The 57,671-nt window shown below is 55.9% G+C and carries 41 protein-coding genes and 1 tRNA gene (1 of these 42 running past the window's edge); 16 read left to right on the top strand and 26 right to left on the bottom strand.

Annotated elements, in window-relative coordinates; all coding sequences use genetic code 11:
* Positions 1-1,985, bottom strand: partial view of a glycosyl hydrolase family 28-related protein gene (locus tag AABZ39_11505; protein MEK6795398.1) — the 5' portion only. Its footprint begins 256 nt before the window's first position; only the first 1,985 of its 2,241 coding nucleotides appear in the window; its start codon is at positions 1,983-1,985; the stop codon falls past the left edge of the window.
* Between the two features lie 172 nt (positions 1,986-2,157).
* Here AABZ39_11505 and AABZ39_11500 point away from each other — a divergent pair, with 172 nt between their 5' ends.
* The 6 genes from AABZ39_11500 to AABZ39_11475 all read left to right on the top strand — a co-directional run bounded on the left by AABZ39_11500 (position 2,158) and on the right by AABZ39_11475 (position 12,900).
* The gene (locus AABZ39_11500) at positions 2,158-4,044 is read left to right on the top strand and encodes a hypothetical protein (protein ID MEK6795397.1); all 1,887 of its coding nucleotides are present in this window, start codon (positions 2,158-2,160) and stop codon (positions 4,042-4,044) included.
* A gap of 192 nt (positions 4,045-4,236) precedes the next feature.
* Complete coding sequence (locus AABZ39_11495) at positions 4,237-5,379, top strand: mandelate racemase/muconate lactonizing enzyme family protein (GenBank protein ID MEK6795396.1); 1,143 nt, start codon at positions 4,237-4,239, stop codon at positions 5,377-5,379.
* Entirely contained in the window at positions 5,376-8,501 is a 3,126-nt protein-coding gene (locus tag AABZ39_11490) for a glycoside hydrolase domain-containing protein (protein ID MEK6795395.1), read from the top strand. Before AABZ39_11495 ends, AABZ39_11490 begins: the two co-directional genes overlap by 4 nt.
* Positions 8,502-8,565: 64 nt before the next feature.
* A complete protein-coding gene (locus tag AABZ39_11485) occupies positions 8,566-10,584 on the top strand; it encodes a beta-L-arabinofuranosidase domain-containing protein (protein ID MEK6795394.1) in 2,019 nt (672 codons plus the stop codon).
* Positions 10,585-10,740: 156 nt separating this feature from the next.
* The gene (locus AABZ39_11480; protein MEK6795393.1) at positions 10,741-12,159 is read left to right on the top strand and encodes an aldehyde dehydrogenase family protein; all 1,419 of its coding nucleotides are present in this window, start codon (positions 10,741-10,743) and stop codon (positions 12,157-12,159) included.
* Positions 12,160-12,162: 3 nt separating this feature from the next.
* A complete protein-coding gene (locus tag AABZ39_11475) occupies positions 12,163-12,900 on the top strand; it encodes an IclR family transcriptional regulator (protein ID MEK6795392.1) in 738 nt (245 codons plus the stop codon).
* On the opposite strand, the gene AABZ39_11470 is transcribed toward AABZ39_11475, so the two are convergent.
* The 5 genes from AABZ39_11470 to AABZ39_11450 all read right to left on the bottom strand — a co-directional run bounded on the left by AABZ39_11470 (position 12,893) and on the right by AABZ39_11450 (position 21,523).
* Complete coding sequence (locus AABZ39_11470; GenBank protein ID MEK6795391.1) at positions 12,893-14,062, bottom strand: class I SAM-dependent rRNA methyltransferase; 1,170 nt, start codon at positions 14,060-14,062, stop codon at positions 12,893-12,895. The two genes, AABZ39_11475 and AABZ39_11470, sit on opposite strands and share 8 nt — an antisense overlap.
* A 55-nt stretch (positions 14,063-14,117) precedes the next feature.
* Positions 14,118-15,050 carry a S1/P1 nuclease gene (locus tag AABZ39_11465; GenBank protein ID MEK6795390.1) on the bottom strand — a complete coding sequence of 311 codons (933 nt, stop codon included), beginning with the start codon at positions 15,048-15,050 and terminating at the stop codon, positions 14,118-14,120.
* A gap of 66 nt (positions 15,051-15,116) precedes the next feature.
* A complete protein-coding gene (locus tag AABZ39_11460; protein ID MEK6795389.1) occupies positions 15,117-18,116 on the bottom strand; it encodes a DUF4838 domain-containing protein in 3,000 nt (999 codons plus the stop codon).
* A gap of 96 nt (positions 18,117-18,212) precedes the next feature.
* On the bottom strand, positions 18,213-19,487 hold the full coding sequence (locus tag AABZ39_11455) for a helix-turn-helix domain-containing protein (GenBank protein ID MEK6795388.1): 1,275 nt from the start codon (positions 19,485-19,487) through the stop codon (positions 18,213-18,215).
* A complete protein-coding gene (locus AABZ39_11450) occupies positions 19,484-21,523 on the bottom strand; it encodes a right-handed parallel beta-helix repeat-containing protein (GenBank protein MEK6795387.1) in 2,040 nt (679 codons plus the stop codon). The genes AABZ39_11455 and AABZ39_11450 overlap by 4 nt, the downstream gene beginning before the upstream one ends.
* 235 nt (positions 21,524-21,758) lie before the next feature.
* Between AABZ39_11450 and AABZ39_11445 the strand changes: the two genes are divergently transcribed.
* Genes AABZ39_11445 through AABZ39_11430 form a run of 4 tightly spaced genes read left to right on the top strand, consistent with a single transcriptional unit; the run spans position 21,759 to position 25,847 of the window.
* Positions 21,759-22,268: a TIGR03546 family protein gene (locus AABZ39_11445; GenBank protein ID MEK6795386.1), complete on the top strand. Its 510-nt coding sequence runs from the start codon at positions 21,759-21,761 to the stop codon at positions 22,266-22,268.
* Positions 22,265-22,792 carry a hypothetical protein gene (locus tag AABZ39_11440; GenBank protein MEK6795385.1) on the top strand — a complete coding sequence of 176 codons (528 nt, stop codon included), beginning with the start codon at positions 22,265-22,267 and terminating at the stop codon, positions 22,790-22,792. Before AABZ39_11445 ends, AABZ39_11440 begins: the two co-directional genes overlap by 4 nt.
* Positions 22,793-22,816: 24 nt before the next feature.
* The gene (locus tag AABZ39_11435; protein ID MEK6795384.1) at positions 22,817-24,181 is read left to right on the top strand and encodes a hypothetical protein; all 1,365 of its coding nucleotides are present in this window, start codon (positions 22,817-22,819) and stop codon (positions 24,179-24,181) included.
* A 25-nt stretch (positions 24,182-24,206) separates the two neighbouring features.
* Positions 24,207-25,847 carry an HD domain-containing phosphohydrolase gene (locus tag AABZ39_11430; GenBank protein MEK6795383.1) on the top strand — a complete coding sequence of 547 codons (1,641 nt, stop codon included), beginning with the start codon at positions 24,207-24,209 and terminating at the stop codon, positions 25,845-25,847.
* Between the two features lie 20 nt (positions 25,848-25,867).
* On the opposite strand, the gene AABZ39_11425 is transcribed toward AABZ39_11430, so the two are convergent.
* The 6 genes from AABZ39_11425 to AABZ39_11400 all read right to left on the bottom strand — a co-directional run bounded on the left by AABZ39_11425 (position 25,868) and on the right by AABZ39_11400 (position 34,775).
* Positions 25,868-26,914, bottom strand: a complete 1,047-nt coding sequence (locus AABZ39_11425; GenBank protein ID MEK6795382.1) for a zinc-binding alcohol dehydrogenase — start codon at positions 26,912-26,914, stop codon at positions 25,868-25,870.
* A gap of 185 nt (positions 26,915-27,099) precedes the next feature.
* Positions 27,100-27,945, bottom strand: a complete 846-nt coding sequence (locus AABZ39_11420) for a sugar phosphate isomerase/epimerase family protein (GenBank protein MEK6795381.1) — start codon at positions 27,943-27,945, stop codon at positions 27,100-27,102.
* A 2-nt stretch (positions 27,946-27,947) separates the two neighbouring features.
* On the bottom strand, positions 27,948-30,962 hold the full coding sequence (locus AABZ39_11415; protein MEK6795380.1) for a DUF4838 domain-containing protein: 3,015 nt from the start codon (positions 30,960-30,962) through the stop codon (positions 27,948-27,950).
* Positions 30,959-32,053: a GntR family transcriptional regulator gene (locus AABZ39_11410; GenBank protein MEK6795379.1), complete on the bottom strand. Its 1,095-nt coding sequence runs from the start codon at positions 32,051-32,053 to the stop codon at positions 30,959-30,961. The genes AABZ39_11415 and AABZ39_11410 overlap by 4 nt, the downstream gene beginning before the upstream one ends.
* A gap of 133 nt (positions 32,054-32,186) precedes the next feature.
* Positions 32,187-33,899, bottom strand: a complete 1,713-nt coding sequence (locus tag AABZ39_11405; GenBank protein MEK6795378.1) for a hypothetical protein — start codon at positions 33,897-33,899, stop codon at positions 32,187-32,189.
* A gap of 102 nt (positions 33,900-34,001) precedes the next feature.
* A complete protein-coding gene (locus AABZ39_11400) occupies positions 34,002-34,775 on the bottom strand; it encodes an IclR family transcriptional regulator (GenBank protein MEK6795377.1) in 774 nt (257 codons plus the stop codon).
* Positions 34,776-35,019: 244 nt separating this feature from the next.
* On the opposite strand from AABZ39_11400, the gene AABZ39_11395 reads away from it, so the two are divergent.
* Entirely contained in the window at positions 35,020-38,649 is a 3,630-nt protein-coding gene (locus AABZ39_11395; protein MEK6795376.1) for a hypothetical protein, read from the top strand.
* On the opposite strand, the gene AABZ39_11390 is transcribed toward AABZ39_11395, so the two are convergent.
* Both AABZ39_11390 and AABZ39_11385 read right to left on the bottom strand, forming a co-directional pair.
* Positions 38,646-39,689 (bottom strand): LacI family DNA-binding transcriptional regulator, encoded by a 1,044-nt coding sequence (locus tag AABZ39_11390; GenBank protein MEK6795375.1) that lies wholly within the window; start codon positions 39,687-39,689, stop codon positions 38,646-38,648. The two genes, AABZ39_11395 and AABZ39_11390, sit on opposite strands and share 4 nt — an antisense overlap.
* Positions 39,690-39,736: 47 nt before the next feature.
* The gene (locus AABZ39_11385) at positions 39,737-40,588 is read right to left on the bottom strand and encodes an AraC family transcriptional regulator (protein ID MEK6795374.1); all 852 of its coding nucleotides are present in this window, start codon (positions 40,586-40,588) and stop codon (positions 39,737-39,739) included.
* 70 nt (positions 40,589-40,658) lie between these two features.
* Here AABZ39_11385 and AABZ39_11380 point away from each other — a divergent pair, with 70 nt between their 5' ends.
* A complete protein-coding gene (locus AABZ39_11380; GenBank protein ID MEK6795373.1) occupies positions 40,659-41,789 on the top strand; it encodes a Gfo/Idh/MocA family oxidoreductase in 1,131 nt (376 codons plus the stop codon).
* A 20-nt stretch (positions 41,790-41,809) separates the two neighbouring features.
* Here the strand turns inward: AABZ39_11380 and AABZ39_11375 are convergent, their stop codons facing one another.
* The 5 genes from AABZ39_11375 to AABZ39_11355 form a co-directional block, all read right to left on the bottom strand.
* A complete protein-coding gene (locus AABZ39_11375) occupies positions 41,810-43,666 on the bottom strand; it encodes an N-6 DNA methylase (protein MEK6795372.1) in 1,857 nt (618 codons plus the stop codon).
* On the bottom strand, positions 43,666-44,232 hold the full coding sequence (pth, locus tag AABZ39_11370; GenBank protein MEK6795371.1) for an aminoacyl-tRNA hydrolase: 567 nt from the start codon (positions 44,230-44,232) through the stop codon (positions 43,666-43,668). Before pth ends, AABZ39_11375 begins: the two co-directional genes overlap by 1 nt.
* Before the next feature lie 54 nt (positions 44,233-44,286).
* The gene (locus tag AABZ39_11365) at positions 44,287-45,060 is read right to left on the bottom strand and encodes a 50S ribosomal protein L25 (protein ID MEK6795370.1); all 774 of its coding nucleotides are present in this window, start codon (positions 45,058-45,060) and stop codon (positions 44,287-44,289) included.
* A 17-nt stretch (positions 45,061-45,077) separates the two neighbouring features.
* Positions 45,078-46,022, bottom strand: a complete 945-nt coding sequence (locus AABZ39_11360) for a ribose-phosphate pyrophosphokinase (GenBank protein MEK6795369.1) — start codon at positions 46,020-46,022, stop codon at positions 45,078-45,080.
* A 61-nt stretch (positions 46,023-46,083) separates the two neighbouring features.
* A tRNA-Gln gene (locus AABZ39_11355) sits at positions 46,084-46,155 on the bottom strand.
* Positions 46,156-46,300: 145 nt separating this feature from the next.
* On the opposite strand from AABZ39_11355, the gene AABZ39_11350 reads away from it, so the two are divergent.
* On the top strand, positions 46,301-47,167 hold the full coding sequence (locus AABZ39_11350) for an AraC family transcriptional regulator (GenBank protein ID MEK6795368.1): 867 nt from the start codon (positions 46,301-46,303) through the stop codon (positions 47,165-47,167).
* Here the strand turns inward: AABZ39_11350 and AABZ39_11345 are convergent.
* The 6 genes from AABZ39_11345 to leuB all read right to left on the bottom strand — a co-directional run bounded on the left by AABZ39_11345 (position 47,148) and on the right by leuB (position 52,327).
* A complete protein-coding gene (locus AABZ39_11345) occupies positions 47,148-47,768 on the bottom strand; it encodes a phosphatase PAP2 family protein (protein MEK6795367.1) in 621 nt (206 codons plus the stop codon). The genes AABZ39_11350 and AABZ39_11345 overlap by 20 nt on opposite strands.
* Positions 47,769-47,776: 8 nt before the next feature.
* Positions 47,777-48,172 carry a PilZ domain-containing protein gene (locus AABZ39_11340; protein ID MEK6795366.1) on the bottom strand — a complete coding sequence of 132 codons (396 nt, stop codon included), beginning with the start codon at positions 48,170-48,172 and terminating at the stop codon, positions 47,777-47,779.
* Between the two features lie 100 nt (positions 48,173-48,272).
* Positions 48,273-49,085 (bottom strand): M55 family metallopeptidase, encoded by an 813-nt coding sequence (locus AABZ39_11335; GenBank protein ID MEK6795365.1) that lies wholly within the window; start codon positions 49,083-49,085, stop codon positions 48,273-48,275.
* Positions 49,082-49,957, bottom strand: coding sequence for a prolipoprotein diacylglyceryl transferase (gene lgt / locus AABZ39_11330; protein MEK6795364.1), 876 nt, complete (start codon positions 49,955-49,957; stop codon positions 49,082-49,084). Before lgt ends, AABZ39_11335 begins: the two co-directional genes overlap by 4 nt.
* 21 nt (positions 49,958-49,978) lie before the next feature.
* The gene (locus AABZ39_11325; GenBank protein ID MEK6795363.1) at positions 49,979-51,211 is read right to left on the bottom strand and encodes a PQQ-binding-like beta-propeller repeat protein; all 1,233 of its coding nucleotides are present in this window, start codon (positions 51,209-51,211) and stop codon (positions 49,979-49,981) included.
* Between the two features lie 18 nt (positions 51,212-51,229).
* On the bottom strand, positions 51,230-52,327 hold the full coding sequence (leuB, locus tag AABZ39_11320) for a 3-isopropylmalate dehydrogenase (protein MEK6795362.1): 1,098 nt from the start codon (positions 52,325-52,327) through the stop codon (positions 51,230-51,232).
* Positions 52,328-52,466: 139 nt separating this feature from the next.
* On the opposite strand from leuB, the gene AABZ39_11315 reads away from it, so the two are divergent.
* Entirely contained in the window at positions 52,467-53,132 is a 666-nt protein-coding gene (locus tag AABZ39_11315; GenBank protein ID MEK6795361.1) for a hypothetical protein, read from the top strand.
* Here AABZ39_11315 and AABZ39_11310 read toward each other — a convergent pair.
* On the bottom strand, positions 53,120-54,691 hold the full coding sequence (locus AABZ39_11310) for a hypothetical protein (GenBank protein ID MEK6795360.1): 1,572 nt from the start codon (positions 54,689-54,691) through the stop codon (positions 53,120-53,122). The two genes, AABZ39_11315 and AABZ39_11310, sit on opposite strands and share 13 nt — an antisense overlap.
* A 535-nt stretch (positions 54,692-55,226) precedes the next feature.
* Between AABZ39_11310 and AABZ39_11305 the strand changes: the two genes are divergently transcribed.
* Together AABZ39_11305 and AABZ39_11300 are read left to right on the top strand one after the other, a co-directional pair.
* Positions 55,227-57,152: a lamin tail domain-containing protein gene (locus AABZ39_11305; protein ID MEK6795359.1), complete on the top strand. Its 1,926-nt coding sequence runs from the start codon at positions 55,227-55,229 to the stop codon at positions 57,150-57,152.
* A gap of 17 nt (positions 57,153-57,169) precedes the next feature.
* A partial coding sequence (locus tag AABZ39_11300; protein MEK6795358.1) for a hypothetical protein occupies positions 57,170-57,671 on the top strand: 502 nt, incomplete at its 3' end.

Here is a 57,671-nt window from a genome sequence, read left to right as displayed (position 1 = left end):
CCCGTATCATGCGCCCAGAGCACGGAATGATTGCCTTCGCTTTTCAGGCCGTAAATGTTCACTGCTTTCGAACCGACTATTTCAACACGTGCGGCGCTTTCCGAGCCCTCCGGATTGAATTGATAGAACGAGGGCGATGCGGCATTCGAGATGAGCACCTGACGGAAACGCTGGTCCTGTTCTTCCCTGCCCCAGACCATGCCATGACCTTCCGCATACCAATTGAACCACTTGCCCCCGCCATGACCGGTAATGACAAGGTATGCGCCGATGTACTCATCGCCTGCTATCGGTTTTCCGCTGTAGCCGTATCCGTTCCATGGCCGGTGATGGCCGTGATAGGAGCGCACCACTGATGTGCCCCCTGAACGCCAGAGCAGGTCGAACGCGCCGGTAAGTTCCTCCGGGGAATATGTCCCGATGAAGGCGATGTGCGTATCCGCGTCGGAAGTGTCCGCTGTCGCAATGAGCGGTTTCGTGTTGTGCGTATCGCTGAAGTACGGCGAGTCCATGGTCGCCGCGATGATGGAGTGCTGCTCGGAAACACCGATGAGCTTTGTCCGCGGTCTGAGGGTTATCGTGCGTGTGATGCGGTATACGCCGCGCGGGAAGAAGAGTATCTCATGGCCTTCGACCGCTTTTTGAATGACGGCCGTATCGTCGGTCTTGCCGTCGCCGACAGCGCCGAGCTTTTTCATGTTCACGGCATCCGGATGTTCCCACGTGGGCGAATCCTTCCAATAATGGCGGGAGACGATGTCGTCCGGCGGTGTGCCGTCCGCAGTATCGACGATCCTTTCCTGCGTTGTTCCGTCGATGACAGGTGCGGTCACATATTTTTTTCCATGTGCTTCGGTATCAACGGCGAGAGCGAGCTCCTTTACATGCATCCATCCGCTTTTCCCCGGTATCGATGATGCCTGCGATACGGCGATGCGCGCGGCGTTCTTCACGTAAACGTTCTTCAGATAGATGCTTCGTTCGGTATCCACTGCCGTGGTGTTGTCGGCGCTGTCGAACGATAGAACACAGTCGACCGCAGTGATGAGCCCTTCCGCAGCCGACTTGTTCAGCGCCTTGCCGACGATGAGCGGGCCGTGGCCGCTGCTCTGCATCGAACATCCGACGAGGCAAAGTGTTTCCATGCCGCTGTATACTATCGCATGCTTGCGCTGGCCGATGAATCTGAATCCGCTTACCGTCGGTGCCGGCTGCGCCTCGGTGTAATCGGCGCCAATGTCTCCGCCGATGACGGTGATGCGGTGGTGACTGCCGCCGCTGCCCGCACCGGCTTCAAGGCCTTTGAGGCCATGCGTCGCATCGACGGTGATGTCCTGAATGCTCGAGCCCTGCGCCGCACGGTGACGGATCCCGACCGCACCCGGATTGTTCTCACCGATGACGATATCGATGCCGACAAAAATCTGGGACATTGATATATTCCCGGATGGCTTGTATTCCCTGTCGAGCCCTTCCAGGGAACGTGTCCAGAAATACACGACGTATGCCGGCTTTTCCGGGTCGCCGAAACGAGGGGATGACGCTGCGAGTTTTATCACCGCACGACCTTTTCCTGCTCTGGAACCGAGGAGAATATTCGGGGCATTGCGCGCGCTGCCGGTGGTCTTGCCGTTCTGCCGGCGATACATGGGGGCTGTGCAGGTGAGTGTGTCGGATACGAGATACGTCCCGGAGGGGAAGAAACATGCCATATGGTTCGTACAGGCATATTCGATGGCATATTGGAGGGCTTTCGTTGCATCGGTCTTTCCGCTCGGATCGGCATCGAACGGGGCGGCTGTTACGTCCACATATCCCATCTCAGCAAGCGTACGGTTCCCCATATGCTCGGTCGGCAGATCGAGACGCATGCCGTCGGCAAGCGGTGTGCGTACCGTGTCGATGACGTAGTCGGAGGGAATTGTCTGGGCGGAAGCGCACGCTGCGATAAGGGCTGCGATAATTCCGTTGAGCCGAATTCTCATGTGCGTCTCCTCGCCGTTCGATAGTTCAGTATATGCCAAGGTGCTCGCCTGAGTCAATGTATTGTTTGACAGAAAAGATGGACGGCGTGGCACGTTATTGTCGTGCGCTTGTTGCGCTTCCCATGCTTTTCGAGTATACTGAATTCGTCACGAAAACGGGGGAGGACTCGCCGTGTCGAACGTCGATAAGACGCGAAGCAATATAAAGCTCGGAGAACTTGACGATAAAGAGCGCAAGGAGCTCTTCGGTAAATTCGTCGAGCACGGCGGCAAGGTGATAACCGAGAAGGACGAACGAGCCGCTAAACAAAAAGCGGCCGAGAAGCTTTCCCCCCTGCGCCGGCGTCTTGAAGAGCGCATCATGCAGAAACGTGATGAGAAGGATGCGCGTGCAGAAAGCGCGGTTCCGCATGTCCAGCCGTCATCGGGCGGCGGTATTGGGAAATTGTTCCTGAAGGTGTCCCTCTATTTCGAAGGCGTTATCAACGGGGTTACCGATCTTTCGGGCAGGCTCATCAGCAGCGGCTTCCTGCGTTTCATCGATTCCGGGCTCCTGACCGGGCTCCTCGAGGCGGAAGCGCTCCTCACCTCCACGCTTTTTCCCATCGACGCGACAGAGGAAACGACGCTGGAAAAGCAGCACCGCATGCGGGCGATATTCGAGAACACGTTCAAGCTCGAGATACTCGAACGTTTCCGCGAGATCTACGATGAGGAGATCTATGCGAGCATACTCACCGAGTACAAGCTCCTGAAGGGGAATACCGCGGTGACCATAGCCCGGAAACGGGACGCGGTCATCCTGCTCTTTAAGCGCATCTACCTCCTTCGTAATTATATGAGCAGCCTCCGCGAGGCCATCATGCAGGCGCTTGCCGCGTACGGCCAGATGGAATCGATGGACCGGCTTGTGGTGAATCAGCGGCATACCGTCATAAAAAAGGCCGTCGATCTCGTTTTCTATAAACTGTTCCCGAAGCTGTTGGTGCTTGTGAAGATCCTCGCGGAACGGAATTTCGACATCGCCGATAAAGAGCTCGGCGAGTACATCGGCATGGGCGCTGAGGATGTCATCGGTTTCCGTACCGCGCAGCAGAAACGCGAAGCGGAGGAAGCAAAGCGGCAGGCGGTAGAGAAGAAAGAGAAAGGGCCCGAGCAGAAGCCGGATGTCGATCAGTATTCGCAGGTTGGGCTGTCCCTTATCGCGTCGCTCATCAACTTTGACAAGGACCGCAACAGCATCCATGACGATACGCATTCGCTATTTTTTCTCGACAGCCGCGATAAGATATATCGGGCGAAGCTGATACTCGATTATTTTGACAGGGAATATTCCCTGACACTGACGACGAACAAGATAAAATTCAATGTGCTCCTGTCCACGGCGACAAAGACGGATTTCGGCAATCTGTTCAGCAATTCACTCTCGACGATAAACGACGTCGGCCGGCGCATCGATGATTATGTGAAGATGGTCCGCGAAATATCGCTGCTCGACGCTGACCGCGACATGCATTTCACGCAGAAGGCGCTCCTTATGCAGACAAAGGAGGCGACGCGCTCGAAATTCGCGAAGATCGCCCGTACGAGCATCATGACGTTCATTCGCGAGATCAAGGACAATCTCGGGCATTTGCTCCTCGATAAGCCTTTGCGCGAGGCGGTCATCGCTAATCCTGCGGAGAAGCTCATGTTCGACCCGCTCATTCACGGGGATAAGCGCATCAACGGCTATACGGCGCTCGAGGCGCTCACTGAGACATATTATTTCATCTGCGGGTTCCATCATCTTCTCACCATGGGGGAACTTTCGGGTCTGGGGCTGCTCGTTGAAGAATCGGCACCGGTGGTACAAGCCGATGAGTCTTCCGCAGAGGCGAAAGCCGAAGTCGCAGCGGCGCCGAAGACCGGGTCCCATATCGTCGAGGCGCTTGAAAAAGCGAAACGTGAAAAAGCGGAGAAGGCCGCGGCGGGGATAGAGGAATCTACCGGCGTAGATCTCAATATCGAAATAGAGAAGGACGATGGGCCCGGCAGTACCGGCGGTGCAGAAGGCTAGCGCGTCCCGTCCGGACAAGAATGAAAAAATAGAACGATCTGTTCAGCACAGAGCCCGCTGTCGGATGAGCCACGACACGAAGCTTGACCGTGGCCTGTTTAAGTATTATATTATATATTATATGAGTTATATAATATATAATAAACGTTTATCAGCTCCATTGCTATTCGAAGTGCCTTGGCGCAGGCTCGCATGAAGATTTCCGCTGTTGATACATTTGTTCTCGGGGCTGACCTGGCGTCGCCGTTCGGCTTTTCCCAGTGGTATTATCAGCGGCGAATGAATGTGATCGTTAAAATATCTACCGATGAGGGTATTGCCGGCTGGGGAGAATGTTATGGCCCCGCATCACTTGCTGCAGAAGCAGTGAACGGATTTTACCGTGAACTCCTTATCGGGCTCGATCCGCGGCAGCATGAACAGGTATGGGCTCATCTCTGGCAGCGATCGCTCGATTATGCACGCAAAGGGCCCATGATGGCGGCGCTGTCGGGTATCGATATAGCGCTCTGGGATATCAAAGCGAAGAGTGCGAACATGCCGTTATGGATGCTCCTTGGAGGGAAGGGCGGCGCGATACCGTGCTATGCCACCGGCATGTACTTCAAGCCCGCTATGGGCGAAAGCGAGATGATGACAGCACTTCTCAAGGAAGCTGACGGCTATATACGAGAAGGATTTCGTATGATAAAAATAAAGATCGGAAAGAACATCGCGTTCGATAAAAAGCTTATTATCGAATTTCGAAAGAAATTCCCCGATCTTTGTATTGCGGCTGACGCAAATCATGCGTATAACTTTAAAGAAGCCGTCGATATAGGCCGCTGTCTCTCTGACAATGGGTACGCATGGTTCGAGGAGCCGCTTTCACCGGAGAACATTGCCGATCATGCGCGATTGCGGGAGTGTGTGACGGTACCCATCGCCGGCGGTGAATGCGAGCAGACGCGATACGGCTTCGCCGCCCTTGCGAATGTTCATGCACTTGATATCATGCAGCCGGACATCGCCTATTGCGGAGGGATAACGGAGTATCAGAAGATAGCCGCCATCGCATCGGCGGCGCATATCGATATGATGCCGCATTGCTGGGGGCTTCGCATAAATCAGGCGGTGGCGGCAAGCGCAATAACCGCATTGCCTGCGAACCCAGGGCGATACGAAAAACGCGAGGTGTCCCTTGAGATGGACAGGACGGAGCATCCGGTGCGAGACGGCATTTTCTCGCGATGGCATGAAGTGAAGAACGGATCGCTGATCCTGAACGATGCGCCGGGTATCGGCGTCGATATCGATGAAGCGCGGATAAAACGATTTGTTCCGGAGGCGCCATGAGCAAAGGCATGACGAATTCGACGGTGCGCACAGCAGTCAAGGGCAGTATATTGTATGCAGCGTGCATGCTCCTGTGCACAGCACTGTCTGCTGCCGAGGCGAAATGTCTGGACCGTGATCTGACATTCTGCGTGACGTTCGACAAGATGTCGACGGCGGCCGATGCCGCTTGCGGAGAATCGGCATCGACGACGTTCAAGGATAATCTCGAATTCCGATCGGTAGTCGGCCGTGACGGGAAGAACGCGTTCAATAGAAAAACACCGTCCGAGCTGCTGCGCTATGATGCGGTAAAGAACATCCATTGGAAACAAGGCACGGTATCGTTCTGGATAATGGCGAAGAATTACAGCCCCGGCGGTGTGAAAAGTTCCGATACCGAGAAATGCCATAAGCCATACCTGAACATCTATCTGAGCGACGGTGAACGGTGGACACAACTGTTCCTGTATCAGTATCACAGCACGCCAACCGCCATCTTCTACTGGCAGAACTCCGGCTGCGGGCAGAAAACATACAAACTGGCGGGCGCACCGCTCAATGTCATCGATAGGGGCATGTGGTTCCACATAGCTGCGACATGGGACGATGAACAGATCAGGATATATCTCAACGGTGAAATGCAAAAGTCGACGCCCTTGCCGCAGGAGGCGAAGCTTCCCGACAATTTCACGCCGGTTGGTTCGAAGTCATATATAGCAGTGAGGGAAATGCTGTGGAAAGGGAACAATCCCGATTTTGACGATACCGGCAGGGATACCGTGATCGACGATATAAAGATCTATTCCCGCGCGCTCACGGAATCCGAGGTGCGAAGCAGCTATGACGATGCTGCGGGCGGCGGCGAAGCCGGTGTTAAGGCGGAGCGCTCTCGCTTTGATATACAGCTGAGCGGCGTCGATGACGGTGCAGGCGATCTCGACCGGCTGGAAGCGGTCATCGATCTCAGACCGCTCTCGGATGAGTGGCAGGGGCGGATACACAAAGGGGGCGTGCGTGCGGAGTATTCGCTCCTTGCCCCATCGGGTAAGATCGCGAAAGGAGTATGGAGCGCAGTCCCCGTAAGGGATATGCGGATAATTTCGAATGTGAGCGAGGCGGGGGAATATGCGCTTACCGTGAAAGTGATATCGGCAGAGGGTTCGTCTGAGGAGGCAGTAAAGAAGGTGGTCCGCCCGGATACGAGCTGGTTCGGCAATACGCTCGGTTGCGATGATGTCGTTCCCTCTCCGTGGACATCTATGAGCATTGATGACAAGAATGTGGTGCGGGTATGGGAACGCGACTATCACTTTGGGTATTCGCCGCTGCCGGAAAAGATCGTCCATTCGGGTGCCTCGCTGCTGACGAAAGCCCCGGAGATCGTGATCATGACGCCAGAGGGGAAAGCGGATATCACCTATACGGTCACGCAGCGAGTGATAAAGAACTCCTTCATCGGGCTTAAGGGTACAGGAAAATCGAAGAATTTCACGATCACGTGGAGGACCAAGGTCGAATTCGACGGATTCATCCGGCTCGATTACACCGTCGAGGGAAGTCCCGTTATCGATTCGATGAAGATCGTCTGGACGGTTGACCGGCGCTATGCGCGCTACCTGATGACGCCGCTCCTGCAGATAGCCGGTACCGGTGTGTATGAAACCGCATTTCCCTCAAGCGATAGAACGACGATACAGTTTGGCGACAAAAGAACATGTCTATGGTTCACCTCAGACCGGAAAGGCTTTTCCTGGTCGCCGGAACATGATGCGAACTGGGTCTATGATCCATTGGTCGACAAGTCCATTAAGGCGTCCATCGATGATACGGGCGGTCACGCCGAAGTAACGATGATACACCGACGTACCACTATCCCTGCCGGCGCCTACTATCACGCTATGTTCATTGCTACCCCGTCGCGTCCGCTCCCTGAGCGCTCGCGCACGTATCGTTTCGGCGGCTACGGGCAGTATTCGAACTGTGATATCGCATTCGTGCATCATGCCGGTGAAGGCACTGAATCGATATTCACGCTCAAGCCCAATGCGTTCTTCGGCGACTATGTTGATCACTGGAAGGATCAGATCAAATTCCAGAAGAACGCAAAAACGAACCTTGCCATCTTCGGCGCATCGACCGCGCTCAACAACTACAGCCCCGAGGGGAGATACTTCGGCGCATACTGGGATATAACAGGAAATGACAATTCATTCGCCTTTCCCGTGCGCCCCTCGTATACACGCGGATCGAACGAACAGCAGTGCATGACCATCAATGCCGATCCGAAGACCGCGTACAGCGATTTCATTCTCGCAAACATCAAACAGCTTTTCGATCATCCAAAGCAGGCGCACGCCGCCGTGTACTACGACCTGTGCGTCAATTATCTGAGCGCGAACGAAAGGAACGGGATGCGTTTTCAGGATGCGTTCGGCCGGTGGATAAACACCTATATCATCGTCGGCCTTCGCGATCACTTGAAGCGCACGACAAGCTATTGCCACAGCCGCGGACGGAACACGATCTATCACGCGCACAGCTACTTCAATCCCATGATCCATGCATTTGCTGACTATTGGTACCCCGGGGAACAATACTGCTCGATGATGCAGGAGAAGAATACCCCGTATTACTACTCTGACTTCATCAGCGATGACGTATATCGCTCCGAGCTGAATATGCACACGAAGGGATCGGCGATCCTTTTCCTCGGCAATCTTAAGCGGGCGAATAAGGCGTACGGGACGGAGGAAGAGACGCGCGCCATGTGCACGAAGCTTCTCCTGAACGATGTCCCGCTCACCATAGCGTTCGAGGACGGGAATGTCATCAACACGCTGTGGGGCGTGTGGATGAAATACCGAATGGACAGCGCGAAGGTGCGATACTATTATTCACAGAAGGAGATAACATCATCGAACCCGAAAGTCGCCGTAACATACTATATGTGTTCCGGCGGACGCACGCTTGCCGTTATCGGGAATAGCAGCGCAGAGGAACAGCGGGCGGCGATAGATATTCGCGGTGTAACGACTGCATCCGCCGCGACCGACGAATATGCAGGAAGACCGGTCGCGGTAAAGGACGGCATTCTATCAGTATCGATACCGCCGAGACATTTCACGATCATCGGATTCTAACGCCCGGCACGCATGAGGGCATAAAGGACGGGGACGTATGCAAAAGAACGAACAGAAAAAAAACATGAGTGGTCGAACAGTGGCGGAGCAAAAAAGCCCGCATGCCGTGTGCGGAAGCGTACCGCTTTCGCAGGTGCGGTGGACCGGCGGTTTTTGGGGACAGCGTTTCGACCAATGCGCGCACAGAACGCTCCCGCTCCTCTATGATCTCGGGGCCGACCCGGCGCGGGGGCATCTTATCGAGAATTTCCGTATCGCGGCAGGGCTTTCGCAGGGTGAGCGCAACGGCAGCGACTGGAAAGACGAATGGATGTATAAGTGGATAGAAGCGGGGGTCTCTATCCATGATGTTACAAGGGACGAAACGCTCGCAGCACATATCGACGAATGCATTGCGCTCGTCGAAAAAACACAGGCGCGCGACGGATATGTCACCACGCATATAACCAAACCCGAAGAACGATACACGAGCCCGTATCGGCATGAACTCTATGTGATGGGGCATCTTATCACCGCAGCCTGTCTTGATCATCGCCTGCGGGGTACAACTCGCTTCCTTTCGATCGCGACAAAGGCTGCCGATCACATCCATGCAGTATTCATTCCCCGATCGCCCAAGCATGCACATTTCTGCATAAATCCGTCCATCATCATGGCGTGCGTCGATCTCTATCGCGAAACGAAGGCAAAGAAATATCTTGATCTTGCGAACTGCTTCATCGATATGCGCGGCTCGGCGCCGAAGGGCGAGGCGCAGCAGCAGCTGCCACCTGAAGAACGGACCATACCGCCGCATCCGAGCATCGGCGGGCCGGGAGGAAGCGACCTCAATCAGACACGCATACCCCTTCGCGATGAGACTGTCGTCGTGGGGCACTCGGTGTTCTGGTCATATCTCTATGCCGGTGCGGCGGACGCATATCTTGAATCCGGCGACGAAAGTCTGCGTACCGCGCTTGAGCGTCTGTGGGGCGACCTCGTACGTTCAAAGATGTATGTAACCGGCGGCGTGGGGGCGCTTCATCACGGATTTACCGTGCGTAAAACCGCTGAGGGAAAATATACGAGCTGCGACGATGTGCATGAGGCGGTCGGCCATTCCTATGAACTGACGAATGCGACGACACAGACCTACAATGAGACCTGTTCGCAGATCGGCGTATTCCTGTGGGCATACCGAATGCTCTGTATGAGCGGTGAGGCGCGCTATGCCGAGATCATGGAGCGTGAGATGTACAACGGTTTCCTTTCGAGTCTTTCCGCGGACGGGGAGAGCTGGTTCTATATAAATCCCCTCGCCTCGCACGGCAAAGAGCAGGATGTGCTTGCGCATAACGGCACGCTCGTGAGGAATCAGCCTGCGGCAACACACACCTGCTGCCCGACGAATATGACGAGGGTGATCGCCGCGATGCACGGGTATTTCTATGGCGTATCGGATAACGGATTATGGATACATCATTACGGCAGCAGCACTTATGCAGGGAGCGGCATCGAGATCGATCAGAGAACGGATTATCCGTGGGACGGCAGGGTACGCATCACAGTACGCCGTGCGCCGTCCGCAAAGATGCGTATCTCGCTTCGTATCCCCGAATGGGCGGCAAAGGCGATGATAAAGCTTAACGGGGTGATACAAAAAGGAACACTGACACCAGGCACGTACTGCTCCATCACACGAACTTGGAAAGCCGGCGACAGCATCGAACTGGTAATGCCAATGGGTGTCCGGCTCATCGCTGCACACCCGAAGGTTGAAAGCGCATCGAATCACGCTGCCGTTGCGCGCGGACCGATCATCTACTGTCTTGAATCCCCCGATCTGCCGAAGAAGATCGATCTCTTCCGTGTACATATTTCGCGTAATGCGAAATTCGAAACGCACGTTGAGCCGAAATGTCTTGGGGGAATAGTGACCGTATCGACGATCGCCACGGCGGGGCCTTCAAAGGATTGGGATGGAGCATTATATCAGGAGATGCCGCGGGGGATGATGAAGAAAATAAAGGTGCGGCTTATCCCGTACTACGCATGGGCGAACCGTGGTATATCGAAGATGTCGATATGGCTGCCGCTGGCATAAGGCAATGCCGAATGACAGATATCAGAAAATTATGGCAATTACGAAAGCCATCGCGGCGCGCTGACGGCAAGGACATGGTGTCTGTTTTATGCGTTCCCAAAATAAAGTCAAGACTTTCTTATGATTATGCCAAAATAAGCCAATAGGAGAATATCAATGTTCCATGCAAAGAACCTGATACATGGCACGCTTATCGAGAGCGGAAATCCCGCGCCGGTGATCAATCCTGCGACCGAAGCGCCATGCGGCACGCAGGAAAAAGCATCGATCGCGCTTGCAGACGAAGCGCTCCTCGCGGCGAAGAACGCATTCCCTGTGTACTCGCACCTGTCCATCAATGAACGTGCATCGCTGATAATGACGCTCAGGGAGAAGATCATCTCACGAAAGGAAGGGATCATCGATCTTCTCGTTGCCGAGACGGGGAAGACGAATGAGAATGCCGGCTATGACTTCTCCATGCTCGTCGACTGCCTCGCCTTTTTCATTGAAGAGGTGAAGCGGCACTATGCGAAAAGCATCCCCGACTACGACAATAAATTCTTCAATCAGCTCGTTTACGAACCGACGGGCGTTGTCGCGGCATTCCTTGCTTGGAATTTCCCGCTCCTCAATCTCGGCTACAAGCTCGGCCCCATTCTCGCGAGCGGATGCACGTGCGTGATAAAGCCGTCGGCGGAAACACCGCTTGCCACTGCGCTGGTCGGTGAGCTTATCGCGGAGACCGCATTCCCCGCCGGTACGGTGAATATCGTGCTCGGTGAATCGACGGATATTGGATATGCGCTTGCCCATTCGAACATACCGCGGCTGCTTACGATGATCGGGTCGACATACGGCGGCATGAAGCTGATAGAGAATTCAACATCGAGCGTGAAGCGTTTTTCGCTTGAACTCGGCGGCAATGCGCCGGTCATTGTCTTCGATGACGCCGATGTCAATACGGCAGTCGAAGCCATTGTTGATCTGAAATTCTCGAATGCCGGGCAGATATGTGTTGCGCCGAATCGTGTTTTCGTGCATGAAAAAGTGTATGCATCATTTCTTTCCAAAGCAAAGCGTCTTGCCGAGGCATATACGCCGGGGAGCGGCGCATGCAAGGCACCCGCGATACAGCCGGTCATATCGAAGAGAGCGTTCGACCGCATACTGGCATCGATAGATACATCCATGAAGGACGGTGCGAACCTTATTTGCGGCGGCACACGGATGAAAAAACCCGGATACTTCATCGCTCCGACGATACTGGAAACACCGAGTGCATCGATGGATATCTGTGCGAACGAGATATTCGGGCCGGTCATGCCCATCGTGCGGTTCACCGATACTGATGACATTTTCGCCGTTGCCAACGAGTGCGATGCGGGGCTTGCATCGTACCTGTTCACGGACAGCAATGCCCGTATCATGGATGCGACCGAGCGGCTCCTGTACGGGAATATCTGCGTCAACGGAGTTCACTACTCGATACAGCTCCCGCACGGCGGGTTAAAGCAGAGCGGGTACGGAAAGGACATCGGTCATCTCTGTCTTGACGATTATTTCGATGTCAAACGTGTTTCGGTACGAAGGTAGTCCATGAGGGTCATCGGATCGTTCTCCAAAGGGCTGAAGATACTGTCGCATCTGGCTTCACATGACGGGGCCAGGCTCTCCGATATCGCGGCAGCGTTCGATATGCCCGCGTCGAACATGACGCTCTTTCTCAACTCGCTCATGAGCGAGGGATTTGCGGTGAAAGATGCGGACGGATATCATCTCACGGCACGCATCGGCGAGCTTGCCAATACCGCCGCCGGCTGTTTCAGTGAGCTCAAGAGGGTGACATCCGGTATCATCCATGAACTCCATGAGCGTTTTGACGAGAACGTGCTCCTGGGCGTGCTGTCCGGGGACAGGCTTCTATTCATCGAACGCCTGCAGTCTTCAAGGCCGGTACAGATAATCAATGACGCAACTATATCCTATCTGCCCCATGTGACGGCGGCGGGAAAGGCCATTATCGCGTTCTGGGATGAGGCGCGGCTCGATGAATATCTATCCGTCACACCGCTGACGAAATATACTGACAGAACGATCACGGTAAAGGCGACACTGCGGGAAGAATTAGCGGCGGTGAAAAAGAACGGCTATGCGCTCAATCGCGGCGAGTATGAAGAGGCGATAATGGCGGCGTCTGTGCCGGTGTTCCTTGACGGCCCGATCGCATCGATAACAGTGCAATTTCCCTCGTTCCGCTACAGCGAGCGAGACCTTGAACGACATGCACAGGAGATGCTTAAGTGCCGAAGCGATCGTTTGCGCAGGGTCAGATGACCCGGCACACCTCGCCGGTGAGATATTCCGATTCCGGGAACGATGCTCGGACGGGGTGATCCTCCGCCTGCGAGAGCGCATGGATGAACTGCACTTCGCGGTGCGCATCCTTCGCCGCCCAGCTTATCACCGTTCTGAATTCCTCGCGCGATACGCCGCCTGAGCATGAGAACGTTATGAGCATACCGCCGGGGGAAAGGCATTTCATTGCGGAGAGGTTCACATCCTTGTACGCGCGGAGTGCCTTGGGTACGGCAGAACGCGACGGCGCGAGCTTCGGCGGATCGAGCACGATGGTGTCAAAGGAATCCTTCTTCACCCCGCGGAGATATTCGAACGCATTCGCAGTGATGATGTTCTCATCAGGGAGCGATAGACCGTTCAAGCCCGCGTTCTTTTTCAGGATATCCAGTGCCGCCGCCGATGAATCGACGACGGTCATGGAGGCTGCGCGCGAAGCCATGCTCATCGAGAAACCGCCCGTATAGCAGAAACAGTCAAGGGTACGCCCCTGCGTAAAGGAAGCGGCAATGCGTCTGTTCTCGCGCTGATCGAGGAAGAACCCCGTTTTCTGTCCTTCTGCAACGTCGCAGATGAACTTTCTCCCGTTCTCATGGATGACGATCTCAGGCGGGAGTGCTCCGTAGAGGAGCCCTTCATGTGCCGTCATCCCCTCGGCTTTTGCCGCATGCGCATCGGAGCGTTCGTATATCGCTTTCGGAGATACTGCGGAAATGAGCGCATCGATAATGACCTGACGGAGCGCGTCCATACCGGGCGTCAGTATCATTACGACGAGTACGTCCGTGTATTGGTCGACGATGAGGCCGGGGAGGAGGTCCGATTCGGAATAGATGAGCCGAACGGCATCCGTATCCGCCCGTTCGCGGAGCGGCGTGCGGCGTGCGACAGCATCATGGATCTTCTTCGTGAACCATGCCCCATCGACAACGGCGCGTTCATCCCATTCGAGGAGATGCATGGCCACCTGCGCGCGCGAGCCGAGATGCCCATAGGCGATGAATTTATCTTCGCTCGTGACGACGCGCACTATCTCGCCGGGGGCCGCTTCACCCTTTTCGGCAATAGCGCCGGAGAATACCCACGGGTGATGGGAGAGGGGGAGCTTTTCTTTTTTCTTTGCGAGCGTGACGGTTTTCATAGGGGTTACTTCCGGTGCGCACTATATCACGGATATCGGTATCGCGCAAACAGAGTTATTTGCGGTACATCCCCTGCAGCAGCGACGCGAGACGCCACCCGGCGAGCACGATCTGCCGCTGTGCTGCCGCTGCGGCCCCTGTCACATACCGCTCTTTCAGCACGATATTCTTCGCGCCGTACGGTTCGCGGAGTTCCCCGTATGCGAGCGTGCAGCCGAGCGACTGCGTTTCCCGCGCCCAGCGATGTGCATCGAAGGCAAGGTTGGTCGGGGTATGCGGTGTAAGCCGATCGAGCCATTCATGCATACCGGTGCCGTCGTCCGCGGTAAGCTCCGGGAGCGCGCGTGCTTTTCCGTCATCGTAATATCGGCGATAGGCTTCATCCCAGAATGTGTGAAGGTTCTTTTTCCAAGGCGTATCGGCGAGATTCGCAATGCTCACCGCATTGCCGCCGGCGTCATTGGGGCTTTCACCCTTCGTCGGATTCGGGTCATACCGCGATGCCGTATGCATCGGCTGATGTATATCGCCTGCAAGATGTACGATGACAGCGAGGGCGATCGCTTCATCCGGGATAATTTCGTCGAATTTTCCTATCCTGAGCGCTGATGTCGCATGTGATAGCGCACGGACGATATCGCCGTTCGTTGCGGTGAGGGCAGCGCTGTCGGCGAACACATCGGGGTCGCTCGGGGAACAGCCGATGTTGATGTAATGCCATGTCCGGAATTTCCCTTTGTACGGCGATGTCGAATTCCTGTCCTTGATGTCATCCATCCAGCAGGCGAGGGTGATGAACGTGTAATTCGTGCCGTTGTTGTTCAGCCGCGATGCGATCGTCGATACGCGTTGGCGTGCGGCTGCATCAAGTCGGTCGTGCGCGATACGTGCGACGAGCATATGCCCGCCGCCGTCCCAGCCGGAAGCAGGGGAAAAGAGGAATAGACAGAGAGTCGATGCGAGTACCGTGATACGGAATGATCTCATGCTGCTACGATACCAAACCATGCGTGTCTTGTCAACAGGGGTGTGAACGGCAGCTGTCGCTGGGCGTTATCGCTTCTCCCGTACGCGTATATCATCTATCCACATCGTCCCTTTTGCCGGGTGAAAACCGAATTTCACATCGCAGGGGGTTATCTTCTCGCCGGTCTTGAACACATAGCTTTCCTTTGTCCACGGCCGTGATCCCTGATAGCTTTTCGTCGGCTCATAGGCATTGATCGGGAACCAGTGATTCAAGCCGCTCCAGATGTTCACAAAGCCGCCGGCATAGCGCGCGCCGGGTTTCAGTTCAACATCCTTCGTCCGTATGAAATAGGTGATGACATATTCGGTGTTCGGCTTCAGGTCGGGAAGCGGATGCGATGAGCGTGTCTGGGCATCCTTGAATTCCTGGAGCGTGAACCGGGCGCATCGACGCCCGTCACGGAACGTTGCTGTGTCAACGGAGCACCCCTCGGCGAATTTCCATCCCTCGGTGCCGTCGCCGTTCTCAAAACTGCCGTTGGCGAGGAGATTGCCGTCGTCGGGTAGTGTTGATGCGTCCTTGACGAAAAGCATCTTCCCGAATTTTTCAGGCTCATGGAAACCGCCTTTCAGGAACGGTGACCATGTCGAGAGCTGATCGAGCTTTTTACTCTTGAGCATGATGCGGGATCGGCAGAAATTTACTATGCATCCGCTTTCGGGCTTTCCGCCGATGGCGTCGAATGGTATTGCTATCTCCGCCGTCCATCGCTCGCCGTCGTGTGTAATGCCGATGCGTGCGCCGCTGTTCCAGGCGATATCCTTTTTGATGCCGTCCACCGCCCAGTCCGATATGCTGCCTGCGCTGTTCACTGCGATATGGAAATACCGGCGCTCCCCCGCGGGACCGATGAACAGCTCTACTGAGTTATCCTGCCAAATCGATCCGTCATCATTGGTGCGTTTGATAACCGATACGTCATCGAAGCTGCCCTCGTCGCAGACAAAGGCGATAGAGAGATGCTTGTCCGACCATGCTGTGCGTACGGCGGTCAGCGCATTCGGGTCATCCGTGCGTTTGAGCGGTACGAGATAGACCGGTTTCGCGAGCCATGCCGCTTCATCGAGCGAGCCGTCGATGCGTATATCATCCGGCGTGCTCAACGAATGAACGACAAGGTCTTCCGATTCCCGCCGTGTCGCCAGGAATGCATTGCGGTATCGGGCGACAGCGCCGATGAGGTGCTCCCCGATGTAGCGGACTCGGGCGAGTGCGCCAGCATCGTTCCTTGCAAGCGACTCAGCCTCTTTGACGAGTGCATCAAGTTCGTTCATCCTTTCTGAACTGAATATCGTTTCCCACATATCAGACTCGTACGGCGTTTTCAGCACCGGTCCTACCACGGTGTTCTCATAGCCCTGCAGGCACGACGTCCAGAGCTTTTCGATGAGGTCGTATGCCTTTGCCATCGGGGCGGCGGCAGGGCCGAACATCTTCGCGTGATGATCGGCGAGGAGCGTCTCTGCGTCGATGCTGTTGTCCCATGCGGCTTTTCCGAACGCATACCAATTGAGATAATGATAAAATCGGTAGCTTATCTCCGATTCGACGAATGCACCGCGCACCATCGGGCCGACACGCTTGAAATATGAGACGACAAGCCTCGGACTGACAGCAGGGATGCCTGCGGGCACCTTGTTCCCGAAATCGTTCATGTATGTCCAGAGCGAAACCGCGCGTTCACCGCCGAGCTTTTTATTCCAATCGCGAATGTTCTCCTCCTCAGCTTTCTGAAATGCACGTCCCGTTTCCGCCCACGGCCCGGGGGTGGCGACTTGAAGAAGCATATTATCCGGAAGATCGAATGACGGCAGCGACTTATAGGTCGAATACGCCATGGTCGTCACCGTGCCCGGAAGACCGCTTTCCTTGATGCGCTTTGCGATGCGCGAATAGAAGCCGAAGACATAATCGCTGTGATTCCCATTCGCTCTATTGAACGGCGTACAGTTCGGGCAGCGGCAGAAATTATCGGGACCAAAGCCGTCCTCGAGCATGACGGGTATATATCCCGGCGTAAGCGATATCGGCCATACTGCCGGGTTCTGATACTGCATATCCCGAACCGTCGGCGCTTCGCCTTTGAGGAAGGATATCGCATCGAGCACAATGGTGTCCTCAAGTTCCGGGTTCATGAGGCAAAGATGCCCTCTGCATTCGCCGGTCTCCAGGTCGCGCCTGCCGTTGGGGAGTAGCGAGAAATATTCCGGGCGTGTTGCCGCGAACCGTTTGTTGAGATTGAACATGCGTATACCGTGCCCGTAGGGGATACGTAATGTGTCATGGCGGTACATAAGACGCTCGCGGTTCAGCCATGCGATAGTATCCGTGCCGTGGAAGGCCATTTTCTTGTCTTGCGTGACGAATGAGGGGAATCCGTATGTCCACATGCGTTCCTCGAGATCGGGCGCTTCCTGGATGTCCATGGACGGCACCGTAATGCCCGAACAGCGCGGCACCGGTGTTCCCGTTTCATCGGGATAGAAGAAGCCGACACCGCAGAAGCGTTCGAGGAAATCGTACGCGCCGAAGAGCGTGCCTTTTTCCCTGAACCAGTTCCAGAACGTGTTCTGGCGCATCACGGATCCTGGGTCGCTCGCGGCGTCGTCATGCCCTGCGATAATGATGATGTCGGCGGATGTACGGATGTGACGAATGATGAAGCCGTCTCGGGGGAGGGCGGCGATGCCGGGGGCAAGCGGCGATGATATGCTGTTCTCTCCGAGGAGTATATTCACTTTTCCGTCAACGAGAGTATCTGAGATTGCGATAGGCGCGGCAATGATGCGTTCAAGGACCGCCTTCATTTCATTGGCTGCTGTGCGTGCCGTAGGCGTTGCATCGCTCGGAACAACGATCACTGCTTTCCAAGTGCCATTTTCGGCAAGTATGAGCGGTGCATCGGCCTTGTACTGAGCGTTGTGGTTCTTTGATGATCGGTTCGCCTGTTTAATGGAAAGCATCTGCGCATTGCATATGCATGCAGCAGCGATAAGGATGGATATCGTTCGTATCGGCGTCATGCGTCCTCCCGGTTCGTACCTATACTATGAGCGCTCTCAGCCCCTTTGTCAAGGAATTGCCGGTAATATAATGGTTGCCCAAAGTAACCTCAGCATTCATGCGAGTTCGAAGTACGCAAAGCGCGACGGCGTATGGAAGGAGAAACTCAGGGTGCTTGCGAGGGCGATATGCGTCCCGTGATAGCGCTGCCGGAAAAGATTCCCGTAGACGACGGTACGTCCGTTCTTTTCGAATGCGATGTCGGAGAGCGGTATCCGTGCGGCGATGGACCATGCATGCCGCTTTCTCTCGATGATGACGGGAACATTCCTCCGCCATGGCCGGTTCCCCGTACCGTCGCGGATAAGGCGTTCTATCCTTCCGTCGGGCGATGCCTTGATGTATCGGTACGGATGATCGCGCCGCGGACCGAACATTATCTCCCAGTCATCGCCGTTATGTATTGTCGTGTCCGCTATCAGACGCGATGTGTCGCAGCGCTCCTCGATGCGTACATAAAGATGGGACGTATCGTGCATGATGCGTCCGGTGATCTTTTTTTCATACGGCGTCGCTTCGTAGATGGTGAACCATCGGTCGAGGAGGGTTCCTTCATCCCACGGAGCATGCGCGAGGTCGGATGCGCGTATACGCGGTACGCATATCGACGGCACCTTATGCATGCTGCGGAATTCGCCGGGCGTTATCCCGGTTCGGCGCTTGAAGAATCTGCCGAACGATTTCTCATTACTGAACCCGGCGCGTTCTGCGGTCTCCGGCACGGAGCGGCTCTCTGAAAGGGATCTGCGCGCGGTCGCGAGCCGTTCGGTGTCGATGCATGCTTCAGCGGTCATGCCGAATTCACGCTTGAACGCTTTCATGAAATATTTCGGGTGCAGCGCCGTAATCCCGGCGAGCATGGCTACCGATGTGCGGCCTTCCGAATCGATGATGTGACGCATGACGGCGGCCATGCGCGTATCAGCGCCGGGGAATATCTTTTCCGTACGGTTCACTTCGGTGAGGAGCGATTCGGCAAGCCGTGCTATCACCGAGCGGTCCGTTCCTGACGGCATGGATGTTAGCAGGGTGAATATCTTTCCCGCGGTCGAATAACGATTGATCGGCAGTGCGATAGGCCGATGCAGCGGCGGAAGCATCATCGTGTGAATGAATACCGAGCGGTAGGTACGGTCAGGGAATTCGATGCGGAACGTCCCCGGCGGAAAAATACCGATCATGCCTTTTTTCAGCACGAGCGGCTCACCTGCGGTAAAGCGTGCGCTTCCGGCAACGGCGAGCTCAATGCGCGTATACATCGTCGGCGGTTCATAAACAGCGCGGTACGATGTTTCCGTTCGGCCGATATCGAGGACGCGGAGGGTTATCATGTTGTGAACGGACGGAACCCTGTCGATAATGCCGGAGAATCCGCAGCGGCGCACGGTTTCCCATCGCGCCAGATGATCTTCGGATCGGCGATAACGGTGTGAATATCATTTCCCTGCGCGCGCCACGCGGCAAGATCGATGCCGTCCTTCGGCTCTTTGCCCGCTGCATTCCCTGCGATCACCGGAAGTTTGCCGCGCACATCCCAAAGACAGTTCGCATCGGCGATGATGACGCGTTTACGGATATCCGTGCCGTAGCCGCCGGCGTATATCGGTGTGCCGTTCACGATGAGGATATTCCGTTCGATGGTGAGCGATACTTCCGTTCCTTCGCGCCCGAGCGCTATCGCCGCGGTTTTCTCCGCGATGAAGATATTGTTTCGCACGATGCATTCCCTTCCATAATGCATGTGGAACGGCTCGCATGCGGTGTGATGGCAGATATTGTTCTCCACGATGACATGCGCGCTTCCTTCGTCAAGATAGATGCCCCAGCCGCCGTAATTAGCGTTCTCGATATTGTAAATGATGTTCCCGCGGACGATGGTCCCGGGCTGCACGCCGAGGAGATAGATGCCGCCCATGTCGGAGAGCCATCCGAAGCCGAGATCATGAATATGATTGTCGATGAAGTGATTGTCTTTCGATACGCTGTCGGCGAATCCCCATACCCATCCGCTTGATATGCCGGAATAATAGAAGTCATGTATATGATTGCGTGATACTTCATTGCCGAACGTATCCATGAGCATGATGCCGGTGGCGCTGTGGAATACCTGCCCGCCGTGATGGATGTGATTGTCCGCGATAACGCTGTTCCCCGTGCGTCGTACTGTCGGCCCTTCCGCGCGAGATCCCGTCTGCTTTATACCGCCCGCGCCGAGGTCGCTCATCGTATTGCGCGCGAATCGATTGCCGATGCAGCCATCCATGATATTGAACGCATAGAGCCCGACATGTTCCACGGTACAGTCCTCGAACGCGCAGCCGCGTGTGCCGGTCATCTCTATCGCGCCGCCCGCATGCGATGCCCCCTGCGCGGAAGCCGCATACTCGATGTCGGGGACTTTGTCGTGCACCGGCGCGCCCCCGCGCGGCATTATCCAGTCCGCATGCCGGAACGTGATGCCGCGGAGCGTTATGTTCTCGATGAAACGGTTCGTGTCGGGATCACCGTCGAAGCGCATGAGGGCTGTTACGCGCGGAGCGGCTATCTCGGTGTTCTCAGGCGTTTCACCGGGACGCGGATAGTAATAGAGTTTTGATGCTTCTTTATCGAGATACCATTCGCCCGGTTCGGTGAGGCCTTCGATGATATTGTCGATGTAGTATTTCGCCCATTGCGGTTTGAAATCATCCTTAAGCGCAAAAATGCTTCGGCGCTCTGATGTCACTATACCGGAGGCGTCATCGAACGAGGCTATCGGCATACGCTCTTCTGTCCAATAATGAAGAACGACTATCTCTGCATCCGTGATGTTCTTCCAGGGGCGCATATCACCTTTTTTTGCCTGAAACCGCCGGCTCCCGTCGAAGAGCTCCGCCTGCAACGTGATATCGGGAACACTCTCCATCCAGAAAAAACCCCGTTCGCTTGGTGTCGGGCCGACCTTCGGGAGGCGCGCCCGCGGACGCCGTTGTCCGTTGACGAAGAGCTCCCGGAAATACCAGCCGGTATTCCCCTGCGGTATGGAGGCAGTCCACACATCATGCCCGTTGATCTTTTCGGCTGAGAAACCGGTTATGCATTCTCCGCCGTCGATGACAGGCGTTTCGTTCTCGTACGCACGCAGGGTAACCGGCACGGAATCAGCCATTGTCAGCACAATGGTCTCGCGTATCCGGTATGTCCCGCCGCGAAGATATATCACGGCCGGTGATACGAGTGTGCCGCGGCTGTGTTCCTCGCGTACCGCTTTCAGCGCACGGGGTATCGATGCGAACGGGCCATCGGTTTTTGCCGCAGTGGGCGCATCGAGAGAACCCGACCAGCGATCATTGCCGGTGGGGGAGATATAGAACGTCGTTGTTTCCATGTGTTCCGTCCCGCAAGTCTGTTTTCGGGTATCGAAAGTATTTATATAGCGGTAGTTCAAATTAATCCAGAGCAAGGCAGGGGGGGGGCAGCCAGGTGTGTGCCATACCCAGGAATAACGAAACAGCGGGTTGCAACCCGCTGTTCTCTATTTTCGCGACAGTTCTACTATCGACTTGATGACGCGTCGAATTGGGTGTATACTTGCGCTGAAGTTAAACCCAAAGGGGGCGACGATGCTCGATATCCTGAATATCTTCAAACATCTCATGGACCTGCTCAAAAAGGACCAGAATCCGACAGAGGTGGGGCTTGCCATTGCGTTCGGTTTTGTCATGGCCTTTCAGCCGGTTTCATTGTTGTCCGTGGTCATATTCGTGATATTCTTCGTCATCAAGGTGAATAAGGCTGCCGGTTTTTTAAGTCTCTTCCTCTTTAAGATCATCGCGGTCGCCGTTGAGCCTGCTGTCGTTCCGCTCGGGGCTTTTGTCCTCATGGATATTCCTTTCCTTGTCCCGCTTTGGGCGAAGCTCCGGAACATCCCCATAGTCCCGCAAACGAAATTCTACAATACGGCCGTCATGGGCGGCTTCCTTGTCGGTATTATCGGATTTCTACCGATGTTCCTGGGCGGAAAAAAGGCGTATATATTCTACCGGGACAAGGTGCGCGATAAGATCCCGTTCCTGAGGCCAAAAAAGAAAACGGGCTCGGTGGTGAGCGTTACCGCAGGGGGCGCACGATGAATTGGATCAATGTAATAATACTTGTCATCGGTTCAGTCGGAACGATATCCCTTGAAATACTGTGTTCACCGCTGCTTGTAAAGTGGGCGATAGAGACGGGCGGTACCGCGCTTGTCGGTGCCAAGGTAGATGTCGGCGCAGCGACGGTACGCATCCACGATATTTCGGTCGATCTTACGCGGCTTGAAGTGACCGATGTGAACAACACGCAGAACAATATCGTCGATATCGGCCGTATACGGCTGGCGCTGAACTTGAATGCGCTCCTCGAATCGAAAACCATCATTGACGTAGCGGCTGTCGAGAACATCCGATTGAACACGAAACGCCGTTACGACGGCAGGGTATGGCGTACGAGATCGGCTGCTGCAAAGAAACCGGAAGCATCACGGCGCCCGTCGTTCGCCGAGGGGGCGATGGATACTGCGAAGAAGAAGCTTGAGATAGATTCGCTGCTCAAGGGGGAACTCGCATCAGTAAAGGATGACCGCTCCCTCGAGGCGTCCAGTACGGGTGTTACATAGAAATGGAAGACCGCGGTGGGCGCGATGGACTACGGGAAACAGGCGGCCGCTGCGGTGGAGAAGGTGAAGTCGCTCGATACGAAGCTCGATACCTCGAACCTCATCAAGGCACAGGAAGATGCACGCACGAAGATAGCGGCGATCACCGACGCAAAGAAACGACTTGATACCATCGTCGATGATATGACGGCGAAGAAACGTGCGCTCGATGCGGATATGGACTCGCTTTCTCAGCTTACTCAAGCCGCACAGAGCGCGGCACGCGATGAGTATAACGGCATGCTCCGGAAGCTCAATATCGAAGGCGTATCGATCGGTAATGTTGCGGAAATGGTGTTCGGCCCCGAGGTGACGGGCAGGCTTTTTAACGGCATGTACTGGCTTGACCGCATCAATAAGACCATACCGCCGAACGTTCGGAAGAACATCTCGATACAAAAAAATAAATTCGGTTCCCGCGGGTACGATATCGAATTCCCGCTCAGGGAGATGGCGTATCCCTCGTTCCGCATCGGTGTGATGCGCATCTCCTGCAACGAAAAAGCATACGCGGACGAGGCGCTCACATCGCCCTTCATCGCCGGCGAGATACGCGATATCACCTCCGATCAGGACCATGCCGGTATGCCGATGACGGCGAAGCTTTCCGTCATGGTGCCCGCATACCGCAACGCGGCAGGGGATGTTTCCGCGATGTTCGATCGCCGCGGCGGTGCATCGATCGACTCATACAAGATAACAGTAAAGGACATGCCGATAGCCGATCTCGTGCTCGGGAACGGCGCCAATGGGCTTCCGATGCGCATGCGGAGCTGCACAGCGAACGCCGATGCCGGAGTAACGTTCTCCTCGAACCGGTCCGATGCGGTGGTGCGTGTCGCGCTCAGGCGTATCGATCTTGAATTCAATACCAACGAACGCCTCGATGCATTCTCAGGCATCGTACGCGACACCCTTTCATCGGTGAAGAACATGACGCTTACGCTTGCGATGAAAAGTGAGAACGGGCGTGTTGAAACGTCGGTCGATTCGGACCTCGATAATCAACTCGCCGCCCGGCTCAAAAAATTGTTCGGCGACAAGGCCGATGAGCTTACGCGGTACTTGGAGAAGGAGTTCGACCGTGTCGCAGGGGCGGAGCAGCGGCGCGTGCTGACAAGCATCGGTGCCGACCGTGCGTCGATAACGGCGGGTTTCGGTGCGCAGGAGAAGGCGGTCTTTGCCGAGCGCGATAAGCTCGATCAGAAGAAAAAAGAGATAGAGAACAATCTGAACGCATATCAGAACGAGCTTAACCGCAAAGCGGACGAAGGCAAGAAGAAAGCGGAATCGGAAGCGAAGAACAAGGCGACGGACCTTCTGAAGCAGAACAAGATACCGGGTTTTTAAGGAACGAAGACGCGAGGATGTGTCCATGAAACGGATCGATCGTTCGGCGGATACGGTACGGCTCATGTCGCTTCGGGCGAGGATATTCGAGGATATCGCCCTGTCGATCAGCAGGGCGGATGATCTGAAGACGGTGCTTGGGCATATCCTCGCTTATATCAACGAGTATTTCCAGTCGGAGGCGGCATCGATAATACTCAAGGACGAGCTGTCGGAAAAGATCTACTTTTTTCATGCGCGCGGTAAGAGGTCGAAACGTATCGTGAGCTATCGGCTGAAGCCGGGGGAAGGCATTTGCGGCTGGGTGATCGAACATACGAAGCCGGTCCTTACGAACGCCCCGTATCTTGACCGACGTTTCAAGAAAGAGATCGACCGTGAGATCGATTTTCGGACGCGTTCCATGATATGTGTTCCGCTCATCGCCGGGAAGACGGTCATCGGTGCGGTGGAGATATTGAACAATAATGCGAGAAAGCGTAAATTCGTCCTCAAGGATGTGCGCGTGCTTACCGCCATCGCAAATCAAATGGCGATGCTTATACACAACAATCTCCTTGCCGAGAAGGCCCGTGAGCGTATGCTCGAGCTTAAAAGTCTTATCGCGGTAAGTTCGGCGGTGAACTCAACGCTCGATATCTCGCTCCTGCTTGACAAGATAATGGAATTGACGAAAAAGGTCATGCGTGTCGAGGGCTCATCGCTCCTGCTCGTCGATGTGAACGGCGACCTTGTGTTTCGCTCCGTCACCGGGAGCAGGAAGAGCCGCGTGAAAGAGGTGAAGATCCCTCGCGGCAAGGGCATTGCCGGATGGGTGGCAGAGGAGAATAAACCCTGTATCGTGAACGATGTGGCCCGTGACAAGCGCTTCTATCAGACGGCGGATGAACAGACGCGTTTCAAGACGAAACAGGTGCTGGCCGTGCCGCTCACGTACGGCGGGAGGGTGCTCGGTGTGGCCGAAGCGGTCAATCGCGTCGACGGCGGGGATTTCAATAACGGGAACATGAAGCTTTTCACGGCCATGGCCGAGCAGTGCGCCATGGCGATAAAGAACGCGAGCCATTTTCGCGATCTGCAGGAGTTGTTCCTGTCTTCGATAAAGGCGCTTTCTGACGCGATCGAGATGAAAGACCCGTACACGCGCGGGCATTCGGAGCGTGTCACCCTGTACAGTCTGCTCATCGCTGAGCGGATGGGACTCGCCCGTGAGATGCGGATGAACCTTCAGGTGGCGGGCATACTCCATGATATCGGCAAGATAGGCGTCGATGAAGCGATATTGAAAAAGCCCGATCGGCTTACGCCCGGCGAATATGATATTATCAAGAAGCATGTCATGAACGGCGTTGAGATAATGAAGCACATCAAGACGCATCCGGACATACTTCCGGCGATACGTGAACATCATGAGCGATTCGACGGTGCCGGTTATCCGGATGGGATAGCCGGGACGAAGATATCCATGCTCGGGCGCATCGTCGCTGTTGCCGATTCCTACGATGCGATGACGTCGGACCGTCCATACCGGACGCGGATGGCGGTAGAGGATGCCGTCAACGAGATCAAACGATGTTCCGGTACGCAGTTCGATCCGGCGATAGTGGACGTGTTCTCCGAACTCGCCATGAGCAGGGAATTATCAAAGCTTTTCAGCCAGGAGTGAGCGAGCGGTAAGTGCGCCTGTCACGGTTCAAAGAATATCCCGAGGGCATCGGGCAATGTGTTCTCCGCGACGGCATCGTACGCCTTCGCCGCTTCATCGAGCGTGAACGTGTGCGTCGCAAGCGAAGCGACATTCATGCGTTTGCTGAGCACATAGTCGCGAAATACGCGCATGTTGTGCCGCGTATCCCAGCGAACCCAACCGGCCGGATAGTCGCGTCCCTTCTCCCACGATTCATCCTTATACCCGGGGCCGGTGCGCGCGGCGCTGCGTATATCGATGTTGCCGAGCGCTGCGGCGAGCTGTATCGTGAACGTTGCCCCGCCGACGACCACGATAGGGCCCGTGCGATGCGTGTCGGGCGGCGTTATCATCAGATTATAGATCCCTTTGAGCGTTTCCGTGCCGTCGCCGCCGAAGCATATGATACCGCCGTCAACGCCGTCGCTTTCGGTGATATCTTTCACGGCTTTTTGCCCGGCATCGTCGGTAATGGATTTTACGCCGAGGTGCATGCCGTTGCTGAGCGCTTTTTTCAGACGGAAGTCTGATATATCGAGGCCGATGACCGTACATCCGGCGCTCGTGAGTATCTGCGACGCGAATTGTCCCACAATGCCGAGACCGGCGATGATGTATGCCTTGCCGAATTCCGGATCAAGCCGGCGCACCGCATGCATGGCGGTTATCGCAAGCGCCACATTTGCACCGTCCTCGAAGGACATCGCTTTCGGGAGTTTCATGCTGAGGTTCTGATTGACATTGGAATAGAGCGCATGCGTCGCCTGCCCGGCACCCATGGCCATCACGCGGTCGCCCTCGGCGAAACCGTCCACGTTCTTTCCTGTCTTGATGACCGTACCGGCTATCGAATATCCCGGGAACGTCGGTGAAGCCTTCGGATCCGGCTTCTTGCGCCGCGGAATGACACCCATCATTTCCGTTCCGACGCTTATCTGGCTTTTTGCCATTTGTACCTGTATCTGCCCTTCGCCGGGGTCGCCGAGTTCTCCGTCATGGATATACGCTTTACCCGCACCGTCGATAGCGACCGATCTGTTCTTCATACGTCTGGCTCCATCAGTGTGTGGCCATAATCTACTTCTTTGATGCGGATGCGTCAAGAGCCGATAGGATGCTTTACTTGTCCGATATAACGTTCATGCCGTATCACCTTGTGAGCTGTGGACCCTGCTCTACTGAGAGAAGAAATATTTCTCACGGAGTTCACTGGGGCCAGGGATAATGCGGGTCACTGTACGGAAGAGATGAACCGTATGCCCTGACGAACGAACGCATCACCGTCGGGGCAGACATCATGGAACATGCCGCGGGAGAAAGCGAAGTCCCCCCCGCGTAATGCGCTGTTGTACGATTCGAATATACAGTAGCCGTTAAACATCGCATTTGATAATGTATCGAGAAATGGCTCCCAGGGAACTATACCGCCGCCGGGCACGCCGCGATCGTTCTCGCAGGTGTGTACGCCCCAGAGACGCGGGAGCGCAGTGCGCGCCGCCTCCGCATAATCGCGTATCTCGGTCGTCAAATGGTAGGTGTCAAGGAGCACCGCGAGATTCGGATGATCGGCCGCTGCGATAAGGAGCATTGCCTGCGTCGGCGTGTTGATAAGGCTTACGCGAAAATGGCTCATCGGTTCGATGACGATATTCACCCCAAGCTTTTTCCCGTGCTCCGCGAGATGATTGAGCCCTTCGGCCGCATGTTCGAATTCATCCGATATTTTTCTCCGGTCGACATGCCCCGGATGAGAATAGAGCGCACCGGTATATGCTGCTGCTCCGCTCTCAGCGGCTTTTTCAATCCAGTTCGTATGCCAAGCTATCCCATTTTTCCGAACGGATGCATCGTCGGAGGAGATGTCAGCGGCCATCGGCCATACGCCGCCGGGGCTTACGATGACAGTAAGCCCGTTCTTCTCCGCGAGCGAGCGCACCGCTTTCGCGTCATAGTCGACATCGTCGCCGACGGCTATTTCAAGCGCGGATAATCCGAGCGAACGGCCGCGTTCGAAAAGGGGGTATTCCGACCGCGACCAGCGTTCCGTCCAGAGAAAGATATGAGCGCCGTACCGCATCGCTACTTCCTTATCTCGCGCAGGCGCACGTCATCGAACCATATCGTGCCCTTCGCGTTGTGAAAACCGATCCGGACATAGTTCACATCGCTCGGCTTGTCGCCGGTCTTGAATGTATGGCTTTCTTTTATCCACGGCGAACTTCCGCTGTACCATTTGCTCGGATAGAATCGGTTGCCGGGGCATCCGAACACGTTCATGTAACCACCGGAGTCGGAAGCGGCGGGATTGAGCTCGATGTTCTCGTACTTCACGTAATACGATATCATGTATTCGGTCTTCGGCTTGAGCGGCGGTATGTACTGATAGAATACCGCGCGCGTCGTGCCGGTGATGAGCTCCGTCGATGAGAGTTTCGCGCATTGCTTTCCGTGACGGAACGTGCCGGTCTCTATCGATGCAAAGCCTTTGGCCATGGCCCAGTCCTTCGCAGCGCCGTCGGGTGTATCCTCAAAGCTCCCGTTCGTAAGAATGTTGTCATTCACGATATCCGAGCGGCTTTTCAGCAGCGTAAGCGACCCGAACCGTTCCGGGTCATGGAAACCCTGTACGAGGAACGGACTCCATGACTGAAGCTGATTCTTCGCCGTTGTCTTCATGACCCGCGAACGGTTGAAGTTGATGACGAGATCGCTTCTCCCTTCCATGGAGAGCGGGACGAACAGTTCGACGGTATACCGGTCGCCGCCTCGTTTCACGGCATAGTGCGTCTTGCTGTTCCACGACCAGTCATGCGTCTTTTCGCGCACCATCTCATCGGCAAAACTGCCCGCAGCATTGACCATGATGTGACCGTATCGTACGCGGTCACCCGATGGGTTGATGAACACTTCCACACCGCTGTCCTGCCAGATGTTATTGTCGTCATTCGTACGCGCGAGCGCTATCATATCGCCGATATTCTCTTCCATGCATTCGAAGCCAATGTAGAGTCCCTCAGACGACCAGAGCGTCCGAACCGATGTGAGCGCCTTGACGTTCTCGTTCTTTTTATACGGAACGAGGAACGCCGATTCGGTAGCCCACGCCGCTTCGCTGAGCGCACCGTCAACGGTGATCCCTTCCGCGGGCACGGTCGTAAGCGTCAGGTCATCGAGCTCGCGTTTTTTGCCTGTCATCTGCGAACGGTATTTCACGAGGGCCCCATAGAGATAGTCGCGCATATATTTCACGCGGGAGAGCGCGGCTGCATCGCTTTTCGCCCGGTTCTCCGCCTCATCAAAAAGCACTTTCATTTCCGCGAGCTTTGCTTCCGTGAACACCGTGTTCCAGACATCGGCATCGCTTTTCGGCGTGAACTGCGGACCCATCTCCGTGTTCTTGTACTCACCGATGCAGGAATCCCAGAGTGATTCGAGCATGTCGTAGAATTTCGTCATCGGCGCCGCCCCCGCGCCGAACATCGATGCATGATGATCGGCAAGGAGCGCTTCCGCATCCGTCCCGTTGTCCCATGCCACCTTGAAAAACGAATACCAATTGAGATAATTATAGAGCCGGTAGCTCGTATCGCTCTGCAGGAACGCACCGGTAATATCCGCGGAGAGGCTCTTGTAGTAGGATAGTATTTTCCTTACTGAGAACGACGGGATGCCGAAGGGTATCTGATTGCCGTAATCGTTGATGTAGTTCCAGAGATATACCGACCGCGGTTTTCCGAGCTTCGCGTTCCACGCACGGATTATCGCATTATCCTTCGCCTGCTTGTCGGGGTATTTTTCCACCCAGGGACCCATCGGCGCTATCTGCAGGAGAACATTGTCCGGGAGCGCTATCTTCGGGACGTCGATGTATGCAGAATACGCCATGGTCGTGACCGTGCCCTTGACCCCGGAGGCTTTCACACGGTCGGCGATGCGTGAGACGAAACCGAACACATAGTCGCTGTAGCTCCCGTTGGTGCGGAAGAACTCCTCGCATTTCGGGCAGCGGCAGCGCGTGCGTTCGCCAAAACCGTCCTGCGGCATGATGTTCACGTAGCCCGGCTGGAATGCCCCGAGATTCCACACGGCGGTCTTGAAACGCTCCTGATACATGTTCCGTACCGTCGGCGGTTCTCCCTTGAGGTAGGAGAGGCAGTCAAGCGTTACTTCATCCTCAAGGCCTTTATTGAGCAGGCACAAATGGCCGCTGTTGTGGTCGAGCGAGATGTCGCGCTGTCCGTTCGGGAGCAATGAGAAAAAATCCGGGTTCGTCTTCCCGAAGCGTTCCACGAGCCCCATGCGGGAAAGACCGTGCGAGTTCGGTATGTACTCGGTCTGACAGCGCCAGTAGTGACGTTCGCGGTTCGCCCAGTGATACCCCTTGGGTGAGTTCTGGTCGGTGCCGTCCGGGAGGGGCACTTTCCCGTCAATGGACGTGAACGACGATCCGAGATACGAATACCAGCGGACATTGAAATCCGGTGCTTCGTAGATGTGCATCGGGTTCACGAGGAGTGTGCGTGCGGCGGGTACGACGATGCCGGCGTCGTCGGGAAAGAAGAAGCGTACGCCGAGAAAGCGCTCGAGGAGATCGTACACGGCAAAGAGCGTAGCCTTCTCGAAGTGCTGGCCCCAGTGGTTCATTTTGGTCACAAGGTCGGCGGGGTCCTTCTCAGCATCGTCATTCCCCGCAATGAGGATGATGTCGGTGCCGTTCGCGTTCACATGCGATATGATGAAGCTGTCGCGCGGGAGCGTTGGTGCTTTCACCGGGAGCGTACGGGATAGTGCATTGAAACCAATGAGGAGATTTACTTTCCCGGGAGCGATGGAAGCCATGATGGGAACATCAGCGGTGATCGCACGGGTGAGATACCGTTTCAATTCCTGTGCGGCGAATTTTGCCGTGGGCGTTGCATCCGCAGGAACGACAATGACCGTTCCCGGGACACCGTCCTTCGCGAGCGTGAGCGTGCGGCTTGTATCGATCGACACCTTGTGGTTCGCCGAATTTCGCGGGGCAGGGGAGATGAACACGGTTTGTGAATATACCGCCGCGGCGGCAAGAGTAACGAGAACGGATATGATCTTCATGGACGCGCTCCTTTTTTTTTACGGATATCTTTCACGGTCTTGCCGGGAACGATCTCAGGGGAATGGGTGACGACAATGCCGCCTTTTGCGAGCGAACCGTCGGATAGCATGGCGAAGGCCTTGTCCGCCAGGGCTGCTGCCGGCTGACGAACGGTCGTGAGGCCGAACATCGCTGTCTGTTCGGTATGTACGCCGTCGAACCCGCAGATGGAAAGCGATGCCGGTACGGATATGTTCCGGATAAAGCATGCGGACAGGAGATACATCGCGATATAGTCGCTGTAGGCGAAGATCGCCGTCGGTGCGTTCTTCGTGCGTCCGATCGATGTCAGGATACCGTCGATGAACGAGCGCTTCTTCCGTTCCGAATGGTATTGAAAGCTCGGTCGAGGTCCGAATGAAAAAACCAAACGCTCATCGAGCGGGATTCGATGCTCCGAGAGCGCCCGGCGGTATCCGGCAAATCTGCCCGTGTCGGAGGCAAGGTTCTCTCCGATGAAAGCGATGCGGCGATGCCCCTGCGCGATGAGGTGCGATGCAGCTCTATACCCGCCTGACTCAAGGTCGGTGAGAAAGAGATTGGCCTTTTCACTGAGCCCGGGAATCCTGTTGAAGAAGATGAAGCGTTCCATCTGACGGTTCACGAGACGCTTCACCAGATCGGAGTGCATGCCGCGCGTGACAATGATCGATTCTGGCGTGGCGAGGAGCCGCCTGAGGAGCGCAGCCTCTCCCGTACGCGGATCTGCAAGGTGAATATCGGAATCAAAACCATGGCGATGTGCCGCTGCCGCTGCCGCGGATGCAAAAAAAGGATAGAACGGATTGATGACATCGGGTATTATTATCTCGATGCGCTGCGTCTTCGTTGTACGCGCTGCCACATAGGTCCCGCTCCCATGACGTGTCTCAAGAACCCCCTCACGTATGAGGTCATGGACCGCGCGCGTAAGCGTTGACTGCGTAACGCCGAAATCTCTGATGAGCGATGCCTGCGCGGGCACACGCTGTCCCGGGCGGTATTTCCCTGCGGCAATATCGGCTTTGATGCTGTCCTTGATGCGTACGAAACGCGGGGTGGTATCGGTCATCTGGTCCTCAGTGAAGCGATTGAACCGGTGCACCGGTGTACTTTAATTATACTACATATCGTGAAGGGCTGTCAAGGGCGGAAAAAAGCCCCGGGATGACGGCCCGGGGCTCTCCTGTTCGCAGATCGAACGCTCAGCGCTTCACCCTGAGGATCTTCGTCTGCACTTCCCCGCCGTTCAGGTGATAGATGAGCGGCTCGGGGCGGTCGGTACCCTGCACGAATTTCGGACGTGCGGCCCACGGGGTCACCGAGAGCACATTCGCCATGTCCATCCAGTACTGCAGGCGCGATACCTTGAGATCCCACGTCATATGGAAATGGTTCGCCGGCGCATATTGCTTGTATTCCGCCATATCGGCATATTTCGGAACGACATAGGTGTGCGGCCACGTATTGTTCGAGGTGTCATACACTTTCTGTGAGAGTTTATCAGGCAGTGCAACTGTTTCTGCTTCGTCCCAGAAGAACGAGAAGAGGCCGGTGAGCGATGAATATGCCATGCGCCCGGCGATGCCCGTGATGCCCCCGGGGGACACGAAGAATACACTGTTGCCCATGCCGGGAAAATAGCCCTCATCAGCGAGCGGGAAGCGTACGCCTTTCATTATCTCTTCGACAGAGGCGCCGGCCTTTGCCGCCCAGTTGAACGATGCGCTGCCGGAATTATCGCCGTCGACGATGCCTTTTTTCGCCCAGAGCTCATTGCCGTATTTGATGCCCAGTTCATCGGCCGCTTTCTTTATCTCCCACGGTTCCCACACTTTGCGGAAGTCCATGAAGAGCGGCGGATTGCCGCCGGAAAGCCATGTCGAGAAGAGCATGGTAAGAATGCCCTGCACATCGGCCTCGGTGCCGAACGGAAGCGCGCTCTTCGGGCCATTATGATCGAACGTCGAATTGAAGAGCGATTCCATGATGTCGGCGACGGGGAGGGGAATGCCTCGTTTATCGCTGCCCCATTCGAGCTGGCTCATGAAGCCGCCCCCGACAGCGTTCAATTCCTTCATCACATCGCGGCAGATGAGATACATCGCGAGGGCTTGCGAGAATCGCTCTTCGTCCTTTGCATCGCGAAGCTCCACTTTCTCCTTGCCGAACGAGAGTATCCACTTTTTAAGGTCGTTGAGCTCGCTTTCCTTGTACGCTTTTTTAGAAAGCATATCGGCGATGAGTTTCATATCAAGTCGTGTTATCTCAAGTCCGAAGGTGTTCCTCGTGGGGAGCACGTGCGCGAGGGCCGTTTCCATTCCCATTGAGTCGTGCCCGAAAACGACGACGCGTCGCCCCTTGATGCCCTGATAGGTGACCGCAGCATAGCACCAGTCAACAAGCGCTTCTGCTGTTGCGTCGGTCATTACCGGGTTCGCTCCCGTATCCGCCCATGTCCCGACGTTGATATGGATAAGTCTGCCGTATTGGCTTACTGCCCCGGCGGCAGCATGCACGTATACAACGCCCGGTTTGGGACCGCTGTTGCCGCAGGTGAGATTGATCGGTGTGTCCGTAGGGAATTGCGAGAGGAGCGATATGAGCGTAAGCTGCGGGAAAGCCCAGGTGTCCGGCACGGCTACCAGTACATTGACGCCGCTGTCCTTGAACATGCGCGCGACCTGATCGGCCTGCTTCTCGCCGTCAATAAGGAGGTCGGTATAAACGACACGGACATCGGTGCCGTCGGGCATTTTTACTTTCGCGGCGATGATGTCGGCGGCCATCTTCACGATGTTGACGCAGCGTTTGCGCGATGCATCGTCGATACGAGGGTCGCTCGTAGCGAATACACCGATAACGGGCTTGCTGGAATCACTTTTTGCGGATGTTTTCAACTGCTCTGCTGTCGCCATGTCTTACTCCCTGGAAAATGCTATGATATGACCGAGATTGTACAGTAGACTATATGAAATTCAACTGCCTTTGTACACCGCTGGGATTGACATTTACGTGTACTATATTGGCTTTTTATGCGGAGTGAGGAACGCTGTTATTCCTGCATTGATGTACTGTGCTGAAAGGCTTTCCGCGGCCGCCTTGAGCTCCCGCGGAATAGTGCTTCTGACGTCCTTGGTATATCGGCTTGTGGGCAGGTACACGCCCAGAGCGCAGGCGACCGTACGGTCGGCACCGAACACGGGGGATGCGAACCCCATGGTCTCTCCCTGATGGATGATGGATATGCCTTTGCGTCGTATCGATGCAAGCGCTGCATGAAGGCCGCTTCTTGTGACAGCGTTCCTCCATTCCTCCGCTTTCGGAAGACCCTGTCGTTCGATGAATTCCCTGAGAGCAGGCGCCGACATATAGGCAAGGAAAACCCGTCCTGTGGTGAATGCATATGCCGATTCGGTGCGTGACATGTTCATGTTCACGGTCACTTCTCGGATGCATTGTGCTTCGGCTATTACCCGCCGATCGCCGTTCTCAAGCACGGCAGCGACGACGGATTCGCGAAGCGTTCCCGAAAGCCCGGTCATCGCATCACGCAGGAGCGGCATGGCCGCGGCACCATGGTAGGCCGAAACAAGCCTCGCGCATCGGTTCCCGAGCGAATACCGCCCCGCATCGTTCTTCGCAAGATAGCCGAGGTCCTTGAGGGTTTTCAGTATGTTCGCAGTCGTGTTCTTCGGGAGATCTGCGGCGAGGGCGATATCCCTGAGCGGTGAACTCCCGCATTGGCCGATATGCTCTATGATGCCGAACGCCCGCCCGAGAACTTGTATCATGCTGCGCTCCGATAGTGTCCCATGGGTTCAGTATATGCGCCCTTGTCGCGGCGTCAAGAGAGTATACAATAATAATGAATACAATAATAATGTATACATCGTCTTGACAGCGGTTTGCGATACTGCTATACTGGAAGGGAGTTGCAGGGATCGGTTCAATAATATTGTATCGATACAATTGACAATATTGCCCGAATGGTCTATACTGTAAGCGTAACGACACGATCAATTGTGGAGTGCATGTATGCAGCGTATCCTTTTTATCATGGCGGCAGTGTCGCTCTGCTTCGGCATGCCGTCATATGATGACGTCCTCCTCGTTATTCGCGAGGGTGACAGTGTTTCCGCCGCGGCAGGGGCCTACTTCAAAAGCCAGCGTGCCATACCGGACCGCAATGTCGTAACGCTCCCCATGCCCATCGTTGATACTACCTACAGCACGTATTCGACGAAGGCGTCGCGGGAAGCGCTCGTGACGGGCATTGCGAGCTATATGAGCGTGAACGGCTTGTCAGATACCATCAATTACATCGTTCTCAGCGCCGGTTTCCCCAAGACGACGCGCGATGCCGACAGCGGGACGTCCGAATGCCTGCTCGATGTATATCTGATGAAGAGGCTTTCCGGCAGCGCATCATTCATAAGCAATAACCCGTATGCGTTCGTGAAAACGGCGAACTACAACGAGCGTTCACAGATAGCCTTCTCGAAGCAGAAATACGGATACTATATCGTAAGCCGCATCGACGGCCCGGGGCTCGTGCAGATAAAAAAGCTCATCGATAATGCCGGTGCATCCGCGTATGATCAGTATAAGACCGGCGTGAACTATGTATTCGAGGAAGCGTACGCAAGCGCTGTCGATATCCCGGGAATCAAGGCCGAGATTGAAGCGCGCGGGGGAACGGTCTCCTTCTATGATCGTGCGGTGAACGGTGCCATCCATGGCCTTTCCGACATAAGCTTCCTGCATCTTGACTGGGTCATGGGTGCTTCCGGTTCGTTCGACTGCCGGGATGAATGCCAGACATTCCCGAATATATTCAAGCGAATATCGTTCAAGCCGGGAGCGGTAGCATCGTGCTTCCGCTCGTTTCCGATGGCGTCATTCAATCGGAAGTACGGTGGTCTTAATGCATATCTTGGCGGCAGTGTGACATCATTCCTTGCATCCGATGGGGCGGATCTCGCGCTCCGGCACCAGAACGGCATAGCGCTCAATACTGTGGAAAACAATCTCTGGTGCGCTGTCGGCTTCAATCCGTTCTTCATCACACCGAATTCCGCCGGCGATATACCCAGGGATGAGAGCGAGAATTTCCGCGGCAACGGGGTTGTCGTGTACGATAAGAGCGGGAATCGTACGGCGCATTATACGACGGCGAACACCGGCGGAGCGCTCCTGTCGGATAATGTCTACTTCGTGAAGTACGACCCGTACAACAATCGTGTCTGGGCCGCCACCTACCGCGGGCTGTGTTATTTTGACTGCGTATCACGTACGTGGAAGACCATGGGTGCCGTGAATGTGACATGGTCGGCAAGCCGCGCGCAGATCTACGATATCTATATCGATCCCACGACCGCCGGGCAGCTCATCTACTTCACCTTCAGCCCGGGCCTTTCAGGATTTGCCCTCAATCCGACCGCTTCCCCATGGAGTTTTCTCGGCGAGTATCGGATCACCGACAATACGGTGCGTTACATCGACCTCGGGCTTGCAACGCGCCGGAATATCAGGGCGACAAAGACGGCATCGGACGTGATATGGGCGTCAGTGTTCGACGGTACCGTGTCACGTGTGGTGCAATACAATACCGCGACGAGCACGAAGACGTTCGATCTGGCGCTCAGCAATGTCTATGGTACGAATTTCGGGCGGGGCAACAATGACTGTCTCTATAACATAGCCTCGGCTGTCGTCAACGGGACGAACACGGTATATGTGCCGGTGAGCGCATCGACGCTCGCGGTACCGAACACCGTGTTCAACGGGATACTTGAATTGAGTGAAGGCGCGGGCGTATCATACCGCGTACTCGGCATGACCAACGGCTACAAATGCGACGGGAGCGCGGCCTATACCGACCGGGCGTTCAAGGTATTTCTCGATCCGCGTCTACCCGGAACGGTATATCTCCTCGTGCGGCGCTATTACTACAAGTCGGATGTCGCGAAATTCATGCAATTCGATGCTGCAAACCCGACGGGCGTTGAGCTCAAGGACGGGAGCATGCCGATAGGTTTTGCTGTGAACGATGCTGCTGTGGATAATGCGGTGAGCGGGAAGATATGGTTCGTGCGCTCCTACACCGGCGGCGGTGAGCAGGAGATACTGCCGGATTTTTTCGACAGCGGCCTCACTTCGGGTATCGGCGGGACATCGCATGATACGTTCTATTATGACGGTGTAAGTTCGTTCCCGGGACCGGCGGATAAGGGCACGATATCCACATCCAGTGCCGAATACAAACGGTACAGCGCGACCACCGCTGCGCTCGGTTCGCTTGCACCGCAAGCAATGCGCATGCTCGACGGCTATTCCATCGCCGAGGCAAGGTTCGGATCGCTCCTGACCTATCCGATACAGGGCGGCGGCGGGTATGAAGGACATCAATTCATCATGGACCCGAAATCGACGCCGTATGCCCCGCGTGTCGATCTCGCTTCGATAGAGAATACCATGACCTATGGAGGGGGCGTATGCCGCGTTGCCGCGAAGCTCCTTTCGCCGATGGCGAACCCCGCACTGCGTACGTTCATCGCATCGACGATACATTCTGCGACGGTAGTGCTGAAGAATGACAGCGGTGTCGCCATTACGCCGTCATCGATCGATTATATCCCTGCCGAGAACAAGATCGTGTTCTCAACAGCGGAAGCGCTCGCGAGCGGGACTTATCATCTTACCCTGCGCTGCGGCGTGAACGGCATCAAGAACGCGATGGGGGCAGCGCTCGTGAACACGCGTCCTCATGAGCATACGGATGAGATAACCATCGACTATAGCTATGTCGCGCCGGACATTACACCGCCGGTAGTGAGCGGTGCGCCGGACAGCTGCACGACGAATTGCTCGTTCACCATCATGCTCACCGTGGATAAAGAGTTCGGCTATTGGACGACGAATTCCGCAGCCGGCCCGTTCACCCGTTTCGGCACAGCCGGTGCTTCCGTTCCGATCCCCACGAATATGACGCTCTGGTATTACGGCCGCGATGCGCTCGGCAATAACAGCGTGACCAATTCCCGAACCTATATCGTCGACAGATCGCCCATGCCGATAGCGCTCACATCAGTCGCCGCTGATGTCATGCCGCTTCGGAACTTGGTGCGGATGCGATATGCGCTTTCAAATGCCGGTGTTACGGCGGCAATGACATTCGATATCACTCCTGCCGGCAGCAACCAGTTCACGGCGCTCCCCGGTACGATCTCGGGTGCGGTCGTGCACACCGCCGGAGGGACGTTCATCAATGATTGGAAAATACCCGTCGGCTTCGATACGAAACGCATCTATGATCTGCGAGTTACGGCGACTGCGGGCGGCAGGTCCTCTGCAAGTATCGTTCGTCTTGACCTCTCGCGCCTTTTCGCGGTCTCTTCATCGCTCGATAATGCACTCGCCATCGGCAGTCCCTACCGCGGCGGCGAAGGGATCACCTTCGTCAATCTTACCGATGATGCATCGGTAGCGATATTCTCCCTTTCGGGCAAGAAACTCGCGCAATTGCCCGCAGCGAACGACGGGAGCGGCAGCGTGCTCTGGCAGGTGCGTACCGACAGCGGCACGTCGGTGGCGCCGGGGATATACCTCTGCTGCATCAAATCCCGTGCGGGCACGAAGATCATGAAGGTGATGGTCGCGCGTTAGGCGCTTTCTCGGATGATAAGACGCGGGGTAAGTGTGATATCCGATCGTTCCGGCTCGCGTCCCGCCAGTCTGTCGTCGATGATGGAGAGCGCTTTTGCGGCCATCGTATCCATACCGTAATCGATGGTGGTGAGCGACGGGGTGAGACACGCGGCGATATCAAGATCGTCGCAGCCGATGAGGCGAATATCCTCGGGCACGCGTATGCCGTTCTTCAGGCAATGACGAAGTACACCGGCAGCATAGATATCGTGGAACGCGAACACGCCATCGATGGTCTTTATCTGCTCTTTTGCCCGTGCGAACGCACGCATGCCTTCTTCAACGGTATTCTGTTCCGCAATCGATACGAAGCGCCGGCGGCTCATATCGATGCCGGCTTTCTCTGCTGCGGAGGAGAAACCCTCGCGTCGCTCGTCGATGCGCGAGAGCACGCTGCTTCCGATGTAAACGAGGTTGCGCGAGCCTTTGGCGATAAGGTGTTCGGCAGCGATGACCCCGGCACGATGATTGTCCGGTACGACATATGCGCAATCGGCGTCGGCAAATCGCCTGATGACGTTCACTACCGGTATACCCCGCTTGTCTATCGCCGCAAAATGGCGGTGATTGACACCCGCGGGTTCGGGGAGCAGCATAATGGCCTTTGCCCCTGCGGCCTGGAGCGCATCGGCGGCTTCCCGCTCACGAATGGGGTCGAATCCTGAGACCTTGGTGATGATGTTGAACGCATGTTCGTCCTTGGCCGATGTGAGCGCTTCGAGGAAGCGGCTTAAGAACGGATTGTCCGCTTCGGTGAGTATGAGCCCGATGGCGACCGTACGCCGCCCCCCGATGTCGCGTACATAAATGCCGCTGCCGTGGCGAAGTTCTATGATACCCTCGCGGGCAAGTTCCTTGAGCGCGCTTGCGACGGTGTTCTGGCTCACCTTGTGTTTTGCCATGATATCGCGGACACCGGGGATACGTGTGCCCGGCGCTCTTTTTTTTGCGGCAATGTCGGCGACTATCTTCTGCTTCAATGCGGAATATTTCAGCATGGCAACAGTATATATCGGAATGGCGGGAGGTAAAGCATCCTGCGGTATTACGGCTGCGAACGGCCTTTTTTGTACTCGGTCGGTGCTGCGCCGGTGAGCTGCTTGAACGTTCGAGAGAAATGGAATTCGTCGTAGAATCCGAACATCGATGCGACGACGCGGACCGGCGTACCCGGTGCATGGGCGAACACCGATGCGGCCATGCGGACCTTGTGTGCGACCGCGAACTGATGTATCGATCGTTTCATGCGCTTCCTGAACTGCATGGTAAGCGTACGCCGGTTCATCCCCACCGCTTTCGCGAGCGCATCGATGGAATAGTTCTTTGCAGGGTTCATCTCGATGAGATTAACGATGTAGTCGATGGCGTTGGCGGCGGGGTCGTGAGCCGTATGCGCGAGCGCGGAGAGCTCGAGCATGAGCTCGGAAAAAAGCACACGTGAACGCATCCTGTTCGTTGCGGATGACGACCAGTAGTTCTGAACGATGCCCTCGAAGAGCGAAATGACCCGCGGGTCACCGCCCGTACGTATCACCGTCGGCAGGTACAGGGCGCTGTCGGTGTTCCTGCCGACGGCAGCGGTACGTATGAATGCATCGTCGCGTTCCGGATAGGCGTGCACCCACATCGTCCGTGTACCGTATTCACAGCCGCGTTCGCCGTAGTGACGGCGTCCGGCGAAGAGGAATATCGCATCGCCGGGCCCGAGCATGAAGCGCTCGTTCTCCTCGCATATCTCCCAGCCGCCGGCGACGATAAGGACGATATCATGAGCCGGCATGACGCGGTCCGGATGGAGGTACGGCTCCTTGAAGAATGAATAGTTCGCCGTTTGAAGCCTGCGGCATTTCTCGATAGAGAGGCGTATCATGCCCATATTCCCGATTATACATGTCATTTCCCACCTGTCAATTTCCCATCGATGCCGGCATGCGTATCTTCTCTTCAAGACAACAAGGAGCCATGCCATGAAAAAGAGATCGAATATCGCGGTGATAGGACTTCGATTCGGCGGCAGTTTCCCGCTGATATATCGTGACCATCCGGACGTCGGCAGTGTTGCGGTATGCGATTCTGACGAGGCGACGCTCACCTCGTATGCCGACAGATACGGCATTACGGAGCGCTTCCGCGATGTGAGGGACGTGCTCGCTTCTGACGATATCGATGCGGTGCATATCGTTACCGGCATTCCGAACCACGCCGAGCTTTCCCTCGCGGTGCTCAATGCGGGGAAGCATTGTGCGTGCACCGTCCCGATGGCGACATCCATCAGCGATATGAAGGAGATAGTGAAGGCGGAGCGCCGGAACAGAAGGAACTACATGATGATGGAAACGGCGGTATATACCTATCAGTTCCTCTTTGCCCGGGATATGCACGCTCGCGGCGAGTTCGGCAGGATACAGCTCCTTCGCGGTGCGCATTATCAGGATATGGAGCATTGGCCGCCGTATTGGATGGGGCTGCCCCCCCTGTGGTATGCGACGCATGCCGTTGCACCCCTTCTTGCGCTTGAGTGTGTGCGCGCGACTAAGGTGCATTGCTTCGGCACCGGCGTCATGCGCGATGAGCTCACAACGCAGTACGGTAATCCGTTCCCCGCTGAAACCGCTCTCTTCCGGCTCTCGAACGGCATTGCCGCCGAAGTGACGCGTTCGCTGTTCCAGACAGCGCACGAATATCTTGAATGCTTCCATGTGTACGGAGAGAAGCACTCGTTCGAATGGCACACGGAACACGAGATGCCCCTCGTGACCACGATGAAGCCCTCGTCCGGAGGCAAACGGGGCAATGAGATCGTGTGCGAACGGGTAGAGCCGAAGGACAAAAGGGAGTTGCTGCCGGAAGCGATACGCACATATACGGAGGTTCATATCATCCCCGATCCGAAGAACCCGCATCAATCGATAAAACAGGGCGGCGGGCATCATGGGTCACATCCGCATCTTGTCCACGAATTCATTCGGAGCATCGTCGAGGAGCGTCCAAGCGCCATCGATTCTGTCACCGCGGCGAATTGGTCGGCTGCGGGTGTCTGTGCGCATGAGTCTGCTATGAATGACGGCAGGGGAGTGACGGTGCCGGATTTTTCGTAGCGACAGGAGCAGACCTGTGGTTATCGTTTCAGCACCGGCACCAGTGATGAAGAGATCGGCAAGGAGCGAAGGGTGCTGCTCGTAAGCATGATCATATCGCCTTTTCTCGCGATGTGATCGTGCAGCCAGGCGATGACAGGACGTGAATTCAGACAAGCCGCAAGCTCACGGAGATCGCCCTTCTGGCCGGGGCGGAATGTAATGTAGTACACATCGGATGCGGCATATATCCCATCGGTATAGGCGAATACCGGCCGGGCGCTGAGATAGGGACATACTATCGATGCTGTTGTGAAGAGCGAGCGTGTGCGCGGCCAATGCAGAGAATACCACGGTATCTTTCCCGTTCGGCATTCGCGTCGAGCCGACAGTATTTTCCGATAGCGCATCAGATGGCGCCGTATTGCGGGGTATCGTCCGATATCGATAGTCCTGTCGATGTAGAGAAGATGATAGCGCGGTGATGCTATCCCTTTCGGTCCGATGTCGGTGTTCTTGTGGAACGGTACGAGGAGGGCGCGTTCCTTCCGTGATATGGTCGTTGAGAATTCCCGATACTGCTCCTCATCAAAAACGAATATCGGTTCGCCGCGAAGCATACCTCCGCTCGCCATACGCCCTGTCACACGCTGGGGGTTCGGTACGATGCCTTGCCGAATTTCGCAGATATCGCCGAGTGTAACGGTACCGCGTTCGGTCCTTGCGGGTTTTCGGGTGAATACCCATGAGCCCGTCATCGTGCGCTGCTCCGGTCCGGTGAATATTGAGATCGATCCGTCCTCGAATTCCGTGCTGTTCATGTGCGCGCGATATGCCGAGAGCATCGCCTCGCGGGTGCGGTCTTTCAGGAGAACGATGCGCGGGCGGTTCGCATCGCATGCGCTGCTGTCGTCCGTCCTCACCAGCGTGAACACGGCTGCGTGAACATTGGCCTGCGGGAACACGCCGGAACGCCCTTCGAAAATTATTATCTCGCGGAGCATCGATCGAGTGCGCACGAGTTCCCTGAGCCTGTCCGCGGATGCGGCGGTGAACCAGTACGTGCTCGTTACCGCCGTCAGCACGCCGCCCTCGGTCAGTGACTCGATACCAAGGGCGATGAACCAATAGAGATAATCCATGCGTGCACGATAATGCGTACGCCAGTGCGGATAGCGATTAAGGACATCATCGAACACCGCCTTGTTCCCCTTTTCGCCGAGATAGGGGGGGTTAAATACAGCGAGGTCCGCTTTGATCGACGATGGGTCGGCGGAAAGGGCGTCCGCATTCTGCATTCGAAGGTGTACTTCGGGGGCATGCATGCCGCGCCGTGTGAATTCAGCCGCGAACGGCATGAGGACGAGGAGGAGGTAAGAGCGCGCGATACGGAAGGCTCCCGGGTCTATCTCATAACCGTATGCCGAATCGATGACAGCGCGGTACTGTGCTGTCAGTTCGCTGTCCGAGAACGAGGGAATATCGCACGATGCGACGCGGCGCGCGAGCATGTCGATGAGAAAACCGCCGCAGCCGAACGCCGGGTCGAACATGGTGCCGTGCATGCCGCCGGCATATGCCAGCGCACGGCCGGTCATGAACGATATGATATCGTCCGGAGTATAGAATTGCCCTTTTTTTCTGCGCGTTTCGCGGTCTATCGACCGTTCGTACACGGATGCGAGCGCTCCGGCGGAGAGGGTGTTCCCGTCATCCGCAACACTACCTGAACCGCTTTCGGTGAAAAGATCGAACTGCCCCGCATCGAATCCATACGCTGTATGGATGATGCGTTCTGCATCGACAGCCTGCGGAGCATCATTGCCAATGATGCCGCATGAACCCCAGCGGCGTATTATCTCGGTACGAAAGCGATCGGCAGCGGAGCGGGAATGCACTAGCTTCTTTTGTTGAATTTATTCATCGCCGCGACCGGCGTCTGGAACATGCACATCCTGATAGCATCGATGATGTCGTCGGAGATACCGCGCAACAGCTCCCGCTCGGTCTTCGTGAACGGTGAGAGCACATGATCGGCGACATCGACGCCCTTGCGCGGGCGGCCGATACCGATGCGAATGCGCGTGAACTCCGGGCTCTTGAGCGATTCGACTATCGATTTTATCCCGTTGTGCCCGCCGTCGCTCCCGCCGACACGCACCTTGAACGATCCGAGCGGCAGGTCCATATCGTCATAGATGGCGATGACGTCCTTCACCGATATTTTCATGAAGCTCGCCATGTAGAGTGCGGCCTCCCCGGACAGGTTCATGAACGTGAGCGGTTTGAGGAGCAGGAAATCGACGCCGCTTGATTTGCCCCTGCCGAATATGGTCTTCTTTTTCCGGATATCGAGCTTTACACCGAGCTCTTTCGCGAGCCGGTCTATCATGATGAACCCGATATTGTGCCGGTGCATCGCATAATATTCGCCGGGGTTGCCGAGCCCTAGTACCAGTTTCATTCAGTGCCTTTCGCGTTCGTGGTAAGACGTGCGCACAGTATGCTGATGCACGCGCTACTTCTTCGCCTTGGCATCCTTGGGAGCGTCCTTCGCAGCGCCTGCCTTGGGTGCTTCCTTTGCCGCACCGGCCTTGGGAGCGTCCTTCGCGCCTGCCTTGGCATCCTTGGCGCCTTCTGCCGGGGCTGCCGCGCCTTCTGCCGCCGCACCTTCTGCGGGCGCTGCGCCTTCTGCGGCGCCTTCCGCCGCTGCCGCTGCGACCGGTTTGACCTCTTCGAATTTCGCCGGGGCAACAATGGAACAGAGCACCTTGCCGCCGTCATCAGCGAGTGCAACGCCTTCGGGGAGCTTGAGATCGCGCAGGTGGAGCGAATCGCCCATGCCGAGGGGACTGACGTCCATTTCGATGGCATGCGGGATATTGCCCGGGAGACATTTGATGTACACGGTATACTGCGAATGCTCAAGGACGCCGCCCTCGGCGATACCTGCCGGGGTGCCGTTGAGCTTCACCGGAACGTGCGTGCGAAGTTTCTTCTTCGAATCCACCTCGAGAAAATCGACATGGGTGACATGGCGCTTGATCGGATCGATGGAATAATCCTTCACGAGCACTTTCCGTGCCGTGCCTTCGCCTTCGATGGTGATATCCACGAGGGTGTGCTCGCCGGCTGCGCTGAAGACCTTTTCGAATGCCGCCAGTTTGATGGCGATCATGGTGTTCTCTTTGCCGTACATGACGGACGGGATGAAGCCCGTCTGTCTGAGCTTGTTCGTGGTGCTTTTACGCGCGTTCTCGCGCTTGATGGCGGTGAGTGATAGTTGTTCCATTGCTGTTACCTCGCTTCTTATTCGATAAACAAAGAGCTCACCGATTCTTCCTTGTGTATGCGCCGAATTCCTTCGGCGAGCAAGGTGGAAACGGAAAGCACTTCGAATTTCTTGTACTTCTCTATCTCGCGGTTCTGTATGCTGTCGGTGACAAGGACCTTGTCGACCAGACTGTTCTCAAGGCGCGAAAGCGCATCGCGCGAGAACACGCCGTGCGTTGCGACCACATAGATATTGCGCATGCCGGCCTTCTTGAGCGCCTCGGCCGCTTTCACGATGGTGCCGCCGGTGTCGATGATGTCGTCGATAAGCACGCCGTCCTTGCCCGACACATCGCCGATGATGTTCATCACTTCGCTCTCGTTCGCTTTCTGACGGCGCTTGTCGATGATGGCGATATCGAGGTTCAGGTGTGACGCGAAGTTGCGCGCGCGTACCACGCCGCCGATGTCGGGCGAGACCACGATCATGTTCGAATGATCGAGCTGTTTGAAGCGCTTGGTGAAGACCGAGACCGCCGTGAGGTGGTCGACCGGTATGTCGAAATAGCCCTGCAGCTGCGCGGTATGCAGATCGAGCGCGAGCACGCGATCGACGCCGGTCGTGGTAAGGAGGTTCGCCACGAGCTTGGCGCTTATGGAAACGCGCGGTGCATGCTTCCTGTCCTGGCGGGAATAGCCGTAGTAGGGAACGACCGCGGTTATCCGTTTTGCGGAGGCGCGGCGGAGCGCATCGATGATGATATAGAGTTCCATGAGATGTTCGTTCGCCGGATTGGATGCGGATTGTATGACATACGCATCTTTGTTGCGGACGCTCTCTTTTATCTGCACGAAGATCTCGTTGTCCGCGAAACGCGTCAGTTCCATCTCTCCGACCGAGAGATCAAGACCCTTCGCTATCTTTTCCGCGAGCGGACGATTGGACGATCCGCTGAAAACAAGTATGTCATAGTGAAGCATGCGCGTTCCTATTCTCACGTCCGTACGTTCCGGACGAGCGGCCCTCGGCGGCGGCCGGCTGTTGGGGTGGTAGGATTCGAACCCACGAATGACAGGACCAAAACCTGCTGTCTTACCACTTGACGACACCCCATCGAAACGAACCAAAAGGGTGCGAGGAATATATAGTAAAATACAGGATTTGTCAAGGGGAAAAAGCGCAAAAAAGCGGGTGATGTACGGCCGGGGCTGAGGCGTTTGACATTGACCGGGAGCTCTGGTATAGTTGCACGATGGCGATGGAAATACCGAGACTTACGGTGCCGTTCGACGAGTTCCCCCTGCGCATCGTCGAAAAGCGGCATGCCGCGGAAAGCACGCCCCCGGCGCACGTACATGACTGCAAAGAGCTTCTCTATATCGTCGAGGGGAGCGGGGCTATTGCTATCGGCGAGAATGAATTCCCGATAATCCGTGCCGATTGCATCGTTCTCAGGGAAAATGAGACGCATCGTATCATCGATTCCCCCGAACGACCCATCCATCTCTATGCCATCTATTATGCGGACACGCTCTGGACGAAGAGCGAACAGGATGCGTTCTTTCCCCTGTTCGATGCGCTTTCACCCGCCGACCGAGTCATTTCCACCTCGGCAAGCCCGTTCCTCGCGCGTACCGGATCGCTCATCAAGGATATGCTTTTCGAGCAGGCAAATACGTCGGGCGACAGGCCGCTCATAGCGAAGGCATATCTCTCCGAGCTTATCGTCGGCATTCTCCGCCATGTCCGTGCCGCGGGCGATGGTGCAGGCAGTTCGGGGATGTCGCCTACCGAGCGGAAAGTGCAGACCCTCGCGGAGTTCCTCTCTCGCTACTGTCATCGACGCAATTCCATAGAGGCGATGGCCGCGCTCGTACCCCTCGGTAAGCGCCAATTCAGCCGTATCTTCTATAAAGTGACGGGGAAGAATTTCAAGGAATATCTCAACCACGCGCGCATTGAGAAAGCAAAGGTCACGCTGTCGACGGGCGCGGATATCGTCGCAGCCTGTTTCGAGGCCGGTTTCGAGGACGTGTCGTACTTTTACAAGGTATTCAAGAAAGAGACGGGGCTTACCCCGCGGGAATACATCCTCTCCGCCGGTGTCAGAGCGGTAAAACGATAAGCGAACGCGCGAGTGCGTCCACACCGATGCCGACAAGGCTCCCGAATATCGCTCCGCCGATGACATCGAGCGGGTAATGTACGCGCACGATGACACGCGATAATGCCACGAGGATCGCAAAAACGATTATCCCGGCGATGAGCGCGGGGTGTATGGGGCCTGCGGTGAATATCATTGAAAAAGCGAACATGGTATGTCCGGAAGGGAATGAGTACTTGTCCGGCGGTTTCATATGCGGGTCGCGGTCGGTGTGCCGCTCGAACGGGCGCGTCCGATGCACGGTGTTCTTGATGAGCACGAAGACCAGTATGCAGAGCAATCCTCCGGAAAGCCCGCGGAGAAAATAGTACGTTGCCGATTCGACGCCGAACACATAGAACGAGAGCCCGAGCAGTACCCCGGCATAGCCGTCGCCCAGGCGTGATATCGCCTTCATGATGCGTATCATCCATTGCGGCCAGCGGGGCGTGGTGAGCATGCGGTAGAGGTAATTGTCAAGCCGTATGATGAACGGCGCGTCCTCCAGGTTGAGGCCGTAGAGGGCGCGGCGCATGGTGAGCCGCTTTGTGCGCTTTTTTGTTCGGCGGCGGTGTGCGCGCACGGCAGAACTCATTCGCCCGGCATCCGCATCGACTTTTTTTTCTGTGTGAATTCAGTGAGTACGCGGGATGTCTCACGGTTCACATATGCGGTGAGCACCTGACGGTCGGTATCATTGAGCGAGAGGAATTCGATGCCGATCTTCCCGCCGCGGACATGGCGTACCTTGCTCGTGAGAGAGAAATCTCCCATGTTGGGTATCTTGAAGATGAGCGTGAGCACATCGCCTTCGGTGAAGAACTGCTGCACCTTGAGCGAGGCGCCCGTCATCGAGAGATCGGTGACAAGGCATATCGACTTGGCGTTCGCGAAATCGTAGGTCGCCTCGAAGGCTACGCGCACCCGTCCGCTTTTACGCTTGTTCTTCGACTGCACTCCGATGCGCGGCGTTTCTTCGCGTCTCATGTCCCACCTGAAAAAGCGATCATTACGTTCGGGCAGTATACACCGGCTTCATACCGGCGTCAATTGACGCATCGCGTTTCTATCGGCGGAATGATTATGTTTACCTCGGTCGGCGTTCGTGCCAAAGCCCGCCGTACCAGGCGGACATGCACCGATACCGTTTCGATACCGTATATCCGTCGATGCGCTCTTCATTCTCGCCCCTGCTGTCGGCGCCGTCGGCATCCTCGACGTGCTTGTAGGTGATCGCAACGTCGATAGGCGTCTTCATTTTGTATGGCGCATGGCCTTGCTTTCCGCGCACGGCGCGCATGGCCGCATCGCGTATGATGCCGCGTGTCGTTTCCTTCGGGAGGCAGAGCGCGCGATGACGGCCGAAACCTGTTTTCACAACGGCGGTCTCTATGTCGCCGAGGAAGCCTTTCGCTTCCGCGCACACTTTATCGTCGCCGCTTACAAGCGTTACCGGCACGCCGCATTCACCGGCAATGGCCGCATCGATGGCCACTTCCCCGATGGGCGTTCCGTTGGCGGTCACGCGATGCCAATGTGCGGATGTCATCGTATGCTCGCAGACGGCGGCATACGTACCTGCCATGGCGTGATAGCCGAGAAGGAACATCATGGAGAATGAATCGTCGAGGAGGGGGAATCGCGGGTTCTGGCCCGGCAAGCCCCATATGAGCTTCATCGCAGGGTGTATCTGATCGAAGATGAAATTGAACGAACCGCTGTGGCAGTCGACGACGATGACTTCAGTGGCGCCGCCCGCGACTGCGCCCTCGACGGCGGCGTTCACATCGCTCATGATGAGCGGACGTGACTCATTGTACTGCGGTGTTCCCGTTTCCACGAATTTGCGCGCGGTCACTCCGGTTATCCCTTCCATGTCAACGGAGATGTAGACTTTCATAGTGACTTCCTTGTTTTAATGAAGGCTATCATGCCGACACCGAGCAGGAACATCGGGAACGAGTAGGCCATGCCTGCGGTTAACCATCCGAGCCGCCATTCATTCGGATCGCGTACGAATTCGACGAGGAAGCGGAACAGCCCGTAGAAGGTGATATAGAGCCAGAACACGATGCCGCGGCGAAGCTTCATTTTCGAGGCAATAAAGAGTATCATGAAGAGGAGTATGCCCTCAAGGAACGCCTCATAGAGCTGCGATGGATGGCGCGGCTGCGTGAAAGGCCGCATCTCAGCGGGAATAGCGAGCCATTGCTGGAATCCGCCGACAGCGTCGTAGCGGGGGAATTTCATGCCGAGGAAGAACGTCGTCTCGCGGCCGTAGAGCTCCGCATTGAGGAAATTCCCCATGCGCCCGAAGAAGAGCCCGAGCGGCACCGATACCGCCGCCGCATCGGCGATGGAGTAGAAATCGTATTTGAACGTACGCGCGAAGAGAATGACCGATGCGATCACACCGAGCATGCCGCCGTGATAGGACATGCCGTCGAAACCGAAATACGCGAACTGCCCCTCGCGGATATGGATGCCGATTATCTCCCAGGGGTAGAATATGAACGCATCGGGGTGATAGAAAATGAAAAAACCGAGCCGTGCACCCACGATGAGGCCGACGACAAGGAAGAAGAGGAGATCGTAGAGCCCGCCCTTATTCTCGAGCGGTATCGCAAGCGTTCCCTTTTTTATCCGTGCGCGGAGGAAATAATACGTGATGACCACCGCGACGAGATACATGACGCCGTACCAGCGTATGTTCCCAAGAAGCGGCCAGTCCGCGGGGAATACATGCGGTGATAGGAACGATGGATAATTCATTGCTGCCCCCGGTGTCCGTTTCTATTTTTCTGCGATGCAGTAAAGCGAATGATGCCCGCGCAGTATCATTTCATTGCCGACGACGGCCGCCGATGCCGAGAATTGATCGCTCAATGCATTGGTGCTTATGATGTGAAACGGTGCCTCGGCACGGAGCACGGCGGTGACGCCTTTGCGGCTCGTGATGTACACGCGTCCGTTCACGCCCACCGGCGAGGAATAGACGCCGCCCGGTATGTCTATCCTCTGTTTCACGGCAAGCGGCCTGCCGGTCTTCGTATCGATGACGGTGAGGAGCGCATCGTTCCACTTGAGGAAATAGAGGAGCCCGTTCATAAGGAGTGCCGACGGCACATAGGATGTGTCGTGCTTATACTGCCAGACGAAATTGGTGATATATCCGCGTGCGTCGGCGAGCGATATGGCAAGAAGCGAATTGCCGGTGAATCCGCTCATGAGATACACGGTCTTTCCGTCGGAGACCGGCGTGGGAATGGTGTTCATCGTCATGCCGCTCGCTTCCCAGACGATGTCGCCGTTCCCCATGGCATAGGTGCGTATCCGTTTCGATGCACTGACGACCGCTATTTCATCCCCGCCGAATTTCATGACAAGCGGAGTTGCCCACGATGATCTTTCATCGCGCTGTTTTTTCCATAGTTCGTCGCCGGTCTTCTTATCGAGCGCGGTCACCCACGACGGGCCTTCATTGTCCCAGACAATGATCAGCGCTTTCTCAGAAAGTGCCGGCGAACTCCCTTCGCCGAAGGAAAAGCGCATCTTCATCCTGCCGAATTCCTTTTTCCACAGCTGCTTCCCTTTCATGTCAAGGCAGTAAAGCCCCTGCGAACCGAAGAATGCGTATATGCGTTCGCCGTCACAGAGGGGCGATGCGGAGGCATAGCTTCCGTCGCTGTGCGTGCCCTCATGTGGTTTTGCTTCGCACACGGTATTCTCCCAGAGCGTCTTGCCGTTCGCACGGTCGACCGCAATGACAGTGAACTTTTTTATCTTGTTCCCGGCATCAGCGGCGGTAAGAACGATTATGGTGTTCCCCCACACGATGGGTGAGCCGTGACCCTTACCGGGTATCGGCGTTTTCCATTTTATGTTCTTTGTCTCGCTCCAGGTTATCGGCGGGTCGCCCTGCGCATAGCCGTTGGCGTCCGGGCCGCGCCATGCCGGCCAATTACCCGCAGCAGAAAGCAGGGTGATAGAGGCGATGATGAGCACGGCTGTTCTTGTGAGTGACATTGCTATTCCTTAAAACGGTTATTTTACGGCGATGTCTTTTACGACCATATCGCCGAATTGCGTCGTCGTGATGAGCTTGTCTTTCGGCGTCGATGTATCCTTCAATTCTGCGGTGCGATAGCCGGCATTGAGCACGGCAAAGAGCGCCTTCCATATCACATCCGATTCTTCGGTAAGTCCGAACGCCTTCTCGAGCATGAGCGCAATGCTCCCTATCATCGAGTACGGGTTGGCCATGTTCTTTCCCGCGATGTCCGGTGCCGAGCCGTGGGCCGGTTCCACATAGCACTTTTCCGGACCGACACATGCCGACGGCATGAGCCCGAGCGATCCGAGCACGCCGCCCGCCTGATCGGTGAGTATATCTCCCATCATATTCTCGAACAGCATGACGCCGTTGAACTGACCGGGGTTCTTCATGAGCTGATACGCCGCATTATCGACGAGGACGGATGCGTAGGGGACATCGGTATACTTTTTCCCGACTTCCTCGACGACCTCGTTCCAGAAACGCGATGTGGCGAGCACATTCGATTTATGGACATTGGTAAGCTTCACCTTCATACGGCGCGCCTCGTCATAGGCCACCTTCGCGATGGCGCGTACCTGTTCGTCGGTGTACATGCATTCGTCGAACGCGTATTTCATCCCGGTTTCCGTGCCCTCGGTCTTTTTCCCGAAATAGATGCCGCCGACAAGCTCGCGTATCATGAGAATATCGATACCGTTCCCGATGACCGACGGCTTTAGCGGCGAAAGCTCGGCAAGCGATGCGGGAAGTTTTACCGGCCGATAATTGGCGAACGTGTTGTAGCGTTTTCTGAGCGGCAGTATCGCGCCGATCTCCGGGCGTTTGTCCTGGGGTATCTTCTTCATATCCTCTACGGCGAGACCCACCGGCCCTTTGACGATGGCGTCCGCGTGGTCGCATATCCCTTTGGTCGCTTCGGGGAACGGATCGCCGTGTGAGAAATAGGCCGCCGCCCCGAACGGCGCTTCTTCGCGCGTAAACGTATGTCCGAAGCGTTTTTCTATCGCGGAGAGCGTTTTCAGCGCTTCGGTCATTATCTCGGGGCCTATGCCGTCCCCGGGGAGTATCGCTAATCGCTTTTTCATAGGTCGTCCTTTTCGTTCGCCCGATCGAGGGCGGTACAATTATAGGTAATTGGCGATAAAATGCAATCACAGCGCAGTTTCATCTTGACAAACCGTTCTGTTGGGGGTACAGTACGGCATTCGAACGATCGGTGGACATATGGATGTGCAGATAATATATATTTTCCGCTGGATGAAGAACGGGAGCCCCTTCTATCAGTTCGGCGAGCTCGTGAAGGTCGCGGAGAATAAATACATACCGAAGCCCCCGAACATGATACAGTCGCTGCCCAGTGCGCTCATGCTCGTGCAGCGGAAATATCAGAACATGAGCGTCGTCATGCTCACCATGGGTCTTACAGAGGCCGAATCAAAGCAGCTTACTGATTTTGTGAAGGGCGTGACCTTCATAAAAGCGGTCAAGGATGTGACGCGCCCGTACGGGAAACGCCTTGACGGCTCGCCCCTGCGCGTGTTCATCATCGGTAATGCGCGCGATGCCATCCGCGAGATAAAGAACGCCCTTGTCCGCGAGCATTTCGAGATAATGGGCTTGGGCAAGCTCGATGACCCGACGCTTCGGACCATATACCGCATGAACCGCAATCTCGATATGATACTGATCGAGGTGTCCGCTGCATCCATGCCGACCGATTTCATCGGGAAGATACGCGACCTCAACAAGACCATGATGATAGTGACGTTCTCTCCGGCAGGCGATGCCGTGCCGCCGCCGTCGCTCAATGTGAAGGGCCATTTCGCCCCGCCGTTCAACAAGGACTCCATTGCGGACAGCCTGCAGAAAATGGGCGACTATCGGCGATAGAATACGGACAGCTCGCGTACCGGGATGATAAGCGGCGCGAGCATGCGTTCTGCTTTTCCAAGTATCACGATGTTCGAATGCACATTTGTTGGTACCGATATCGTGTAATTCGTCTGCGACATCGACGGTATGAGGGCGATGAACGCGGACGGATGAGCGCCGCCATTCGAAAGTACGATGTTCTTCGCCCCGGACGAGCAATTCCAGACGGCAATATCGATGAAATTCGTATTGTATGTTTTCACGCGCGATGCGTTCGAACTGTATCGCGGATATACAGCAAGTATGATCTCATCCATGACCGCCGGTGATGCGGGCGCTGCTTTCGGCATGAGCAGAACTGCCCGCGTGCCATCCGCCAGTATCGCTCCGGTGTTCGATACGCCGATGTCGCTGCATACGGCGGTGACACTTCTTCCCTTGCCGCCGAGAGCGAGCGCCAGTTCGATCGCGCGTCGATCCCAGTGATGAGCCGGCGCATCGTATATGAATTCCCATGTATCGATCCCGCGATATGCCTTCGCTCTGTCATAGGCGAAGCGATAGTACGAGGCGATATCGTACTGTCCGTTCGTTTGGATGAATATCGGTACTGATTGCGCAATGCGAAGCGGCAGTTTCTTTGCAATGAAGGGGTGTGCGCGGTTCGATACATCGTCTGCTGTGTTCGTCGCGTCGAAGCGGATGCGTACCGCGGCGCGTATATGCGATGCGATGGCAATGATGTCTCCCGGTGAGGCGGCGTCCGCCGAAGCTACGGAGAGGAGATATGCGTTCGTCGCCGGATCTACCCGGGCGAACGGGATGGACAGCGGTGCATTCGAGCCTTCGGTAATGACGGCCGTATACCCCCCGATGGGGACATCCGGGATGCGAAGTTCGGAAGCGAAAAGCCATCCGCCGCAGGCGATCTCGTTGCTTTTCCGGTCCAGTATTCGATACATGAGCGGCCGCGGCGGGGCATATCCTCTCGGTGCGAACAGCGGCGCATTGGTGAATAATCCCATCGGGGCGGCACGGACACGAAGCGGCATAGATATGACCGTGAACGGTTCGCGCAGAATGGCGATGGCATCGACAGCGTCGGCCGACCCCGGGGAGGCATATACGTGAAGGGTGTGCGGTCCTCTGGTGAAATCTGCCAGCATGAGATGCTTCCAATCGCTCTGCACGGTTACGGATGATGCCGGTATCGAAGAACGCGCCGTCAGGTCAAGGGAGTAGTGCAGGGGTGAGGGTGCACGCGCATTCGTACCTGTGTTCCGTTCTGCGATGGAGATGAGATACTGACCACCCACCGTAATGGAAAATGAATAGCGGGCAAGCGATGTGTTGGTCGCATTATTCGCGTGCGCGGCATGGGGAGCCCATGATCGTCCGCCGTATGCGTTCGTGTCGGCGATGATGATGCCATTATCATTCTGGTCGAACGCTTCGCCTTCTATCCACACGGTATGCTGCGGGCGGTCCGGCGCGCGATGCATCCACGGCGGTATATCGCGTACGGTCTGCGCGAAGGAGATCCCGGCAAAAAGTATCCCGCTGATAAAAAATTTCATTTTTTGGAGCATTCGATTCATAGGATAATAGCGCAGGTGGGATTAAATCGCAATGAAGACTGCCGAAAGAATGAAGGTCATCTGCTGCTGCAGGTCCATGGATATAGTAGTGTCATCGGGGTGATGAAAACAAGGGGGCATGCCCTCTTGTCCCTTTTTTCGCGACGGTCCCAAAGGCGAATACATAGTGGCGGGTGAGTGAATTTTTTTGTAGGTGAAATATACTGATCGATTAACGCCGGATTAAGAGGGATAGACACGAATTGCACGAATAAACACGAATAATTCGTGGGAATTAGTGTAATTCGTGTCTGGCTAACCATAGCCATTTGCAATTATTTCGCTGCGTTACCACAATAGAAAGTCACACACTAGTGGCGGTGGGGGCTTCCAATTTTTTTTAAATATGCTATATTCCCCGACGGATGTAATGTGGATCGAAAGGGTTGTCGGTAGACTCGTTGGATATCGTTGCCTGCCGTAAGCCCATTTTTGATCGTCAAGAAAGGGGATGGCAGTGTATCGATATAACTGTATGTTTTTTATTGTTGTGCTGCTGGTGTCGGGGGGTATTGTTTTTCCCGGCGTTGTTATCAGCGAGGTATACCAGAAGACGAAATTCGACACGCATGACCAATGGGTCGAATTATATAATGATTCCAGCGTCCCCATCGAGATCGCGAATTATCGATTAAGCACGAATTGGTCGGCGACGGGATGCGAAAGGGTGATAATGCCGTGGAATGCCGGCGGCGGAGCGGCGCTCACCAATGCGAATGTCGCGGTCGATACGACGATAGTCCCCGCATATGGCTATGCGGTGATACTTGATAAGGACTATGCGAACGAGGAGCCGTTCGATATACCGCCGGGCAGCGCGAACACAATAGTGCTCACGGTGAACGGTACGACACTGGTCGAAGGCACGTTCTCGTCGGGCAAGTCCGTTGTCCTTAAGGATGCGGCGAATATCCCCGTTGACAGCGCGGGAACGCCGGGTGTAAGCGACGGTATTCCCGATTACGGCATCGTGAACGGCGTCAGCGCGGAGAGGATATCGATACATGCGCCGGATGCGGTATCGAATTGGGGGGCGTCGGTGTCCGCAAGCGGCCATACCATCGGAAGGGCGAATTCACTTTCATCGCTCTATCGGGGCGGATCGGCGATACGGCTGGCGCTGAACCCCTTCTCGGGAACGGCATCGGTGATAGGCATTCCTTTCGCGGTGGAGATTTTTGCGCTCACGCCAGCGGGCGGTATCGACGGTACATGCAATGTACGCGCAGCATTGTCCTTCTCGGAAATGATGGACATACAGTTCTATGGAGCGCTCATCGACTATGATAAGAGCGACAGGTCCATCTCGATGACGATGCGGAACGGGCGCAGCGGGGTATTCTACCTGCGGTCACGCCACGCCGGTACAAAGTCCGTACAGCTGTCGTCCGGTGCCGTCAATGGAACGGCGATGCTTTCCGTGAGCGAACTCTCCGGCGCCGGGGCGGGGAGGCTTTTCTTTTCGGAGATAATGTACGCGAACACCGGCAGCCCCGATTATGTTCGGATACTCACCGGCGCGCTGCTCCGGACGAAGGTGCGCTGGATAGAGCTCTTTAACAGCGGGAGTACGCCCATCGATCTCGGGGGCTCTATTCTGCAGAAGCGGTCGGAAAGTACGGCTTCATCGATATCCGAATATACCTTGCCCGCATGCAGCATACCGGCGGGGGGATACTGTATCATCGCTGAAAAGAAGGATGATTTCGCTGCCGTGTACGGCACTCCGTGTGCGCTCGCTGAAATCGACTTCGGCGGTCTTGCTCAGGAGCAGACGCTGGTGCTGCTTGATGCCGCAGGGCGACCCGTGGATGTCCTTGCGTATGATCTTGCTTCGTATATGTCGGATATCGTGCGCGCGGGTACGGTGAATGGGCGGGAGATGCAGATAGCCGATCGCAATTGCGTGTCCCTTGAGCGCAGGTCCTTCTCCCGGTCGTCGCTCATGAAGGAGAATTGGGCGAATGCACGAAGGACGATAGGGACGGCAACGTATCTTATCAAAGGGGTTGGCTCGGTCACCAATACGAACACGACGTTTCTCCTCGCAAGCCCCGGGGCGGTGAACAGTATTTCCGCATCGGGCGGCACGCCGCTTGCGGTAGCCATCGAGCGCAGGAAATATGTGTTCTCAAAGGCTCTCGGACCGCTCGGGATATCGTTCTCGGTCAATGCTCCATGCCAATGCGATGTAAAGGTCTTTACAAGGGCGGGGCGCTGTCTCGGGGCGCTCGGGACGAAGATACTTCCGGCTGTCGGGTCCCCGCACTCGATATACTTCGGCGGAGCGGTCGAGGGAAGAACGCTTCGGCCGGACCTCTATTTCATTCAGATATATGCCGTCGATACCGACGCGGGGATATCGGCGGGAACGCGGTACTATTTTGCGGTGAAGGACTGATGCGTATGAGATATCTGATGGCATTGATACTCTGTGTGAACGCGGCGCTTATCGGCTATGAATCCGTGCCGTTCGCAAGCGCGCGTGCCTCGTCGCTCGGCAATGCATCGGCAGCGCTTGTCGGCATCGGGATGAACCCCGCTGCGATAGGACCTGCCCGGGGAGTGAAAGCGACGGGGGCATATTATACGCCATATATGGAGGGCGATATCCTCTATTATGGGATCGCCGGCGTATGGGGTAATCCCTGGTCATCGTTCGCTGTATCGTATCGCTCGTATTCCCTCTCGTTCTTCTCTGAAATAAATGCGTCGGCTGTACATGCTTTCACTCCAATTCTCGATATCTCCGTCGGGTATGCCGTCGATTATCATCATGTCGTCATTGACGATGTTCAAAAGGATGCGCTCTCCTTAAGCATCGGTGCCCTGTGGCACAGCGAATGCGTATCCATTGGCGGCGGTGTGAACGGCATTACTCTCGCCGGTGATGCGAACTATATGGAGGATATGTTTTTCT

The sequence above is a fragment of the Spirochaetota bacterium genome (assembly GCA_038043445.1).
Taxonomy (GTDB): Bacteria; Spirochaetota; Brachyspiria; order Brachyspirales; family JACRPF01; genus JBBTBY01.
Note: the sequence above shows the minus strand (reverse complement) of the source record. Positions and strands in the feature narration are given on the sequence as shown.

Coding starts and splice junctions, on each gene's coding strand:
- AABZ39_11495 (MEK6795396.1), top strand. CDS start 4,237: ATGAAGATTTCCGCTGTTGATACATTTGTTCTCGGGGCTGACCTGGCG.
- AABZ39_11490 (MEK6795395.1), top strand. CDS start 5,376: ATGAGCAAAGGCATGACGAATTCGACGGTGCGCACAGCAGTCAAGGGC.
- AABZ39_11485 (MEK6795394.1), top strand. CDS start 8,566: ATGAGTGGTCGAACAGTGGCGGAGCAAAAAAGCCCGCATGCCGTGTGC.
- AABZ39_11480 (MEK6795393.1), top strand. CDS start 10,741: ATGTTCCATGCAAAGAACCTGATACATGGCACGCTTATCGAGAGCGGA.
- AABZ39_11475 (MEK6795392.1), top strand. CDS start 12,163: ATGAGGGTCATCGGATCGTTCTCCAAAGGGCTGAAGATACTGTCGCAT.
- AABZ39_11470 (MEK6795391.1), bottom strand. CDS start 14,062: ATGAAAACCGTCACGCTCGCAAAGAAAAAAGAAAAGCTCCCCCTCTCC.
- AABZ39_11465 (MEK6795390.1), bottom strand. CDS start 15,050: ATGAGATCATTCCGTATCACGGTACTCGCATCGACTCTCTGTCTATTC.
- AABZ39_11460 (MEK6795389.1), bottom strand. CDS start 18,116: ATGACGCCGATACGAACGATATCCATCCTTATCGCTGCTGCATGCATA.
- AABZ39_11455 (MEK6795388.1), bottom strand. CDS start 19,487: ATGATAACCCTCCGCGTCCTCGATATCGGCCGAACGGAAACATCGTAC.
- AABZ39_11450 (MEK6795387.1), bottom strand. CDS start 21,523: ATGGAAACAACGACGTTCTATATCTCCCCCACCGGCAATGATCGCTGG.
- AABZ39_11445 (MEK6795386.1), top strand. CDS start 21,759: ATGCTCGATATCCTGAATATCTTCAAACATCTCATGGACCTGCTCAAA.
- AABZ39_11440 (MEK6795385.1), top strand. CDS start 22,265: ATGAATTGGATCAATGTAATAATACTTGTCATCGGTTCAGTCGGAACG.
- AABZ39_11435 (MEK6795384.1), top strand. CDS start 22,817: ATGGACTACGGGAAACAGGCGGCCGCTGCGGTGGAGAAGGTGAAGTCG.
- AABZ39_11430 (MEK6795383.1), top strand. CDS start 24,207: ATGAAACGGATCGATCGTTCGGCGGATACGGTACGGCTCATGTCGCTT.
- AABZ39_11425 (MEK6795382.1), bottom strand. CDS start 26,914: ATGAAGAACAGATCGGTCGCTATCGACGGTGCGGGTAAAGCGTATATC.
- AABZ39_11420 (MEK6795381.1), bottom strand. CDS start 27,945: ATGCGGTACGGCGCTCATATCTTTCTCTGGACGGAACGCTGGTCGCGG.
- AABZ39_11415 (MEK6795380.1), bottom strand. CDS start 30,962: ATGAAGATCATATCCGTTCTCGTTACTCTTGCCGCCGCGGCGGTATAT.
- AABZ39_11410 (MEK6795379.1), bottom strand. CDS start 32,053: ATGACCGATACCACCCCGCGTTTCGTACGCATCAAGGACAGCATCAAA.
- AABZ39_11405 (MEK6795378.1), bottom strand. CDS start 33,899: ATGGCGACAGCAGAGCAGTTGAAAACATCCGCAAAAAGTGATTCCAGC.
- AABZ39_11400 (MEK6795377.1), bottom strand. CDS start 34,775: ATGATACAAGTTCTCGGGCGGGCGTTCGGCATCATAGAGCATATCGGC.
- AABZ39_11395 (MEK6795376.1), top strand. CDS start 35,020: ATGCAGCGTATCCTTTTTATCATGGCGGCAGTGTCGCTCTGCTTCGGC.
- AABZ39_11390 (MEK6795375.1), bottom strand. CDS start 39,689: ATGCTGAAATATTCCGCATTGAAGCAGAAGATAGTCGCCGACATTGCC.
- AABZ39_11385 (MEK6795374.1), bottom strand. CDS start 40,588: ATGACATGTATAATCGGGAATATGGGCATGATACGCCTCTCTATCGAG.
- AABZ39_11380 (MEK6795373.1), top strand. CDS start 40,659: ATGAAAAAGAGATCGAATATCGCGGTGATAGGACTTCGATTCGGCGGC.
- pth (MEK6795371.1), bottom strand. CDS start 44,232: ATGAAACTGGTACTAGGGCTCGGCAACCCCGGCGAATATTATGCGATG.
- AABZ39_11365 (MEK6795370.1), bottom strand. CDS start 45,060: ATGGAACAACTATCACTCACCGCCATCAAGCGCGAGAACGCGCGTAAA.
- AABZ39_11360 (MEK6795369.1), bottom strand. CDS start 46,022: ATGCTTCACTATGACATACTTGTTTTCAGCGGATCGTCCAATCGTCCG.
- AABZ39_11350 (MEK6795368.1), top strand. CDS start 46,301: ATGGAAATACCGAGACTTACGGTGCCGTTCGACGAGTTCCCCCTGCGC.
- AABZ39_11340 (MEK6795366.1), bottom strand. CDS start 48,172: ATGAGACGCGAAGAAACGCCGCGCATCGGAGTGCAGTCGAAGAACAAG.
- AABZ39_11335 (MEK6795365.1), bottom strand. CDS start 49,085: ATGAAAGTCTACATCTCCGTTGACATGGAAGGGATAACCGGAGTGACC.
- lgt (MEK6795364.1), bottom strand. CDS start 49,957: ATGAATTATCCATCGTTCCTATCACCGCATGTATTCCCCGCGGACTGG.
- AABZ39_11325 (MEK6795363.1), bottom strand. CDS start 51,211: ATGTCACTCACAAGAACAGCCGTGCTCATCATCGCCTCTATCACCCTG.
- leuB (MEK6795362.1), bottom strand. CDS start 52,327: ATGAAAAAGCGATTAGCGATACTCCCCGGGGACGGCATAGGCCCCGAG.
- AABZ39_11315 (MEK6795361.1), top strand. CDS start 52,467: ATGGATGTGCAGATAATATATATTTTCCGCTGGATGAAGAACGGGAGC.
- AABZ39_11310 (MEK6795360.1), bottom strand. CDS start 54,691: ATGAAATTTTTTATCAGCGGGATACTTTTTGCCGGGATCTCCTTCGCG.
- AABZ39_11305 (MEK6795359.1), top strand. CDS start 55,227: ATGTTTTTTATTGTTGTGCTGCTGGTGTCGGGGGGTATTGTTTTTCCC.